Raw genomic sequence first — 56,192 nt, forward strand, 5'->3', positions numbered from 1 at the left:
CTACTTTAAATCCCTGGTCCTTTAATTGATGAACCTGAATATACAATTGCAGTTTTCCACCTTTCAAATCCTCCAGCTACACTATGTTAAAAATATAATCATAGCCTAGGTAAGGAGAAATGTATTGAAAAGTGTTCATTTTTATCTAGCAAAAACTGTTCACCTTAGTCTAGCAGTTACATGGGTTCAAGAAAGAAAAAATGACCAAGAGAATCTTTTTGATATGGAAAAAAGGAGAGGATCATGGTGACTGAAGAACAGCTATTTCACCAAATGAAAATATGGCGCAAATGGACTGTTGAATTTCTTCGTACAGTTCCCGAGGAGGTCGCTGATCAAATTCCACAGGGTCATAATAATAATAATAATAATAATATCCGCTGGAATGCCGGCCATATTTTAGAAGCTGGGATCATTCAATGTTACCAGCTGTTAATAAGGAGAGGCGAATGCCTTTATCCTATCTTTCGATGTTTCCTGCCGGAAGTAAACCAGAGGATTGGATGGAGCAGCCTCCGTTAATGGCAAAACTGATTGACCAGCTGGAAGAACAGGTTGTATTTATTGAACAAGCGTGCAAGGGGCACCTTGATGAACCACTTAAAACCTTTTTAGGCATGAAAACAATAGGTGATTTTGTCATTTTTAACCAAGATGCGATACTTCTATAAGGAGTATCGCTTTGTTATGGGCTCATGAAAATGAACTAAATGAATTAATAAGTGAAACTTTCGGAAATTCCGTCTCGTTATAGGGGTAGGAAATGAAGGTGGTGAGTAAATGGCTAAAGACAGTACGGAAAATAATTATTTTGCGGAAAAAAATCGAGATGAGTGGTTAGAAAATATCATGAGCGACTATGGTGAACGATTAACGAAGTTAGCGTTTAACTATGTAAAGGATTGGGGGTTGGCCCAGGATATTGTCCAAGAAGTCTTTATCACTTGTTATAAGCAATATGATAAGGCATCTGAAATAGTCTATTTCAAACCTTGGATTTATCGCATTACGATCAACCGCTGTAAAGATATGTTGAAAAGCTCATTTCTAAAGAGGTACTTATTTAACAATAGCTTACTCAGCCACTTTATGAATAAAGATTTATCACCAGAAGTGAGGTTGATTTTGAATAGCGAGAAAGAAAAGCTATCTCAAACTGTTCTTTCCTTACCTGTAAAATATAGAGAAGTGATTATTCTTTTCTATTATGAAGAGATGACGATTGGGGAAATTGCTGAACTTTTAACCCTTAATGAAAATACGGTAAAAACAAGATTAAAGAGGGGCCGAATCCTTTTGAAAAATTCATTGGAAAGAAGTGAATAGTATGGAAGAAAAGTTAAGAAGCCTTCGTAACGCAATGGATGAAACTGTGCTTAAGGGAAACCATTTTTCAGAAGAGCACAAAATAAAAATAAGAAGCGCTGCAAAACACCCCCATAAAATTCATAGGTTCCAGTGGTTTCCGCAACTCTTAACTGTGGTGTTTTTCATTGGCTGTATAGTATTTATTACAGATCTAACGAAACAATTTCAACTTGGAAATAGTGGAACTAAAATAGAGGAACAAAAAAACAACGACGGAAATTGGGAAGTAACCCCGACTTTTTCAATACAGCTTGAATCACCTGACGGTAAGTTCGAAGCGCCATTTAGAGGGATACACGGTAAAGTTGCTTTTATTGATACAGAATTTACTCCAAATACACAAGTAAAAACAAGATGGTTTTTTTGGGGAAAAGAGTTAAAAGAAGTAAATAAAGAGAACTTTAAGTTAATCGGTATTCAAAAAGGAACTGGGGTAGAAAAACTATTGATTGATTCAAAGAGTTGGGAAGTGACCAATCAGATGTATAAAGATACTGAAACAAAAACCATTCTTGGCGCACAGTCATCTCAGCATACAGTCATTTCGCTTCCTTCAGTTGGGTTATGGCGCTTAGATGCATACATCGGGGATAAGCATTATGGAAGTATTGTTATTGAAGTGAAAGCCGCGGAATAGATAATCTTCGGCGGCTTATCGCAAAATCAATGCGCCGGGTTAATCAACCCATAATAAACCAAATCCTTAAATCGGCCTTCCTTTCTAACATGGTCCTTGAGAAGGCCTTCTTTTTCCATGCCGAGCTTTTGCAAAACTCTGCCTGAAGCCGGGTTAGAACTGAAACACCGGGCAAATACTTTATGGTATTGTTTTTCATTGAACGCAAATTGAATAATGGCTTGCGCTGCCTCCGTGGCGTATCCAAGTCCCCAATATTCTTCGCCAACCCAGTAGGCGATTTCGCCATGCTGGAACCTTTGATTGTTGGTAAGCGCGATTGCTCCAACCAATTCTCCTGTTTCCTTATTTGTCATTGCAAATTCATAAGACTTATCCGCGTTGAAATTTTCGAGCTGACGCGCAATCCATGTTAGAGCATCTTCAATCGAGTAAGGGTAAGGGAGGTGCAGTGTATGCTTGAAAAGATTGTAGTTATTGCAGAGCTTGGTGGCAGCTGGGGCATCAGATGTTTGAAAAAGCCTTAGGTGCAGCCTTTTGGTGGTCATTGTATTGTTGGTATGATTGTATTGCATAAAAATCCTCCAGTCCATTGTCAAGGCAGTACATCAATGCCTAAAGTAAAAATCGTATAATGCTTTGTATAGTATTTATAGCCAACGCCAATACTTTGGTTTTCCTTTTCGAATACCAAAAGGTTTTGGGTCTTGCTTCGATTGATGAGTTCCCATCCTTCCTTTTCCATCAGCTTAATGAAAGGTTTAAAATCACCCTGTTTTGCTAAATAGGAGGCTGTTTCGGGATCCTTCTTTACCTTCACAATGTCATCATTTTGCAAAAACATTTTCACAGCAGCAATTCCAAACGGGATGGGGTTTCCCTCCTGAAAAATAGCTTCTCTTTTTAAAAATACAAATACTAAAAGGACACTAAGAAAGACGGCCGTCACAATAAATGGTTTTGACTTGAGCATAAAAAGTCCCTCCTAAACCTATTTTTATTTAAAAGAATGGCAAATAAATGCGATGCCGGTTTTAGGCATCGCACCACATTATTTCAGGTGGTTAGAAATTATCCTCCGCCATTGATATATTTGTTGTCCCCCATCATATAGTTGGAACTGTCGCCTGGTTTAGCGTTTGGGTCTGTCGGGATGAGGGGGTTATTATTATTTTTCTTCCGTCTCCAGTCGATGAATAAAGAAAAGCCAAAGGGAAAAGGATCATGGCCAAAAACCACAAAAAACTCCACCCTTTTTATTTCCATTTTACCACATTAAAGTCATGGGTGTAGGAAAATTCAGTAAATTATTTATTGTTTTATTTTGTGAATAAAATTAAAGGTAGTTGAAGGAAATTAGCGAATTACTAACATAATCAGCATGAGTTGTACAGGTTTACGGAGGGAGTATGAAAAGCCTTCTTTTTATCATAATGGGCTAAATAGCTCGTAATAAGTTAGATGGAGATTCAGAAAAAATATAAAAGAGGTGCGGGGATGCTGGCAACGGAAAGTATTCTTAAGACCTGGGAGAAGTTTAACGCTTTTCCTATGGAGACCTTAACCAAGGCCTGGTTTTTTAGGAAGGGAACAGATAAGAAACAGCGTGATGTCTCGCTTATGCGGGAGCATCGGGAACAATATGGCATGTCGGGGAATTGCTTTGATCTAGCCCTTTGGCTACTTGATGAATTCAAAAAGGATGGCGTGGAGGCGTATCCTGCTGGCTCTGACCTTGACTCGGAAGATGCCCATGTTGCCGTTGTCGCAATAAATGAAAACGGCCATCGCTATTTGTGTGACTTGGGCGACCAATGGATCACGCCTATATTAATTGATACGTATAGCGAAGAGTATACAAATGAAAAATTAAGAGGTTTCTTCCCAGGTGCCGAAGTACAAGTCCGGGATCATGAAATGGGTATAGAAATCGTTTATCATCGGCCAAACGGGAAAGTTTCAAAGCAAATCTATCATACGAACCCGATAGAAATGAATGATTTTCTAATGGCTGCGGAATTTTGCCAAAATCTCATCCATCCAATACCGCTAGTGGAATGCAGGGTCCCTTATAAATCAGAGACTGCCCATTGGGAATTCTATAACTGGGAAAGCTTTTTAAGCACAAGCGAAGGATTGATGATGGAGGCAAAAATAGAAAAGGTCGAAGATTGGGCGGACCGGATTTATCAAAAAACGGGCTATAACAAGGAAATATTAATGGATGTACTTTTGAAATACAAAAGGAATCAGTAATGTTGAATAAAGGGAGTGAATCTTTAAGGGGGATTAATAGATGAAAAAATGGATATTTGTAATACCGATGTTAATTGTGATCATAATGATATACTTTATAAGTGGGTATAGGTTTACGGCATTAAGTGCTGCCAAAAGCAATGCTTTCCTTTCAAAAGATGCAGAGTTGATGGAAGAATATGATACAGGTTCATCCGCTGTATTTTTATTTAAGAACGACGAAGAAAAGATATACCAAACCGTTTTATCAGAGAGGTCAGGTCTGTTTTTCCGCAGTAGCGCATCAACCAATACCCCGTATAGTTCTGATAAAATCCAAACAATTGGAGGCATTAGCTTTACTTCAGAAAAAGATGCAGGCACCTTGTTGAGTGTAATTTCATACGACGAAGAAGTCGCATATATAGAAGCAGGGATCGAGCCTAACATAGAAAGAAAGGAAATAAACAAAGGAGAACGTATTTCGTTCTTGTTTCCTTTCGGTGAACAAATTGACTTTCTTTACCCGACTGCATTTAATAAAGACGGTAAAAAGCTTTATTATTTAGGATATCCCAATGATACAAATATTTTAAAGAACGAAGATTTTAAGTGGCATAAAATCGAAGGACAATAGTAAGGGGCTTTAGATAAATTAGGTTAATAATATTTCACATCGAAAAACGCTCAGATTTTTTTCTGAGCGTTTTTACTTGCATTTAGAACAATTAATTAACTGATAATAAAGAATTGCCTATATTTTATAAATTCAATTGTTTTCAACACAACAATAGTGTATGATACATAGTATATAAAAATACTGTACGACATACAGTAATAAAAACGAGGTGGGTGAATGAGCAACTTATTGAATACTTTCATTACTGAGTTGAGAAGAGGAACGTTGACCTTGGCGGTTTTAAGCCAATTAAGGACTCCCCAGTATGGCTATTCGCTCGTTCAGTTATTGGAAAGCTCGGGGATTGCCATTGATCAAAGTACTTTATACCCGTTGCTTCGCCGGTTGGAAAAACAGGAATTGGTGACGAGCAGCTGGGATACATCTGAGAGTCGCCCCCGGAAGTATTATGTGTTGAGTGAGTTTGGGCTTGAAATCTTTTTGCAGCTGAAAGAGGAATGGAAAAAGAACTCGAAGGAGCTTTTCAGTTTATTAGAGGGGGACGAAGAGGATGAAATTGATTGACATTTATATTCAGGAAGTGACCCGGAGGCTGCCTGAAAAAAGTCGTGAGGATATCGCCCTTGAGTTACGGTCAACGATTGAGGATTCTTTGCCGGATGATTACAGTGAAGAGGATGTAAAAGCGGTGCTTGAACAGCTTGGAAGTCCGGCCGCCCTCGCAAATGGTTATCTGGATCGGCCGATGCACCTCATTGGGCCACGTTATTATGATGTCTATGTTTCTTTATTGAAAATGATTTTGCCAATTGCCTCGGTCATTTCGCTCATTTCCGTCATTGCTGAATATTTTATCGGAATTAAAGCCGATGAAACGATTATGAACGTGATACTGAACCTTTTCGGTATTGGAATTGTAGGAATCCTTGAAGTCGGAATGCAAACATTTTTCTTGATCACGATTGTGTTCGCGGTTATGGAAAGGGTGGATAAAGGTAAAGACGGGCAGCCATTGACAACAAGCTTAAAAAAATGGACGCCTGACGATTTAAAAAACATTCCTTATATTCCAATAAAGAAAGAAATCTCTAGATGGGAAGTTTTCTGGATGCTCATGTGGACCGCAGTTTGGGCAACGGTATATTTCAATGCGGACCGACTTGTCGGCATATACGAACAAGTCGGAGGCGAACTTGAATTCGTGGTCCCTGCTTTTCATCAGGATGTATTGCTTCAATACTGGCCAATCATTATTGGACTCGTTGGACTAGAAGTTGCATTTGCCTTCTATAAATTAATACAAGGCAGATGGACGAAGAACATGGCAAAACTAAATGCACTCCACCAGCTGTTGGCAACGATTGCAGTGATTGCAATCATGATTCATCCAAGTATCTTCAATCGAGAATTTCTCTCCTACATGGCAGATGTTTTTAAGATTACCCCAGAACAATTCAGGTCATGGCTATTAGGAGGAGTTATTGTCTTCTTTATTGCTGGTGCTGCATACAATGCGTACGAAGGTTTTCGAAAAGCACGTGCCGCTTATCAAAATACTAAGGATATCAAAATGAATATCTGAATGTAAAAATTAGACCATCGATTTTGATGGTCTAATTTTAAATTCATTTCTTGTAGAATTATAATGAATCGATATGGTACTTTTTGAACCCATCACGTTAATCACTTGTAAATTGCCAGGAAGGATAGAAAGATGCATATACCTGCTGAAGTAAATAAGATGACAGAGGTTACAAGACTTTTCCTAAATTTAATTGCATTTGCACAAAAAAAGATTGCCGCAGCTAATTTAGCCCCGCTTTGAAAATAAGCATTATTAGAAAAAAATGGACCGCTAAATATAATTGAAATAAGTAATGTTGCAGAAATTAGTAATTTAAACCACAAAGGCTCTCTTAGGAATTGTTTAATCATAAATTTTATCCGCTGCATACGGTAAAGCTCCCTTCAAAACACTCTCAATTCTAATTAAACATATGATGTATTTTTGAGAAGTACTACTTACCTTTTGCAACGGGTGTAACATACATCTAACAGTGTGATATGTAAAGATCAGGTACATGAATGCTGTTAGTGTCATAATCTAATAATCTTTATAAAAATTATAGCCTGATTTTCACATACGGTACATGCTTTTTCAGTGTTTTAAGAAAGTCTTCCTCAGGATGAGGGGAGATTTTAATCTCGTCAAAGGCTGTATGGGAATTGTAAATAGCAAGCCCGGTTGTGGAAGACATTACACGCATCCCGGTTAAATACCCAGTTGTCCGCCTGGCCGAAGTGATTTTGTCATAGGGAATTTTAAAGCGGAAGAGTCCGCCGTAAATGTAAAGATGGTCATCCGTAAAAGTATATCGAATAGAGAGATGGGTCCAGATCAATCCACCTGCAAAAAAGACAAACAGCCCGCCAAGAATACTGAATGCAAGCCAATCAAATTCGGTAATTAGAAACGGAAAAAAGCAGTAATCGCAAAAACACCAATCAGAATAAGAATAAATCTTTTATATTTACGATCCTTCTTCGAATAATAAGTCAATCTAATTCCTCCACTAGATAAATACGTTTATTGGGACAAAAGGTTTCGATACCAGGAGACATAGGCGGAAATAGGTAAAAAATGGACAACTCCTTCAAAATCATTTAATTTAAAAATAATGAGAGATTTTTTTGCTATAGAAAACTTAAAAGTGGAGGGAATAGAAATGGACACTCAAATCACTTCCAAAATGAAAATAAACAAGCCGGTGAGTGAAGTGTATGAAGCGATTGCGAATCCGGAGAAGATGGCAAACTACTGGTTCTCATCGGGAACTGCCAGAATTGAACAGGGCAGGACAATTACGTGGAAATATGCAGAATACAATGCAGAAGGAGATATCTATGTCCTCGAGGCTGACGGAAACAGTAAAATTGTCTTTTCGTGGGGAGCAAAAGGTGAAGAAACCACTGTCACCATTCTCCTTGAACAGATGGATGACACAGCTACGGTTATCAACATTTCTGAATCCGGCTTTAAAAAAGATGATCCCGATCTTTTTCAGAAAATGCTTGGCCAAAAAGAAGGCTGGGTCTACGTGCTCAGCTGCTTGAAAGCCTATCTCGAGAATGGGATTCATACGTTGAGGGCTTCTTTGGTGCATTAATTCATTCCGTATCGCTGCTCTTAGAGGTTATTGGCGAGTTTAGCGGAGGGGAAATTGCCTTAAGTTCGCCAATAGGTCGTCTTGGCGAGTTTAACGGAGATAAAGTTGCGGTAAGTTCGCCAATAGAGCTTCTTGGCGACCTTATCGGAAGAAAATTCCTCTCAAGTTCGCCATCAAATGGAGGAGGGAGTATTTCTGTCAAAATAGATTAATGGTTAGTTTAATGCATTGGGGTGGAAAAATGAAACTGAAAAAAATTTTTTTGACTGTTTGTGTGGTGTTAGTAGTGGTGGTACCATTGTTTTCTATGTTTTTTAGGGACGGTCTGATTTTGGATATGGCAGGTATTCACCTTGATCATCCCTTTTCTAAAAAAGTAAAAGTGGAGGAAAATTATATAAGGGTTGATAAAAATCAGAATAATGTTGCTGATCCACTAGACATAGTAAATGCTGCGAGGAAAGAAGTAGAGAATCGAACACGATACAAGAGTGCTTATTATGAAGGCGGATATCCACCAGACAACGAAGGGGTATGCACGGATGTTATTTGGAGAGGATTGGCCGGAGCTGGTATAAATTTAAAAGAATTGATGGATCAGGATATACATGATCATACATCTTTATATCCACGTGTAGGAGGAAAGCCAGATCCTCATATTGATTACAGACGGGTACCCAATCAGTATGTCTTTTTTCAACGTTTCGCTGAATCTCTGACGACCGAATTAATTCCATACGATTCAAAGAATTTAGCGGAGTGGCAGCCAGGGGATATTGTGATTTATTTGGAGGGTACAGACCACGTAGGCATCATTTCTGATAAACGGTCAAAAGATGGAATACCTTATTTAATTCATAACATTCCTCCGTTTGCATCAGAAATTAAACTAACTTCTTATAAACATCCTATTGTAGGCCATTATAGATGGAAATACTGAATTTATACCCAGGGCTTTTGAATATGCTCTGAGCTTTTTTCTATGGGAGCATGACAAAATGAACTTTTCTGAATATTTAAGCACAAGAGTGTATAAATATAAAATTAAATTTATAAATATATGTTGAAATAATATTCTGAACTTTATATAATCTTAACATGTACTAAAACAGAAACATGAAATACAACCTAAACAAGGGGGATGAACATGCTTAATAAGAAAAGTAGTTTTTTAACGGTATTGATAGTAGCGTGTATGTCGCTTTTCCTGGCTGCTTGCGGGGGAGCGGATGGAGCGAAGAAGACGGGTTCAGATGGGGGCAAAAAATTAGTCGGAGGAACTGAAGCAACTTTTGCACCATTCGAATCCATGAATGACAAAGGGGAAATTGTCGGGATTGACGTTGATGTCATGAATGCGATTGCGGCCGCTTCAGGTTTTGGATTTGAACTGCAAAACGTAGGCTGGGAGCCGGTTTTTCAAAAAATAACAAGTGGAGAACTGGACTTTGGCGCTGCTGGTATTACAATTACCGATGAGCGTAAACAAACCTATGATTTCACTGACCCATACTACCAGGCAAACCTTGTCATCGTTGTCAAAGAGGGTTCACCCATCAAATCTGTGGACGACCTGAAAGACAAAAAGGTTGCTGTTCAAATTAACACAACTGGCCATAAAGCGGCCCAGGATCTTCTCGGCAAATCGAACACCAATATCTCAGCGTATGAAAACCAGCCAACTGCGATGCAGCAAGTCAGGAATGGTTCAGCCGATGCGGCGATTGGCGATAACGCCGTTGTTTTTGAATATATGAAAAATAATAAAAATACAGGGCTGAAAGTAATTGAGGATGATAAATTCGAAAAAGAATTCTATGGCTTTATGGTCAAAAAAGGCAACAAGGAAGTGCTGGATCTTCTGAATGAAGGATTGAAGAAGATTAAGGAGAACGGCGAACTCGAAAAAATTACCGGTCAAAAACTTGAATAGGCAGGAGCGTGTTTCAGATGGACATCCTTGATTTTCGCTGGGACATAATCTGGAACTACCGTGATTTTTTTATCCGTGGTATCTGGGTAACGATTGTCTTGACGGTTAGCGGGTATGTTGGCGGTATCATTCTTGGCATACTAATAGGCCTTGGTGAGACATCGAAGCGGAAACTTCTTTATTGGCCAAGTAAGCTATATGTTGACCTGTTCCGCGGGACGCCAATGCTCGTCCAAATATTGATTATTGACCTGGCACTAATTCCAGCAATTTTTGGCCAATCGTTTGGTTTTATGGTATCGGGAATCACGGCACTTGTCCTAAATTGTGCGGCATACAATGCCGAGATTATCCGTGCAGGCATCCAATCTATCGATAAAGGGCAAATGGAAGCGGCCCGTTCACTCGGTTTAAATCACAACCAGGCGATGTTAAAGATCATTTTGCCACAGGCATTCCGGCGGATGATTCCTCCACTCGGAAATGAGTTCATTGCCTTGCTGAAGGATTCTTCATTGGTTACGGTTATCGCCGCAAATGATATTTTATACGCCAGTAAGATCGTTGCCGGAGCGTACCAGCGTTTCTGGGAACCATATTTGATGGCAGCAGTGCTATACCTAATTTTGACCTATATTGTCACGAAAGTGGTTGCGTACATTGAGAAACGAAGCAGCAATCATTACAACCCACGAAAAAAGAAAGAAAGGCAGGTTTTAACGAATGATCAAAGTGGAAAACCTGCATAAATATTTTGGAAAGCTCGAAGTATTAAAAGGCATTGATTGCCATGTCCAGGAAAAAGAAGTCGTTTGTGTCATCGGCCCTTCAGGTTCTGGCAAAAGTACATTCTTGCGCTGCATCAACTTGCTTGAGGAAATTACTGAAGGAATCGTCTTGATCGAAGGCAAAAGAGTCAACGACCCGAAAACTGATATCAACGATATCCGCACAGAAGTAGGCATGGTCTTTCAGCAATTTAACCTGTTTCCGCATATGACGGTGCTCGAAAATATTAAAATGGCGCCAATGATGATTCGCAAACTGGCAAAAAGCGAAGCGGAAAAACTGGCTCTGGAGCTGTTGAAGAAAGTTGGTGTCCTCGATAAGGCGGACAATTATCCGGAACAGCTTTCAGGGGGACAGAAGCAGCGCGTTGCCATCGCCAGGGCGCTTGCAATGAAACCGAAAATCATGCTCTTTGATGAACCGACTTCCGCACTCGACCCGGAAATGGTCAAAGAAGTATTGGATGTTATGAAGCAGCTGGCTTTAGAAGGCATGACGATGGTCGTCGTCACCCACGAAATGGGCTTCGCCCGTGAAGTAGCCGACCGCGTCGTCTTCATGGACGGTGGCTACATCGTCGAAGAAGGAAAACCAGACCAACTCTTCGGCAACCCGCAAAACGAACGGACAAAAGCGTTTTTGGGAAAAGTGCTATGAGGTTCTGTGCACTGCAATACCATTAAATTAGCAAAATAATTGGCAAGCAAAAACGCTCAGAATTTTTTTTCTGAGCGTTTTTTGGCATAATATTTTCAAACCTGATTGAACTAAAGTTACCAGTTTAATTGTAACCTTTAACAATCTCAGCTTCGAAGTACATTAACTATTTTATTGACGGTTATCATTGCGAGTACCAGAGAGATTAAAAGAGCAAATAGAGTACCCACCAATACTCCAACTGAAGAATTTATAGGTAGGTAATTCCAAATGAAAAAATGAAAAATAAGCAAATAAATAATTAAGAAGAACACAATGAGCAAATTATTAACAATAATTTTCAATGACCGCGGCCCCTGTTCAAAATTATTTTTTTAATTCACCTGTTTCTTGATTTTGAGTATTATTATTCGTAACACATCTACGACTAGCAATATGAGTAATAGCCACGATACGAGTACAAATGGAATCCCTGAATACCCTTTACCTAGTACATAAATTTGCAAAACGGAATATAATAACCCAAAGCAAATTACAATTGTCGGAATAAAAAAACGTACAATTTCTCGTTTCACGAAGATATGAAGAATAATAGATAACATCACCAGAAGGACAATCAACAATGGTAGTGACCAAGAGTATTCAAAAACTCGTAAATTCATTTTTCACCTCCATTAACTTAAGAAACCTTGTGTCCTCCATTTTATCACATAGCCTATAAACTCTTCCTCCTAGGGTCGTTGATATTGAAAAGAAAATTGGTATTAATAGGATATCCGTCGGTTTTGGTTTACCCTCCTCTAAAAAGAGTAATAAGGATAGTAGAGGCCATTTGAGAATGATTGGAAAAGACCGTTCATTGTGGTGCTGGAAGGCAAATGAGGGAGCGTTACCACCCGACTTTGGCTGCTGGTCTACAACAAGAATTCAAAGGAGGTTTTTTACAGTGTCAATCAAGTGGAAAAGGTATCTTGTTCATGGCGGGTTAGCGACCGGATTAACCCTCGGTCTTGCGGCGTGTGGCGGAGATAACAACCCGCCGCCTGAAAGTGATTTCCCTGATCAGCAGGAAGACTTTGAGGATGATCAATACGATGACGATCAAAATGAAATGGAGAACGACGTTGATAATGAGTAAGCAGACGAAAAAGGCCAATCCATGTGATTGGTCTTTTTTTTGCAAAACTGTCCAACATTCATAGCCCTGCATTATATATTTAGGTAGGGAATCTAAAAACAGTGCCGAATAAAGTAGTGGGCACTAAATAAAACTTTTCACAAAAAGGAGGACAACATGGATAAGTGGGAATACAAGACAATTAAGTTCAAACCGGGCGGGTTCTTGGGCGGTAAAATTGATGAAGAAGAATTGGAAACGGATTTTAATAAATATGGTCAAGAGGGCTGGGAACTGGTTTCCTGCTTCGATACAAGTTTTGGGCAAGGCACTTCCAGGGAAGTCATAGCGGTAATGAAAAGGAAAATTGGCTAAGTCCAGCTTATTTTTGCCCCAAAAAAGACTTGCATCTGTTATAAATTGAAAGAAAAACTCCGAATTAGGACATAAGTCCTGTTTTCGCTAAAACAGACCCTTATAAATATCAATATTTTCTGACAAATTGTAAAATATAGGTATCTTAATCTTAAGGAGGTTTTCAGTTTGGGAGAGAACAAGGACAGGAAAATTCCGCATGAGCAGGATGTGAAACGGGAGACGCTGACAACAAGGCAGGGGCATCCAGTCACGGACAACCAGAACATCCGCACAATCGGCAACCGTGGTCCGGCAACACTTGAAAACTATCATTTCATTGAGAAGATTTCGCACTTTGACAGGGAAGAGGTGCCGGAGCGTGTCGTCCACGCACGGGGCACCGGGGCATTTGGTTATTTTGAAACGTACGGAAAAGCTGGCGAGGAGCCGGTGGAAAAGTATACCCGTGCAAAAGTATTTTCTGGCGAAGGGAAGAGGACGCCGCTGATGGTTCGCTTCTCGACGGTGGCCGGCGCGAAAGACTCGCCGGAAACAGCCCGCGATCCGCGCGGCTTTGCGGTGAAAATGTATACCGAGGATGGAAACTGGGATCTCGTCGGGAACAACCTGAAAATTTTCTTTATCCGTGATGCGATGAAATTCCCGGATATGATTCATGCGTTTAAAGCGGACCCCGCATCGAATGTGTCGCACCCTCAGCGAATGTTTGACTTTGTTTCACGCAGCCCGGAAGCCATCCACATGATTACCTTCCTGTTCTCTCCATGGGGAATCCCGGCTACATACAGGCATATGCAGGGGTCTGGCGTCAACACGTATAAATGGGTAAATGACAAAGGCGAGGCCGTCCTCGTCAAGTATCACTGGGAGCCGAAGCAGGGAATTCGCAACCTGACCCAGGAAGAAGCAAACGAAATCCAGGCGAAAAACGTCGGTCATGCGACACAGGATCTGTATGAAGCGATTGAGCGGGGCGACTATCCGGAGTGGGAGCTGTTTGTTCAGATTATGGAGGATGATTACCATCCGGAGCTCGATTTTGACCCGCTTGATGACACGAAGCTGTGGCCTGAGGATAAGTTCCCGTGGCTGCCGGTTGGCCGAATGGTCCTTGATCGCAATCCGGTTGATTTCCATTCCGAAATCGAGCAGGCTGCATTTGGAACAGGCGTCCTTGTCGATGGGATGGACTTTTCAGATGACAAAATGCTTCAGGGCCGGACCTTCTCGTATTCGGATACCCAGCGTTACCGGGTCGGCGCAAACTATTTGAAACTGCCTGTGAACGCGCCAAAAGCGCCAGTCCGCACAAACCAGCAGCGCGGCCAAATGGATGTTCGCGACCCGAAAGAGTCCGGCGAAAATCCGCATATCAATTATGAGCCGTCCATGATTGGCGGTTATGAGGAAGTGAGCAGGGATGGCCGTCCGCAGCACCGCCCAACCTACAATGCCGCTGCCATGAGCGAGCCAATCGACCGTCCGAACAACTACGGCCAGGCCGGCGAAACATACCGCAGCTTCGAGGACTGGGAGCGCGATGAGCTAATCAAGAACCTCTCCGATGCACTAGCCGTATGCGACAAACGCATCCAAGAAGCGATGGTCTACCACTTTACCCAGGCCGATGAAGACTACGGCCGCCGCGTCGAGGAAGGCATTGAAAAGAAAATGAGGGAACTTAAAGAGACGGGCAAAGAACCTGTCGCTCCAGGCCGTGAAGCTGGCAAAACAAAATACGGCCAAGGTTCATTGGCTGCGAACAAAGCAGTAGATGATGCTGTGAAAAAGAGTCATGAGGCGGATCCTTATTAATGGTAGGGTAAACCTATCGTTAAATCTAAATTTTGCAAAATAAAACAGTTGGCTCAGTGGTTAAATCACCGCTGAGCCATTTTTATGTTGAATTCGCCCAATATCTGTTCCAATTTCATACTTTGGCTTGCATATTGCATTGTTTATTGGATATTTCCGGTTGCAATCGAGTCCTAAAGCCTGCTACATCCTGCTAGGAGCCTTCATTCGTCCGGATTCGTGGGTGATTCGTCGGGATTGAGTGTTCATTCGTCCCAATCCGTAGAAGATTCGTCCGGATCGGGGGGGCATTCGTCCATATTCAAGCTTTATTCGTCCGCCTCCGCTCCTAGCTGTATAAACACTTCTTGTTTAAAATAAATCCTCTCAAATTGGAGGAAAAAGGGATTCCGAAATCACTTTTTGAGTATCTGTTTTTTTGTATAAATAACTGAGAGTTTAGTCATGGGAAGTTGGATGCAGTTTCCAATGTGTAAAAAAGGGTAAATAACAAAGTGGGCGTAAAAATTCTGAAAATAATAAAGGAGGAGTGTTTGTTTGAAGAAAATCATTCGTGTGATGGTCTGTTCTTTGCTGCTGATGGTGAGTGCTGTACATAGTGTTGGTGCCCAGTCGAACTTTCCGAAAGGGGAGAGTACTTCCATCAAAGTCATGTCCTACAATATCCATCATGGAGTGGGCATTGATAATGTCCTTGACCTTGAACGGATTGCCGGCCTCATCCGTGAAGAAGGGGCGGATATTGTCGCGCTCCAGGAAGTGGACAGGCACTACGGGGCGCGGAGCAACTTCGAAGACCAGGCAAAAAGGCTCGCTAATCTATTGGACTACCATTATGTTTATGCGGCCAATCTTAATCTCGATCCTCAAGAAGAGGGTGCGGAACGGCGCCAGTATGGAACCGCTATAGTAAGTAAATACCCAATAATTCAGTCCGAAAACTTCTTTTTACCGAGTTTTGGGAAAGAACAGCGTGGCCTTTTGGAAACAACGATTAATGTGAAGGGCAATCATATCCGTATGTATAATACGCACCTTGGATTGGATGTTCCGCAGCGCCTGGCCCAGGTAGAGGAAATCAATCGGATTGTTACTGCAAAAAAGACTCCCGCCATTCTAATGGGAGATTTGAATGCCGAACCGGAAGCTGAAGAAATCCAGTTGCTGCTCAGCGGGGTGAACTTCTTTGATGTTTTTGAAAATATAGACAATGCAAATACATTTCCGGTAGAAAGCCCCAGCAAACGAATCGATTATATTTTTGCCAGTGAAGGGCTGAAAGTTTCGAATCAGGAAGTCATTTATTCCACATACTCCGATCACTTGCCGGTCGTAGCGGAATTTGAATTGGAGCGCACCGCTCCTTCTCAAAATGGAAAATAAAACAAAAAGGGGACAAAAAACATGAACAAGTTTAAAAAAAGGCTAGGCTTAATCGTGGCGATTTGCGCGACGCTGACCTTGTCAACAGCATATGCCGAAACCGGAGTGCAGCCTGTACAAGAGACAGAAGAACCTATAATCGCTCCAATTAAAACAGATGAGCCAACCGCGCATCGAATCAAGCAGCTCGAAGAAATCGCGATGTACTATTATTGGCACGGTGGTGACCTTAAAAAAGCGGAAGAAGAGATCTTCAAAGGAATCACGCTCAAGGGGAAATATGACGTAGTCGAAGCCGCCTACAAGGAAGCAACGATTCTCGATCCTTATAGTGTAGATTTGAAAATTTCATTGGCATCCACCGAAATCATCCAGAAAAAGATTCCTGAAGCACTCAAGACATATAAACAAGTTCTGAATCTCGAACCGGATCATTTTAATGCAAACCTGCTATACGGCGTTTATTCCAAGATTAATAGGGACGAGCAAGCCTATAAAAAAGCCATTTCCAGGCTAAGACAGATTGACAATCACAAAACAAAAGGGTACTTAGATAAATTCGAGACAACCGAAAAGATCATTAAAACGAAACTCAACACAGATGTTCCTAAAAACCTGCCCAAAAAAGACCATGCGATTGTCATCCTCGGCTATGCTCTTGCTGACGACGGCACGATGAGGGAGCCATTGATTGAGCGGCTGAGGGCAGGCTTGGCGGTTGCAAACGAAAATCCAAACTCTAAAATTATTGTCACAGGCGGAGTCCCGAAAGAAGGGGTTACAGAAGCTGATGCAATGAGTGACTGGCTCATTGCGAACGGAGTTGCCGAAGACCGCATTATTAAGGAAAACAAAGCAACCGACACCGTCGAAAACGCCCTCTTCTCAACGGCAATTTTGGAAAAAGAAGGGCTGAAGGATGTAACGCTTGTGACCAGCGCGAGCCACATGAGAAGAGCCTTGACCATCTTCGAAGAAGCAACGCTTTTCTACGATAAGATGAATGCCAAGAAAAGAAACCGCAGCTTCACGAACATGGTCTATCTCGACTACCCAACAATCGAAGAGGCGCATAAAGTCACAAACGATGAAATTCTCGTCATTTACCGCGACCTGTTCCGCGCATCCGGCATCTGGCAGTATCCTGGCATGCAGAGGTAATTTAGTCAGAAAGCCCAGTGTTGCAAAAAAGCAGCTTATTTAAAATGAACTAAACTGTTGAACGTTGTATTTCGCTCTTCAGTTATAGCGAAGTGCTTTGGAAGCAAGAGAGCCTCATCGGCGAGAGCGCCTGGTTGCCTAACTGCAGCCCGCAGGAGCCGAAGCAATTTCAATCAATTCATAAAAAAAACACCTTTAGTGACCGAAGGGCCGTCTGTTCATAGCTGTTCGGTCACTAAACCGTCCTTTATTGACCGAAGGGCCGGCTTTTCATAGCTGTTCGGTCACTAAGTCTGCCTTTTAAGGGAATTCATTTGCTGGCGTTTGTTTTAGATGAAATGAATGGTTTCGGGGTGCAAAGTCCAAATTTCTGTACTATTAGCAGTCCAATTCAAAGAAATTGGACTGCTTCTTTCTTTTTTTGTTAATAAACGAATTATGCTTTTTAATAAAAATTTATTGATAATCGATAAAAGGTGTAATAGGATATGGATAAAAGGGGAAATGGTTTATTTAGGAAAATGGCTCAAAAAAACCTGTGTTCTGAAGGGGAATGATTCAGTTGAAAAAAATCATCCTGTTGCCAATCACACTTTTAATTTTGATTTTCTTATCTGCCTGTTACAATTCGGGGAACGCGAATACAAGCAACAAAGATGAAATTGTTATAAATGTTAAAAACAACACTAATTTTGAAATGTACATCATTGAATTAAGTTGGTATCAAAATGGGGAATTAAAAGGTACACAAGGGAATATGAACGCCGATGGTTCTAAGGTGAAAAAAGGGGAATCTTTTGTGTTTGGATTAATTGATTCAGATTTAAACTTGAAAGAAAAGGCATTATTTAAAGTGGCAGTTTTATATGATAAAAATAGCAACGAAAAAATCAATATAACCAACAAAGTACCGTTTGAATTAGTGAAAGGTGCCGAGTATCAGTTTGAGTTGAGTGGTAGTACAAAGGATAATCTCAAATTAAAGATAATAGACCGCTAATCTCAAAAATACTATTTGAACATGGGAAGCCACTTAACAGCGGCATAAGGGTATACAAATAGACTTTACTAAATCAGTTGAAAAGAGGGGAACATGAGGAAATCATTTCTATTTATGTTGTTTTTTACATTCAGTGTTATATTAACTGGCTGTAATTTTTTTGAAGAGCAGAAAGCAAAAAGTATTATCAAAGATTATTATCAAGCGATAATAGATGAAGAGTATGAAAAGGCCTTTGAGCAGGTGCATTTGTATGATGTTGATAGTAAGACTGGAGATGGACATTTTACAGATGGAACCACACTATCTTATGAAGAGGCTAAGGTGTTTTATTTAGAGAAAATAAACATCTTAAAGGAACAAAATTATAAATTAGAGGATTTCAAAATTGAAGAAGTTGAATATGAAGACGGGCACTCATTTTGGCATCATATCAAACTTATGGTCGATCAGGATGGTCAGAAATTCGAATGGAATGAAGTTGCCGAGATTTATGAAGGGAAATTGGTAATCGGTGAAAAGGACGACCCGAATGCGATCTACAGAGATGGGAGAATGAAATTTGAAATCGAAGAGTTAAAGGGAAATTAACTTTGATTTTTAAGTGTGCGATGATCCAGGGGGATAAGTCGCCTTTTTGCTTAAGTTTTTATTTAGCAGGATAAGGATTGAACATAGTAATGTGGACAAAATACATACTATATATCGTCAAGAAGTAGGTGTTATCTTGAGGAAAATTCTTATATTAGCTTGTTTCATTACACTGATTACAATTTCTCCTGTCAAAGCAGAGACTGATCATTCACGTTACGAATTTTTGCTGGAAGACATACTTTATACATTCCTATTCCCGTTGCAATTAAAAGCAATTGAAGATTATTTTGGAGAGATATACCTTGCTGATTTTTGTAAATTTGTAGAGGTTAAGACAAATCCTGAACAAGCTTACAGATATGAAATAACATATCAGTTTGTCACATATGAAAGAGCGATCATGCCTCCATATCACCTGTTTACTTTGAAGGTCGAAAACAAGTCTCTTACAGATTGGACCATAAAGGATGTGAAGGTTAGAAAATTGGGGGAGAATGAGGATTACACAAAAATATGCCGAAAACCAATGATTACAAGGTAATAAAAGAAGATTTTTGAAGGCATATTCTTACCCAAACGGCACGTTGATTTGGCTAATCTGCTATAAAGGGAGGGAGTGGATCCCAAGTGAAGCGATATTATCAAGTCTTGTTTCTTACCCTAATGCTTTCATCACTGTTTATCTCAGAAGTATTTGCTGATGAAAAGTACCTTTATCCTGATAATAAAGACAAGGATTTTATTAGTGCGGCGGAGCATTTTAAAACTGGCAATCTAAAGGGATATATACCAATAAAAAATGCGGATAAGAATATCGAGCAAAAGTTACTCTATAAAGATCTTAAATACTATGTTCTTTCAATTGTAAATGATAATAATCATTACACTCCATTATCAAATATTTATCTAAACAAAAATGACAATATTAGTCCTAATCGACAGATTTATTTATACTTGACTGTTCTAGACAGTGAAAAAGAGTTCAGGTACCAATTTTTAATTTTGGATGCCGAAACGAAGGAATCATTTGCTGAAGGGAACGGATGGGCAAACAATATATATTCCAAAGAGGTTGATTAATCGAAGAAGGATTAATAACCTTTTTTGTTTGAAGATTTTTTTTGAAAAAGGCCAAGTTTAGTTTAATAAAAATAAAAAATCTTGAATTAATTTTAATTATTACTTCTACATACTTTATTGTATAATGTTGGAAAAAGGAGGTCTCCAATGGGATATTTATTTATTGCCGTTGTAGTGATCTGTGTAGGTGTTGCTTTATACAAGGCAAAGAGTAAAAGAAAATTTCCAAGTAATGATTATACTCCTTTTGACGATATTACATCTGGTAGATCTGATAAGACATAATTTATACCGTCTTTAAGAGAGTCTATTTGTACTCCCCTGAAATTCTTTTTTTATCTAGTTGTTTCTCTGAGTTTTACGTCAATCATTTGTTCTGTTTTATTATCGAATATGATAGTTACAGATACACCAAATTCTTTGTTGTTTTGTTTTAACCATAATTTAAATTTTTCTTCAGAGGTATTTTCCCCTTTGTCCCTTCCAATATGAAGATAATCAACAATTTTGGCTTGAGGATATTTTTCCTTTGTCTCAAGCAAGGCGATTTGGCTCCATTTAGCATACTTAGGAATAGGTGTTTGTTGTGCATATGATGTACCAATAAAATTAAGTAGAAAAAATTGTTTAGAGCCGAAAATTAGAATGATGGATAAACAAATTAGCAGCCTTTTCAATTAACATCCCTCTTTGTTATTTTCTTTTATTTTTACATTTCTTAAAGAATTTATGAGTAGAAATATTCTTTTGGTTCTCAAGGATGGTTTGATCTTGAAGGATACTTCCCCTTTTTACTGAGTTCCTTATTGAGTTAAAAGGGGGGGAGTGCATAAAAAAGGGGTGATAAATATTTTATACACTAAGGGAATTTCAATGGAGGTGTCTTTTTGAATAGATTCTTATTTGTTTTCGGACTAATATTTTTTGTGTTTTGCCTTATTTTCTTTGTTATGAACTTTATTGGAGAATATGAAGGAATGGCGTTAATTTGGACATTGTTTGGTATGCTAAATGCTTGTATAGCAATAGGAGTTTCAGAGATTTTAAGTGTCGTGAAGGGTAAGAAATAATTATTATTCTTAAATTAACGGGTGTGTTGTTTAAAGAAGGAATAACCGCCTTTAAGACAGGGGCAAATGTAGATAATTTTTGGAGGTAACCAAATGGAATTTATTCTCTATATATTTTATGGGCTTGTTGGAATTGTGTTTATATTTTATATCCTCCAACTTTTTATAACGAATGCCATTGATCGATCCAAAGAAATTAATAACTTAAGAACAGAACTTGTAGAAATAAAAAAGCAATTAAAGAATTTAAATAATTCATAGTTTTTGCTGCCAATGGCAGGTTTTTGTTTAGCTTTCGGCTTAGATTATCAAAAAAATATATTTACGCCCAATGAAATAGTGTAAAAATGACCTGCCGAAAGTTTAATAATAATCCAGTAAATTAAAAGGAAAAAGCACCCATAACGTTGTATATATAACTTAAATACAAGGGGGTGAGGGAAGTTTGTATCAATATTTTAACGGCCTAGTAATTAGGGAAGGTACAGAAGGGGTTCCCGCTGATTATGTTGAAGCCCTTTTTGAGGACGCGGGATGGCTAGGAATACCCCGGCTTGGCAAAAAGAGAAGTTTTCTTTGATAGTTAAAAACTCAACATGGGCTTTTACTGTCTGGGATCATAACAAAATGATTGGCATGGTCAGGGTAATCTCAGACAGGATAATGGCCGCTAATATAATGGATTTGATCGTATTATCAGAATACCGTGGAAGAGGACAAGAAGTGTGGTTTCGAAGTAAAGGACCTAACTCAGAATGGTACCTGTGCGTATTATGGGTACATACAAGCTAGGAAAGATGGACATAGATAAACATTTCATTGGTGTATAAGTATTTTTAGTTATGAAACTATTTTAAAAGCAGCGGGTGAGTAAATGAATTTTAAAAGTCTTTTTGGTTTAGGTGAAAAACGTAAAAAGGAAATAGATAATGATAAACTGGTTGAGAAGCTAGGATTCAGTGAAGAAGTAATAGATAGGATAAAGGAAGTTGCCGCTACTAGTTTACAGCCATTAGAGATAAGTGATTTATATAATTATGATAAAAAAACTACAGTAGGATTATCTTTTTTAACTTTAGAAGAAAAGGCTGAAAGGTTGGTTGTGGATCTTCAATCTCATATTAAGCAACTAGGGTATTTAGCTTTTATTAATGAACGGAATTATAAACAAGGAAGTAAAAGTAAGATAGGAATAATAAAAGGAAATGATCAGTTTGAACTTCTAAAAATCCTGCAAACAAACGGGGACAATTATGATATTAGCAACGATGATGTGATTTTAAAGCTAAAGCAGTGGAATAATCGTTACCCTTTTATCATTATCGGTGCCGATTTTGATTGGGTTGAAGCAAAGTTTACAGTGCTGCCTTTGGACCGGGAAATAAAATCATTTGCAAAAGAAATGTACGAATTTTGCCCGGATGTTGTTGATCAAGGAACAGGAAGTATTGAAGAATTAATTGAAGAAATGAAGGAGACGAATAAATTATATTTGTGGTGGGACTAATTCCATCCAATAGTAACTCCCCTTCTTCAATCCTTGGTTCCAAATAATCCTAATCCAAGCCCCTTGTTCAATATCACAGGGAAAGTTACTCTGGTTTATTAATTGTCTTAATTGGACCTTTCTTAAATGGGAAAATAAGAACGATACATAAAATAAAATGATTATTAGAGAGTTTAAAGGAGACTAAAAAATGCGCGAGAAATTATTGAGGGTAGGAACAACATATTTACCAGTAAGGAATGTTGACCTTTCTTCTGATTGGTATATTGATAAATTGGGAGCAGAGTTAAGCTACAAAGATGAAGATAAAGCTATTCTGAATTTTGCTAATCAAAGCTTTTTCCTTGTGAAATCTAATGAAAATCAAAGCTCAAATTTCATTGATATTCGCGGTAATGAGCGTTTTTCTTTAACATTCGAAGTCAATGGATTAGATGCATTGGAAGATATTCATAAGGAGTTTAAAGAAAATGAAATAGATGTTGGAGAGATTGAAGATAGAGGACATTCTGGAAGAAATTTTGTTTTTTATGATTTAGACGGCAATAAATTTGATGTATGGAGTGAACTTAGTCCGACTTTCAAAGAAAAATAAAGATATAAAGGTTATGTAACAACGGAAGGGGGATTCATCTATGGAGGAATGTATCTTTTGCAAAATTATTACTAAGGAAGCCGATGCGCAGATTCTCTTCGAAAACGAATATGTTTGCTGTTTTCTAGATAAATACCCAATTAATAAAGGTCACGTCCTGGTTGTGCCGAAGAAGCATTACCCTGAATTTACCCAGGTAGATCAAGATAGTTTAAGCAAAATTATCATTACCGCCAAGAGGATAGCAGCACAGCTTCAAAAGGTTTTAAATCCGGATGGGATTACGATTATGCAAAATAATGGGGTATTCAAAGATGTGAACCATTATCACATGCATATAATCCCGCGTTTTCTAAATGACGGTTTTGGTTGGATTGAACCAAATAATTCGGTTTCACATGATGAGTTTACTGAGATTGGGTTTATTTTGAAAAAGTCTTTAACTAATTCTGCAGATTAGGTAACAAGGGTTCCTGGTACTAATATTCAACAACGGCTTTTTGTACATATGTTATTTAAGTTCATTCATTCTACCTGAAATAAGGTCTAAACATTCTTTAATCTCTTGTAACTCGATAACTTGACTCGCAGTTTTCCAAGCAATAATGGATAGGCACTTATTGCTATAACAACTAAACACTTAATTTTAACGAATTCCAATTTGTTCTTTTCCATACGGCCATCTCCAATGGGTTAATTCGCGCTTAATGCAGTTTCATAGCTTCGCTTGTTATACGAGATCGTTGTCCCAACCAGCTAAATCATGTTTAAACAAGTAGGCGTGAACTGTTTTGTTGATGGGAACCGTGTCCCACGGGCAGGTACGTTCTACCGGGCTACCGTAATAAAAAAACCATATAAAAAATGGTCAACCAGATATATCTGGCTGACCTTATAATACGAGTGTGTCAGGAAAGTGGAAGAAGAAGGAAATATATGGAAGGACGTAAAATATATTAAAGGGCGGGAAATTTGAAATTTTAGGTAGGTGCGATTATATGTCAAAATATATTAGGATTTTCTTCTTAACTGTAATTGCAAGTGTCATTCTCTTTTTCATATTTGGTTCAATATTTATGGGTGGAGGCAATCCAGCAGAGGAAGCAGTTTACACAATAGGAACAATAATTATTATTCTACTCTCCTTTTTAATTTCACAAATTTATTATGTAATTTATTTGATTAAGAAGAAAGTTTGATAGCTATCTTTGACAAATGTCATCGACGCTTTTCTTTAATAATTGTGAAGGATTTTACTTAAACTATTGGGTGCGATATTCCTTACTCCCCACAAAACATTTCGATAGTTTTATTGACCTCCCAGATGAATTAGCATCTCATTTACAAGTGCATTAATAGTTGAAGGAATTGAATTCATTATTGAACAAATGGTGTAGGTTAGCTGAAAAAGCTTGAATTATTGCTCATCAAGATAAGGAGCGGATAGTTTTGGATTACCCATCCTATCTAATTAGTGCTGCTTTTTTATTATACGTTTGGTATAGAGCAATAAAAGAAAAAGAATATCTTTGGATTATTGCAATAGTGCCAGTAGCTATTGTTTGGTATCTATTTGCCAATGTTACTATTTTTAATTTCATTCCTCAAATTTTTAAATCTTTTATTTTAATTTTATTTAATGCAACTTGTATTGGATTAATCGCGGTTTATTATTCATACAAACAGAAATAAAATACTCATTCAGATAACGATTAGTCAACTAAAAGCTAAGTTTATGAAAGAAGGTCCTTAAACATACGGGTGCATGAATTGAAAATCCGAGATGCCATTTGGCAGCTTTTCTTTTTGTGCTAAAGAAGCAGGTTGGTTTAACAAAAAAATGGTACAATAAAGTAAAAATATTATAAATAATAGGAGTATTTATGAAAAATATTTCTCTTAGAAAAATGAATGAAGAAGAATTTAGACTATATTTCAAGAATAAAATTGAAAGATATTCAGATGTCCTATCAGAAAATGTTCACGAAGAAGGTGAAATCCCTTCTTCTAAGGCACGGAAACAATTAAATAATCTACTCCCAGAAGGTCGGAAAACGCCTAATCATTATCTTTTTAACATCTATAAAGATGAACAAACAATAGGTTTCGTGTGGATAAAAGTGGAAGTAGAAAAGAAAAGTGCATTTCTTTATGAAATTTTTATTCTTGAAGAATATAGAGCCAAGGGTTTTGGAACCGCAGTTATAAATATTATTGAAGATTGGTTAAAAGAAAAAGAAATTAATTACTTTAAACTTCACGTCTTTGGGAATAATACAGGAGCCTATAAATTATATGAGAGACTTGGATTTGGAATCGCAGGGATTAATATGTTGAAGTCGATATACTGACGTATAGGTTGTGTCCCTATTCAGCTAACGGGTGCGTTGATCCAGGAAGGATTAACCGCCTTTTTTGTTGAATTCCTTTTTAAACATACGGGGCAGGGTAGTTCAAGAAGAATTATTGCGTTAAGCATGATTTTATTGGACTTAATCGAACTCTAAAATAAAAAAATTCAAACGAGGTATGGGGAATGAAACATGATGAAATAATTATCCAAGCAAAAAGACTTGTAGAAAGAATTAATTTAAAATATCCTGATTTTTTGGGCAAAACAGCAAAGGAAAGTGATTTAGCAAAATTAGAAAAAGAACTTAAAATAAAGTTGTCCGAATGGTATATCGAATTATATACAACTGCCCCTTTAATAGAAGCAGAGTTCGGAATTCAAGAAGATGAACCCGATGAGGAATATGATGGGGTTTCATATATTGAATGGGGTGGAGTGGATGACATAATTAAAGAAAGCACTAAATATGAACCTGGAATATCGGTAATAAAAGATGGATTTGTTTTCTTGGCAAGTTGTTCTCACGGAAGCGGTGATCCTATATATGTAAAATTAAGTTCAAAGCAGCCAAAGGTTTTTCGAATATACAATGATGATTATTCTAAAAATCAATTAGCAGAAGATCTTGTTTCTTTGTTTAAGAACGCAATAATCTAATAAGTTAGGTCCTAACTGTCTCTTCAAAAAAAGGGGGAAGTTCAATGCGTAGGTTAATTATCTTGTTGCTTGGGTTTGGAATGTTATTAACAGGATGTTCTAATAAAACTAATGTTAAAGAAGTCGAGGTTTATAAGGCGGAAGACATTCCCTTTAAAGATGGTTCGGGTAGAGTAACCATTTCATTCGAGAGTGCAATGCTCGATGATGGGGGTGCAATTATTGATGGAATTATTGATGTAATAGTTTTAGCAAAAGGATTAAAATCTACTGCGAATTACGAAATTTCACTTAAGGGAGATAATAACCATGGAGTTGTTTTTGGACCTAAGGAAAATGTTGAATTAAGGTTTGGAACTATGGTTGGAGAAACCTCATTTCAGCCTAATCAGCAAGGAGAACTGTTTGTTTCAATGAAAAACCCAGTAAGAATAATTTCAAAAGCAAAAGAAGTACAAGTTGTTGTTTCAGAGGATGGAAAAGAAGTTTTAGGAACCGATCCTTTTATACTATCGAAGAAAATTTCTAATAGGTAAAATATCAATGCTCTTTTTTTGTAGAAGTCCTTATTAAACGAACGGGCAGTTAGGTGAAAAGGAAAAATAAAATAACTTATAAAAATAAACCCATTTTCAATAAGATGAGAAAATTTGGTTAATTAAGGGGACATATAATGTGGAAAAGTTTCGTGGGAAGAAGCGTTACTTCAGTAACTTATGGCGACAGACAAATGTAGAAGAATATGATTTAGACTTTGGAGATGAAGGGTGGTTTGATTTATGGCATACCCATCTCGATTTTCTCGGCTATGGGAATAATAGTTTAAAGATTAGAAGAGAACATATAAAAGCACATCTAGCTTTATATAGGAATCTATTGAAAAACCTCCAACCACTTGGAAAACCATATCAATGTTGGATTGAATTAATTGATGAAGAGGCTGCCTTAGATGCAGTCTATATTCATACTCCTAATCCTAATGAAGACAATTTTCCCCTTAAGATTGACAAGTTAAACTGGGATTGTGATGTTCCTAAATATTTCAAGGATTTAATAAACCCAAACGAATTTAATGTGGGGCACTACATGTGGGGTTCAAAAAACTGCTATATTATCCAGTCCCAAAATAATAAGATTGAGTTGTAGAACTTATATTTAGTCCTTGTTTGAAATACTCTCCTTTATTTCCAACTTCCTATCGATTTCGTTCAACTTATTTTTTGTGTCGTTAAAATAGTGAGCGATTCTTAAATCAAATAAATAAAATCTTTAGTATCGCTCCAAAGGGATCCATAATGTTTTCCTCTTTTTAATATAATTTTGACAGTGGGCTATCAGACATCGTATTAACAAGGATTAAATAGATAAGTATGTTAGCAGGCAAAATTATAAAAATTAGTCTTACTGCTAAAGAAGATATACCTAAATATTCAGCTATGCCTCCACAAACTCCAGTTATCGATTTATCAGTTGAGGATTTTCTTAACTTATTTTTCAATTCAATTCCCCCAATTATATGATTTTAAAAGATATAACCCTTAGTGGTTAAGCCTGTATCCTTACTTTAAATATATAATCACGCTCCATCAAATTTTAACACAAATTCCCATTAATTATATTTTCTTTACAAAATTTTCAATATTAACTTTACTAGTATTCTATTTTTGTTTGTAAAAATTTCCTTTTGGTGTATTATTTTTAATAATGAAGTGTGTACATGCGAAGTAAGTTCATAAGATGCACTTTTAACTTCTTGAAGTTTTGTAAAATTGTTTTCACCCTTCCCTATTGAAATCAATTATTAAAGAGAAGACTATGAAAAAGTACTGGTGGCTGTCATTTGTATTTTGGTGATTTCTTTTTTTGCTAGTAGTAAGATTCCAAAAGAATTTAGTCTTCAACACACAAAATATAAGTCTTATACTTTGAAACATTCACTTACCAAAAACTATTCTAAAAAGGATTATGAAAGGTCTAATGAATTTGTAAGACTATATATAAAAGAAAATCCAGTTAAAAAAGCAATAAAGAAATTAATCAATTCTGGACTAGAGGTAAACTGCCCCACCTATTTTGACGATGAAAATTATGGGGATTTACCCTTAAGTATCGCCAGTGCGGAAGGGGATTTTGAAATAGCTCAAATTCTCATAAAAAAGGGTGCAGTGAAGCATGTAAAGGGTGCAAATATTCCCATTTATAGAGTCTTGGATGATTACGAAAAAGGAGCTCTGAAAATGGTGAGGGTTCTCTTATCAAATGGTGCTGATACAATTATTGCTGGAAAAGTTATTTCTGATTACGTGGAAGCTACCCAATTTTTTAGTCTGTATCGGACAGAAAATATAAAAACGAAAGAAGATATACATGAAAATGTACTGATATTCAAGGAACTTTTGAATGCTGGAGCCCTAGTAGATCAACAGGCAGTAGTAGAAGCTGCAAAGCATAATTATGTAGAGTTATTAGATTATTTCATTGAACAAGTAGGATTGAATGTAAATGAAGGTTACAGCTTCAACAATATTACTGAGGAAATTTTTACTCCCTTGATTGCTGCTAGCGAAAACAACTCCTTAGAAACCGCAAAATATTTAATTGAACATGGAGCTGACAAAAATATAAAAAATAATAGTGGAAGAATGGCCATAGATTATGCAAAAACGGATGAAATGAGAGCATTATTGTCACAAGATTAAAGGCTCCGAGAGATTGCTATTCCGAAAGCCTCTTACAAGTCTTAAGCAATTAATAAAAGTAAAGCGCTAAAATGGATTTTAGCCTTTAGAGGCTCTTGAGAGAGTAGCTCTCTCGAGAGTCTCTTTTCATTTTCTGTTAGTTCCTTTCTAGAAGTATTTGTAGAATTTAGGTAAATGACCACGAAGTTACTCGAAATTACAAAAGAATTTTAGTTTTAATAAACCTTTTGTCTTTTAGATTCGTCTAAAGTTCAAAAATTTACTATAAGAGAGGTGATTATTTTGCGGGATGATGACAATACCATATCGAAATTGATAGATCGTTACGGGTCCGCTATCCTCTATCTAGCGTATTCGTTTGTTCAAAATCGGCAGACAGCAGAGGATTTGTCTCAGGAGATATTCATGAAATGCTATGAAAAACTCAATACTTTTAAGGGAGAATCCAGTATCCAGACCTGGCTTTATCGAATTGCAATTAACCACTGTAAGGATTACGTGAAGAGTTGGCATTATCGCAAAGTATATGCTAGTGAGTATATTACTAAAATGCTAAAGGGTCAGGAAAATGATGCTGAGAAAAAGTTATTGCAAAAAGAGGAACAAACTCAACTATTTGATTACATATTAAAACTTCCAGCTAAATACAAAGAGGTTATTATTCTTTCCTATTTCCACGAATTGACGATGAAAGAAATAAGCATTGTATGTGGAGTGAATGTAAATACGGTAAAATCACGACTCCTTAGGGCAAAAAGTTTTTTAAAGAAAATCATTGTAGAAAGGAGTGCTGAATTTGAAAGAACAATTGCTGGAAGACATGTTGATAAAAGAGAAAAAAAGAATAATGAAGGAAGAATTAGCTAATTGGGAATTCACTTTTGAAATGAAGAGAAATGTTTTGAATATGATACGGAAAACAAAGAAAAAGAACCGATTTAGCAAAAATTTGTTGCCAACTGTTATGAGTTTTACACTAGTTATTTTACTTTTTGGTGGAATGCTACAGTATGTTCTTTCAACTAATCCTAGCTCCAACGGTAATCAGATAAACAAGAAATCTCCAGAAAAGAACCATGAGTTAAACCCAATAAATGATCCAAAGGGATCGGATGATTCCCTGGTCGATTCAAATGATAAAAAAACGAATTCTTCAATATTACCTGGGCTTCCTAATTTTACGGATCTTATGGACCAATTTAACGCGAAGTTCACTTCATTATTGGCCCCTGAACTTTATGATCCTAACTTTAAGTACAAAGAAATCAAAACCAAGCAAGAGTTCTACCGAAACTTCACAGAACTAGCAACCATGGAAGCTATTGAACAATACAGCGCACCTTTCTTAAACGAAACAAACGATGGGCTTTACTTAATTTCAGATGCTGCGGTTTCAATTTATAATGAAAGGTTACCAATTGATGTCGCTAAAATTGATCAACAAACATACGAAGTTAAGCAATACGATAAAAATAAAGGGAAAAACATTACTAGGATTATAAAATTTGAAAAGGTTAATGGGAAATTTTTGATTACAGAAATTAGTAAACGCTAATCTATTTCTTTTTAGATCGTTTATGGGATCACTAATCTAATTGGAATCGGTAAAGTTTTACAACATGGAAATTGAGTGGAGGAAGTTATGAGAAGAAAGGGTATTGTTGGTCTACTGATTCTAATTTTAGTATTATTTTTGGGCTTTATCTTGCTGAATCAAAAACCAGAGCCGGAAAATAAACAAACCACAAATGTAGAAAAGAAAGAAAATAAATCGGATCCTAATACGTTAAGTTTTAAGAAACACCAAAAGCAAATCACATTCAAAAAAGAAAAAGAATCAAAAGAGATTATAGCTGATATTCATAGTTACCTAGATAATATAACGGGATTCGGAAAAATAGAGTCGGTTAATTTTACAAACTTAAAAGAAGATATGGAATGGAAAAAACTGAAGCAAAATATCAAATGGTTAAAGACTACTGGATTTGGTCATTCAGAAATACAAAATGATATGATGAGTGCTAATGCTTTTATAAAATTGGTTGACGAACAAGAAGACGACATGTCTTTACGTTATCTTCATAGAGTTTTTCATGATTTAGATATATATATTAATAATACCGAATTTCCCGTACTTTATGGCACTACTTTTGCTTACGGTTCTGTGGCCGGAAGAAAGCAACTATTAGATTACTTTGAGTATACTGCACATTATAAAGTGATCTATTCTTCAGATTAGGCTATACCAGATAAGAAATAGCCTGTTTTGGTTGAAGCATGTAACTTGCCGTTTTCTCAATCGGAGGCTATTTCAAACTAAAGTTTTCTGGGAACAATCCTGATTTAATTGAATAAATGTATTAAAACAAACAGGTGCGTTATCCAGAAGGATTAACGGACCTTTTTTATTGCAGGTTAGTTCAAAAAGAATACACATTAATATTCTACCAATGACAAAACCATTTGTTAAAATTAGGAAGAAGGATTTCTATCAAAGATAGGAGATTAACAATCTATTGAAATAATTTCAAGGGGGTTAAGATTATGGATCACTATCTTGAACAAATCGCTATAGACTTGGTTCAAAGAAACCTCGAAAGGTATTGGCCCAATTTTGAACGTGTTGCATATGCAATCTTCAACAAAAAAACTGTTCACCTTTTTAATCATCCTAAATATAAGAACGATCATCTAGACTCACATAAGATATTAGACTGGGAAGAACATTTTGTTGGAAATACAATCATTTTGTATGAAGGCCATCCTACGGCAATTGCAGATATGGACTTGTACAATGACTATGAAGGGATTTACTCAATCTTAGTTCATGAATTGTTTCATGGCTTTCAATATATTAAAGGGGAAAAACGCTTTCCTGACGAAATATTGGGTATTACCTATCCTCTTACATTCGAAATTGCAGAACTGCGAATACGGGAGAGAAAGCATCTTTATGATGCTTTGTTGGAAACGAACATTAGTAAGAAGAAGCAGTTTCTTAAGGAATTTATCGTGCTCAGGGAGAAGAGGGCAACAAAATGTAAAGAGTATACAACTTATGAAAACTTAATTGAAACTGTTGAGGGACCTGCCTGGTATGTGGAATTAAAAGCTTATTCTGAGAAAAGCCCGTTGGATAACAAAATAGTATCGGAGAAGTATGGAGAACATCTTTTAGAAAAAGTTGAATCTAATTTAAACATAAGACGGAGTTGTTATAGCTCTGGTTTGTGTATGTGTTTGTTACTTGATGAATTTTCGCCAGATTGGAAGGAAAGTTTTTTCGAAACGAATGACACATTGTTTGATTTGATTAAACAACTTGATGTTGGTCCAATACCCCTTGATCATATAGAAGAAGAAATTAGCACTGAGACAGTTGAAGCAGTGAATAGTGTAATTCAATTAAGGAAGAAGGAATTTAAGGCTTTCGAGTGCCAAACTGGAACTCATATTTTTATTGAAGGAGAAATAACTGCACTTTTTTTTGACCCAATAAATATCCTCTCTTTCGGGGGCAAGTTTTTACATAAAAATTTTGTAAAGGTAAGGATAAACAACAATGAATACTTAGTTCAGCAACCCACAATTGCCTATTGTAAGGATGGATTAAAACATATTAACAAACTCCATCTCTATTTAAAGGACAATCCAATAGAAAATACAGATTCGCTTATGATACCTAATGTTGGGAAAATAGATGGACGGTATACAAAACGGGAAAACACATTTTATTTGACTGTTAATTAAAACTTGTTGCCACGTTTTATATTTTTGTCCTTATAGAAAAGCTTTTGTGGATGTAGGAGAGATGTGTCTATTCCACCATCTCCAAAATCCGTTAACATCTACTCTGTTGTATACTAATTTAAGGGAGTTAGTTGAAATGAGAGGAAGTTGAATTTATTGAGAGGTGAGTTTTTTGGAAAGGAAAAATCTAAAGGTTTTCACTAAAATTTCTTTCTATATAGCATTAGCTACAATTATTGTTATCCCAATTTCTATAATCACCTCACTGATAACTTTAAATGAGACCTTTAGTTCAATCATAAGAATGTATGCCTGGCTTATGATTCTCTTTTCCGTTTTTGGCATTCCTTTAAGCATCATTTCAATGTTCAGCAAAGAAAATCTAACTAAAAGAATTTTTTTCTTTAATTGTTAATTTAACTCCTAGTAGTATTATGGTTTATGCTTTAATTATGGAATTTATTGATGAATTCTATTGCACTGCACCTTAAAAGTGCTTAAATTTAAAGTTATGCAGCTGGTGTTCTTAATTGAGGAGGATTGAGGTACCCTTTTAAAATAAACTTCCTTTTTACGATAACAAGGGTATCAAACTCAATTAGTTTAAATATCTAAAAGAAAAGAGAAGATACGAAACAGGAACTATCAGTTTGATAGCTTTTTTTTTCGAGTGGAGTTAATAAGTTCTTAACTGATCTAACCTGTTAATAATAATAGTTTTTGGGCTAGATAATTTATTAAACAGGGTAAGAAAACGGAAGGGTAGGGATATGGGTCTCATTTTCTATTGGAACCTTGTTTCTAAATGGGAAACACAGGAAAATTATGATAGAATATTATTTGGAAGTTTTTATAATAAAAGCAAATGTATTCCAATTAAAGTTAAATCCAAATTAGAAAGTGAGATAAATATGGTCTCAAAGAAAAAGAAGAAGAAAAAATCCCTTTTGCCTTTTCGAATGAATATGCTTTTTTTGGTTATTTTTTTCTTGTTTTCCTTCCTGATAATAAGGCTTGGAGTTGTTCAGATTATTTATGGTGAAGAATATAAACGAGAAATCGAACGGACGGTAGATGTTACGGTTGAAAATTCTGTTCCTAGGGGAAAGATATATGACCGAAATGGCAAAATCATTGTCGATAATACCCCTCTTAATGCCATCACATATACCAAGTACCAGGGGACAACCCAAGAGGAAATGCTAGAAACAGCTGAAAAGCTTGCTAAGCTAATAGAAAAAAAACCAGGTAAAATACCTGAAAGGGAAATGAAAGATTTTTGGCTGATGACGCATGAGAAAGAGGGTAAAGCTAAAATTACGAAGGAAGAATGGAATTTATATGACGAAAAAAAACTAAAGGATAGTGAAATATACCAACTTCAGGTAGATAGAGTCACTAAAGAAGATTTAAATACCATTACAGCTGATAAGGATAAAATGGAGGTCCTCGCTATCTGGAGGAAATTTAATTCAGGCTATGCACAGACGCCACAAATTGTAAAAAGCGGGCCGAATAAATTGGGGAAGGACGACGATCCGGATAAAACTGAAATCGTTACAGATAAAGAATTTGCAGTTGTTAGCGAGGATCTTGGTAACCTACCTGGTGTAGATACAACTACCGACTGGAAACGTAAATATGTATTTGGGGATACGCTGAGATCGATTCTTGGAAATGTTTCTGATGCCGAAAAAGGTCTACCAAGAGAAAACCTGGATTACTATCTTTCACGTGGCTATAGTCGTAATGACCGTGTTGGTACAAGCTATATTGAACTGCAATACGAGGAAATTCTCAAAGGGCAAAAAGAAAAAGTGAGGAATAAAACAGATAAAAGTGGAAATATAATTGGCACAGAAGTTGTCTCGGAAGGTAAGCGTGGCAAAGATATCGTTCTCACTATTGATATGGAGCTTCAACTAGCCGTTGAAGAGATTATTGAAAAAGAACTTTTGATGGGAAAACGCAGTGGAAAATCCCCGTTGTTGGACCGTGCCTTTGTAGTTCTTACCGACCCTTACACTGGTGAAATCCTCACAATTGCGGGGAAAAAGATTGAGCGGGATAAAGAAACTGGACAATATAAAATGAGTGATTATGCTCTTGGGACTTTTACAACGTATTATGCTGTTGGTTCGGCAGTCAAGGGGGCAATGGTTTATACGGGGTTTGAAAAAGGGGCCATAACGCCTTCATCCATCATCTATGATCGCCCCCTATTAATTAGGGACACTCCTACGAAATCTTCTTGGAGATCTGGAATAGGTTCGGTGAATGCAACAAGTGCTCTTGAAATTTCTTCTAATATATTCATGTTTGAAACAGCAATTAGAATAGGTAATGGACGCTATGTTCCAAACCAACCTCTTAGTCTTGATCCAAAAGCTTTTGATACCGTCAGATCGTCGTTTAACCAGTTTGGCCTTGGTACTAGGACAGGTATTGATTTACCAGGTGAATCCATTGGATATCCTGGCCCGAAGAACATTGGAAAACTGCTCGACCTTGCAATTGGGCAATACGACACTTATTCGCCAATGCAGCTAGCACAATATGTTTCCACCATTGCAAACGATGGGACCAGAGTACAGCCACATATTTTAAAAAAAATTCATGAGCCCCAAATTGATGACAACGGTCTAGGGCCTTTAATTGAAGAAATTCAGCCAAAAGTACTTAATAGGCTCGATGGTAACCAAGAATGGTTGAAAGCAATTCAAAATGGTTTTTGGCGTGTCATGCATGGGCCGAGGGGAACCGCCCGCTCATTTTTTAAAAATGCCTCCTATAATCCGGCAGGAAAGACTGGAACGGCAGAATCTTTTTATGATGGATTCGAACGCAGCAAATTTGGGGAGAGACCCCCGGCTGTTATGAACCTAAGCTTAGTTAGCTATGCACCTGCTGAAAAGCCTGAAGTTGCAATGGCGGTTATAGTTCCTTGGGCCTATCAAGGAAACAGCGGTACCAGCTATAATAACAAAATTGGTAGCGATGTACTAAAAACATATTTTGATTTAAAAAAAAAGAGAGCTAAGGAAGGTGTAATTGCTCCATAAGAAGAAACTTGCTTCATATTTAAATCCAGGGTGATTGTCTTTATATTCTAAGTAATACTTAATATTTATGAAAGCCTGAGAAACTAATGTATTAGTATTCTTGGGCTCTTTTTAACTTTTAAAGTTTGATGTTGGCTCTTCGAGTATATAAAATTCCCAGTGAATAGATTAGCCCACTGGGGATTCTATAGTTTCTCGATATCTTAATAACTCATCTAATAAGAAAAACAGAACTGAGATTACAAGTGAAAACACTACAAGGAATCATAAAGAAATAACTGGTAAAAACCAAAAACTATATGCAAAGAAAATGCGAAAAAAATCTTCCCTCTCTAGCTTATTTTGTTAAAAGTTCAATAAATATGAAGTTCTAATGTAAGGCAAAATGGTTGAACTTTCGCGGAATGAAGCCAATGAAGATTTTCTTGAGTAAAATCTATAATATGGATAAAATAGGTATAACTGGATGGTGTTTTCTTATAATTATTCTAAATTTATTTGTAGGGGGGAATGGAAAAAAATGCGTCTTCTTCTAAAAGCTTTGGTGTTGATGTTGGGCTTAGCCGGTTGCTCCTTTGAAATGGAAAAAGGCGTCAATAAAGAAAAGCTAACTGAAAAAGAGGCTCTTAAAAAGGGGGAAGTGGTCGTTTACCATAAAAGCGATGATTTTAATCAAATTGTATCCGGGGAGATGGAGTATAAAAACTTTACAAAGTTGCTTTATTTTGTAAATGATGTGCAAGCGGGCAAAAAAGGAGCCCTTACCATCACCATTGTGGATGAAAATGGTGATACAGCTGCAACAACCTCACTAAAGACTGATGGAGAAAAGGTTGAGTTTGTAAATGATTATGAAGGCTATCAAAGTCCAAAGGGGAAATTCACCTGCGAGACATTGGTTATTTCACATGAAGGTCCTTTCACACAAGGGAACCCATCCTTAGATGGAATGGACTGTAAGGATGAAGAGGGAAAAGAGCATGTCTTGGTACTTGTCCAGCCTTTAACCCGGCAGGCGTTGGAGTCGGGCGGACAGGAGTAACGATCAGGGGGCGGGAGTGATGTTAAAAAGAACCGTGAAACTATTGATTGTTGTCTTGTTAATTCTTGTCATAGCGAGCTTTCCTGATGCACTGCAACCAAGAAGCGGAAATATCATCGTTTTAAAGCCGTATGTTTTCCTTGATAATATTCAGGCGTTTTTCAAAAACCTTTCGGACGGCTCACTTGGTACCTACAAGACTGGCAGCCAGCATAGAAGTATCGCAGCAGATGTCGGGGACAACGTCATGACCAGTTTTCTTCTTATGTTTACAAGCATGCTTGCCAGCGTAACCGTATCGTTGCTCGTTGGGGCGTTTTTTCCTCGCAGCCGGATTTCCAAAGCAGTTTATGCCATATTTGCCTTCCTTTCAGCCATACCGCAGTTCATTCTGATTATCTTCCTGATTTTTGGCGGTGTTTCCTTCTACAAACTGACAGGCTACCGGGTGATTACACTATCGATGGATAAAAGGTTTGCAGACTTTCTTTTCCCAGTATTCATTTTGTCCATTATATCGACTTCCTATTTATTGAAGCTAACAGTTGCAAAATATAATCAAATAGCCTCTGAAGATTATGTTCGCACAGGCTTATCAAAAGGTCTTTCAAAATCTTATTTAAGCCTGCACCACATCTTTAAAAATCTGCGTCCTTATTTTGTTGCAGACCTTAAAAAAACTCTCTCTTTGACAGCCGGAAGCTTATTCATTGTAGAATACTTGTTTAATATTCTCGGAGTGACCCGTTTTATTTTTGCCGACTATCTGTTTGCAGCGGTTGCTGTAGGTTTCTTGTCGATTGTCCTCATAACTATGTTTGTTTACTACTTCATTCTTTTGATACTATTCCTCTTTGAAAAAGGGTTTGTTTATGAGTAAAAAGTACAATCTTTCTTTCATTGCCGGAATCGTCGGTTTTCTTTTTTTGTTTCTGATTTCTGTTTGTGGTCCCTGGGTGGCCTCTCACTTCCTGACAGAAAAAATGGAAGTGGGAAGCATCCTTGTGGATGGAGAATATATGTTGAGGACTCCGCCGCTGAGCCCGTTTGAGTACAAGGATTTTTTGCTGGGGACTGATCGGTGGGGATATGACATCCTTTCAAAAATGCTGAACGGAGCAAGATATACATTTTTCGTCTCCTTGACAATCGCCGGACTGCGGACGGTGCTTGGTGGCCTTGCCGGCTTGTATTTAGGAATGAGGAGTTCCGTGCCGGCATGGTGGCTGGCCATTGAAGATGCGGCGAGCTATTTACCGGCGTTTTTAGTCGTTTATTTTATCCTTCTGCCCCTTAGCATGAATTCGCCGCTTACCATCGGTTATTTGGTCATCCTTCTCATCCTGCTTGTAACGGGGTTGGGGATACCGGCGGCCGCATCTTCAATCAGAAAAAAGACGAATGAAATTAAAAAGATGGACTTCATCGAGGCATCCAAATCTCTAGGTGCTGGTAAAAGCAGAATTCTATTCAAGCATATCATCCCGCAATTAAGGGATCCTATCGTTGTTTTATTTCTGACAGAAGTTGTGGCAGTGTTAACTTTGCTTGGAATCCTTGGTTTATTCAATATTTTTGTCGGTGGAACTGAGGTCCAATATGATGACGATAATATTATTTTTCTGTCTATAACGAACGACTGGGCCGGTTTAACAGGTCAAGCAAGAAGCAACCTTCAGTACAATAGATGGATTTTATTTATGCCATTGGTTGGATTGCTGCTAATGATAGGTTCTTTCAGTTTACTGGTAAGGGGTTGGAAACAGCGTATTGAAAATTTATATAAAAAACCCCCATGGATTTAACCTTCCAACCTGTAATTATGTAGATTTATAAGATTATTTCATTTAAAAGATAGGATTAAATGTAATTAAAGGCTACAGGTACAAAGCTCCTTAGACCCTGCAAAATATTTTTTTAACATGGAGCTGACAAAAAAACACTGTATAAAGGCCATAGATTATGCAAAAACGGCATTATTGTTAGAACGTTAGACTTTTAAAACCGTATTTTTTTCAGTCAAAGTTAGATTTTGAACTTATTGTAAAAATATATGAATATTTATTGATTTGAAAAATAATTAATTTACAGGAAGTGAACCACATATGAATAAATTTAGTGTTTTTTCACTAGCATCTTTAGTAATTTTCATTCTTTTATTTTTTACAATGTTGAGTGGTGTATCCTTTGGCAAATTAGGTAGATTGTTGATATTTTCTATGTTTTTATTCCCATTATTAGGGGCTTTCTTTGGACTGAAAGCTCAAAAAGGGGTATTAAAATGGCTACTAATCATTCTTAACGTAATTGCAGTTTGCGTAATAGGATACCTTTTATTGCTTGGTTTGAGCATTGGTGAAAGGTAAGGTAACGGGGACTCAATAGGAGATTAAGGCTCTTCGATTGTGACAAATAATAAGACCCTTGATATAGGGAACTCAAGGGTCTTGCCATATAAATAATTCTCTAATTATGAGTCCTTTCGAGGGCTAGCTTTATACCAAAACCTATCAGTATAGTACCTGTGATTCCTTCAATAAGATTTTGTGCTTTAGGTTTTTTCATAAAAGTACTAATTTGATTAATTAAATACACATAAAGTAAAAACCATATGGCAGTCAATAAAGTATAGGTCATACCCATCATGAGAAACGGTAGAAAGGTTTTGCTTCCAGAGTCCACGAATTGAGGCAAAAAAGTTAAGAAAAAGACAGCAACTTTTGGATTTAGGATATTGGTAAGGAATCCTTGTTTGAAACAAGATGTGTTTTTAAATTTGTTTTTTGTGTTCATCTCAAGGTTTAATGCTTCTTCCTTCTTCTTTAAAGACCACAGTGTCTTAACTCCGAGATAAATTAAGTAAACTGCACCAATGTATTTGAAGACAGAAAATAATAACGCTGATTTCACAATGATTGCTGATAGCCCTAGTACAGCAGCAGATGTATGGATAAATAGGGCACAACAAATACCTAAAGCCGTCTTAAGACCACCGATTCTCCCAACCGTGAGAGTATTTTTGGTAGTAATGGCAGTATCGGGACCAGGTAAAATAATAAGAAAAATACACATAAGGACAAAAAGATAAAAGTTTTCCATTTTGATTACCTCCTTTTTGACTGATAATTAGTCTGAATATTTGATTCTTACACTGTATTATACTTAAAGGGAGTTAGTAATTGAACATAAATTTTATATGATTTACTTGTTGAATTTACGTGTTCTTTGATCCAGGAAGGATTAACCCTTTTTTTGTTCTTGTTGAATTCCTTATTGAGCTGACGAGTAGTTTTGTATAGTAAGTATGTTTTTAGATTTGGGGGAAAATGATGTTTGTTAAAGTTTATCAGTACCATATTCAAAAAGATAAAACAGACGAATATTTAGCTATTCAAGAAAAAGCATCAAAAATTTACGGGAGATATATAGATTTTCATTCAATGTATCTGAATAGCAAGGTTGATGCCACGAAATGGATAGAAATCTCGAGATATAAAGATGAAGATGAGTACCAAAAAAGTATTGATATGATTAATGAACAGGAAGAAATACAAGAACTTTTTAAAGCATTCCAATCTCTCTTGGTTACCGACAAGAGTGAAATTAGTGAAGAAGACTTTATAGAGAAGAAAGAAATATATACTTTTTAGGAACTGTTCTTCATACAGGTGCAATTGGTCCAAAAAGGATTTCGTACTCTTTTGTTTAATTTTTTTGAACAAACGGGACAGGTTAGCTTAATAAATAAGGAAAAATTGAGGTGTGTGTATGTATGTCCCTGAATAGCTATATGAGTGAGAATTTCCCCAACTTAATCCTAAGGCCACCTTTGTTTTACAATTGGCATATTGGTATACGGTTTCAACTCGGAATTGAGTGGACTCGAGACTATGATTATGAAAGCAATCCTTATTTAAATGGAGTTTATAAAAGGGCTGTATCTTTATTTAAATCCTTACATTCTCAAGATGAGGAAATTTTTATTGTGGTAGATGTTAATGATTTTGGTGATGGAAAACCTTATAAGAACAGAAGGAGGATTATTTCTCCATATGTTTATAGAAGAACAGTCCTATATAAAATGAAGCATACGGAAATGCCTTATATTTTCCCTGAAGACGATGAAGACGGAAAATATAAAACACACAGATTTACTCTCGAATGCAAAGTATCTGAAATCAAATACATCCCATTATTAAAAGCAATATGCAATCAAGATTTAGGAATCCAACCAAGTGTTTTTCATAGGATATATTTAATAAACATTAAAAGGGGAACGATTTTTCACGTTTATGATGGCAGGGGATGTGATTTACTTGCTGCGTCTCCTAAATCCATAAGTGATATTTATAAAATATACAACGATTGGATATTAGATTACGACAGGGCTGAAATAGATAAGGTATTTAACTAATAGCATTTTCTTATTAATTGACTAACGGAGCAGGTTTGTTGAAGAAGGTGAAAAATAATTAGTGAGAAAATTATTAGGTGGTAATTATTCATTATTTGGAAAGATTATTTAAGCAGTATTTCAAAAGAGTGTCTGTTTAAAGCACCCGCAACTGAAACTGAGATATTGTCAGTTAAAAGGGAATTAAACATTGATTTGCCTAAAAGGTTAGCTGAATTATACAGTGAAACAAATGGTGTATACGGTAACTACGGAATTTCTTTGATTTGGTCAACAGAACAGATGATAAAAGAAAATAAGTTCTTTTGGTCTTTGCACGAATATAGGGATTTCATAAAGCCTTTGGACACTTTTTTATTTTTCTCCGATGCAGGCAATGGTGATTTATTTGGATATTTAATGGAAAACGGAACTATTCAGAATGAAAATATTTATGTATGGAATCATGAGGATGATAGTCGAAGGATAATTGCGTCATCGTTAAAAGATTTTATTAAAGGCTGGATTAACGGGGAAATATCTGTCTGAATCAATTCTCCTTCTTAAACTAAAGTGGTCTTAAGCCAAGAATAATTGATAACTCTTTTCTATTTAGGCGAAACTAGGAAAGAGGTGATTTTATTTTGAAAATAGTGGGTCTACTCCTTTTTACAATATTCTTTTTTAATTTGGGATCATTTGAAGTCCAAGCTCAACTTAAAAAATGTCCGGTGTTAAGTGAATTAGAGCAAACATCCTCCAAGGACAGAAAAGAGGTAATTGAAGCATTAAAGATATTAATACTAAAAACTTATGGAACAGGAATAGATGATTTGCCAGACATATACACTAAATGGAATGTAGTAACTGCCAAACCTTTCCCTGAAACAGGTGGAAATAAAGAAGAAGAAGCTTATTTTGGAATGGCAAAGACCTTTTGTGGCAAGGAAATTGCCGAAATGTCGTGGCTTGTACGTTTAGATTTCCCAAAAGCACCTGGAGCTAACTTAGCCCAAGGTCAAATATTTTTAGCAAAAAGTAAGGAAAAAGGATGGTTTGTTTGGTTTCAGTATCATTAAGTTTAACCATTTCTTGTTAAGCTAATGAGTGCGTTGATCCAAGGAGGATTAACGCATTTTTTGTAGAAGTCTTTATTCAACATAAGAAGCATTTACTTTAAGAGTTGTTGTTAATCTTAATTGCGGTTTAACTTATCTAAGAGAAAAAAATTCTGTTTTGAAAGGGGGGATTAAATGAAAACGCTATATAAATCGACGCAAAACAAACAATTATCTGGTGTTTTAGGTGGCTTAAGTGAACAATATAATATTGATGTTAGTATACTTCGAATAATAACTGTATTATCTGGATTTTTTACGGGTGGGATAACATGGTTAATTTATTTTGTAGCTGCAATAGTTATGCCAAATGATAAAGATTTAGAGAATTAAATATTGGAGCAAATTTCCACTTTAATAAACGGGTGCGTTGATCCAGGAAGGATTAACCACCTTTTTTGTTGAATCTTTTTATTGAACAATCGAGGCAGGTTTTATTTCAAAAAGGAAAAGCGAAAGCAGATTATGAATAGTTAAAGGGGAAATAAATGCGGGAGTTGATGGGGAGATGCCAATAAATTTTAAAAACTTTCGAATCATTGAAGTGTCTAAAGATAAGGTTGGAAGATACATTAAATTGGGTGTTCAACTTCTAGACGGAGATTGTATAATTCGGTGGGATTTAGATGAGTTTACTTATAAGCAAATAAAGGAAATTGTATCTAAAAAGCATTTTGATTCACTTGCAATAGACTATCTATATGAGATTGTTCCCTATGTTTCTACTTACCAAGAGAAACCCAAGAGCCAACCTTATTATAGAGGAGCAATTAGATGTATCCAAGGAAATCGTGTAGCACGGATTGAATTCCCTTGTTCCGAACGATTTGCTGGAAATATGGAATGGTTCAGAAAAGAAGTTAAAAAAGTGGAAGATATAAAGCATTTAGTTTGGGAGAATTTTCTTAAATGAAATCTGTATATTTGGCGAAATAAAAAGGTTTGTGAATAACTATTCTGTATTTAACTGGGAGGGCTTTTTTCCAAGAAGGATTAAGGCACATTTTTGTTGAATTCCTTATTATGCTAAGGGCAGGATTGTAGCAGATGGAACTACCATTTCAATAATAGAATATACAAACTGCTTCGAGGTGTAGAAGATTCTATATATACCAATATAGATTATGTTTTTTCTAATAAAACTCAAGATACAATATTTTGATAAAGGGTGTGTAGTTATTAAAGCGATCATATTTGATTTCGATGGTACTCTTGCTGATACTTTGCCAGTTTGTTTCTATGCGTTTCAAGCTGTATTTAAGGAGTTTGATAACATTGAAATTAATCCAGATGAAATCAAGGCAATGTTCGGTCCATCTGAGACTGGAATCATAAGAGAAAATCTTATGGACTCAAATCTTGATAAAGCAATTGAATTATATTATGAGAAGTATAGTGAGAAGCATCAAGACCTTGTTAATAAGAATGAGGAGATTAACGACTTACTACTGCTATTAAAAAGAGAAGGTTATAAATTGGGGATTGTAACAGGAAAAGCTAGCAGAAGTTTGCTTATCTCTTTAGATTGCCTTAATATGAATGACTTATTTGATGTGATTATCACTGGTGATGATGTTTCTATTCCAAAACCTCATCCAGAAGGATTGATCAAGGCATTGGCACAGCTTAACATAAAAAACACCGATGCAATTTTTTTAGGAGATAGTGATGCTGACATTTTGGCTGGTAAACAAGCTAATGTACATACTATCGGAGTACAGTGGTTGCCAAATTATCAGACATTAGAATTTGGGGTTCAACCAGATCAAATGTTAAGTAACATAAATGAATTCATACAAGCGCTAAAAAAATTGCATGTGTGAACAACAGTAACGTATGTAATTTTTTGCCTTAATCAACTAAGCGGTCGATGATCCAGGAAGGATTTCGGCCCTTTTTAGTTTAATGAACAAACGGGGAGGTTATTTGATCAAGGAAATCAAGGAACTAAATATGCTATTAGCTTTATTTATTCAATATACATCTAGTTGGGAATCAGGACCTTCAAATGATGTCCAAATCTTAATTGCTATAGGGTTCATTACTACAGTGGTAGGATTTTTCTTAAAAAAATAATAAGGTGCGGTAATATATAGATTATTAGTAACGGTGCAATGCTGTGTTGTACTTAACTATAGGCAGGATTATTTAAAAACATATAGTGCCAAATAAAAAGAGACAATGTAACAAGCTGCCTCTTTTTGTATGGTTAAGAATTATTAATCTCTTCTAGTGAAATGATTTTATGTTTTAATTCTGAATTCATATCTAAAACACCTATGACAATTCGATTATCTTCCGTGATAGTTATGTATCTGAAATAAAATTCACCAGAAATCAACAAATCGGTATCATTCGTGGTTTTTTCCATTTTAGCAAATACATCTACAGTGTATTGAAGGTGGAAAAAATCATTCTCCAATCCTTTGCTTAAGCCCCCAACCCAGGTATACAGAACTTCTTTCAGTGTGATTTGTTCAATCACCGATAATTCTTTCTTGAATTTTAACTTATCTACTGTAATGCTTTTCATCTTCCATCACTCCTTAACGAGTATTAATTGTATACAATGAAGATTTCATCATGAATGCTTTTACTTAACAATCAGTTTACAGTTTAGTTACTAACCTAGTATCGAACAAATACAATTTAACTAACGGTGCCTTGTTACAGTTATGATTTCCCCTTTTTGGTTTGAAACCCATTATTAAACAAACGGGGCAGTTTAGTTGTAGAAGGATGACACTAAACTCATAATTTTCTCGTCTTTTGAATGGAGGGGATTTTATGTTAAGTAAAAAAACAGTCTCATTAGTGGTAGCTAGCCTTTTAGTTATGATTGTAGGTTGCTCGAACAATGATACTAAAAAGAGCGATGGGGTAAAGGTAGCCAACGGTGAGGAAATTACTGGTCCTGGTGTTGAGGGGTACGTTAAAAATCAAACATCTGACAGGAGACCTTTACTTGAAGTGACAAAGGACCACCAAGTATTTAATACAGGTTCGTTAGTATCAGTTGGGGTCGATGATGAAACGTTGTTAAACAAATTAGAAGAAGGTCAGAATGTAACAGTTTGGTATGGTGGACCTATTCTTGAATCAAATCCACCCAAAATCAAAGGGTTAAAGATTGAAATCAAAGAGAGTAAGAATTAAAGGAAATAGCCATTTTAAAGCAAATGGGTGCGGTAATCAAGGAAGGATTAAGCGCTATTTTGATTGAATTCCTTATTGAACAAACGGGGCAGGTTAATTTAATTTATTGTTGAAAAACAACTGGATATAAATTACAATGTTCATACACATAGAAATTCTATGTATATACTTTTGCGATGTAGTTGCAAAACCGATAAAAAATTATTAAAAAGGGGTGGCAGTGTGAAGAAAAAAAGGTTTTTGCCAATTACAATTTTATTAATTATTTTGATATCTGCTTGTACACATTATCCCAGTACTCCAATTGCACCAAAAGAGAATAGTATGGTTATCAATATAAAAAACAATAGTAATTTTGATTTTTATGGAATTCAAGTCCATATTTTGAACTATTTAGAAACAGGTATAAATGGGAATAATTCTAAAATCGAAAAAGGAGATTTACTAAGTTTTGAATTACTCGAAAAAGATATGGCCTTAAATGGAGAAGTTGAAATGTATGTTGAAATCCTGGGAAGCAATTCCAGAGGAAAAAGTAAATATAATGTGCCGAATAACAAAAAGGTGACACTCGAATTAGATAATAAAAAAGAAGTGTTCTTTGAGATTACTGGAGATTCGATAAGGCAAGCTGATTTAAAGAGAGTAAAATAATATTGTGAAGAAAACCACTTAAACTATACAAAACCCAGTTGAGGTGTTTCCAATTAAAATAAATTAGGCTGCGATCACTTTCCTCTATAACAACTGGGGGACAGGCCCCGTTGCTTTATAGTTGCACAGCAGCGGGGGCTGTCCCTGTCACTTTTAAAGTGGTGGTGTTCAGGCTTTCTTTTTTGTCGGGTATCCAATAAGGATCGCAATGATTCCGCAGATCCCTATGAGGATTGGATAGAAAGAGTATTGAAGGATGCTCACTGGCGATATACCGGCTATACTTGCAGCTGCCAGCAATTGGGCTCCGTATGGCAGTAGGCCTTGGACCGTACAGGAGAAAATATCTAATATACTTGCAGCCTTTCGCGGCTCAATTCCATACTGATCAGCAATATTTTTTGCGAGCGGGCCGGTAATTAAAATAGCAATCGTATTATTGGCCGTCGATAAATCAGTTAGGCCCACAAGACCAGCAATGCTAAATTCGGCACCCTTTTTCGATTTAATCTTTCGTGTCGTAAGGTGAAGCAGATAGTCAATTCCGCCGTTAAATTTAATTACCTCCACCATTCCAGCTATTAATATCGCAAGAAAGGCCATTTCATACATGCCTGCCATTCCTTCGCCAATCTTTTCTAAAAGGCTCATTAAATGATAGCTGCCATCCGCTAAGCCAACAGCCCCGGCGAGACTAATTCCTAATGCAAGAACAAGGAAAACATTCATTCCGACTAATGCAAAAATAATAACCAAAAGATAAGGAACAATTTTTACCCAACTGTAGCTTAAATACTCGACTTGTGCCGATTCACCCATTGTTATAGCCCCTAAAATAATGCCTGTTACAATAGCTGCCGGCAACACAATCCAAAAATTCACCTTAAATTTATCCTTCATCTGTGCGCCTTGTGAACGAACGGCAGTAATCGTTGTATCTGAAATAAAGGATAAATTGTCGCCAAACATCGAGCCGCCAATGATCGCCCCCATTATTAAGGCCAGGGAAAAATCGGTATGCCCACTGATTCCAACTCCAATTGGCGCTAGAGCAACAATCGTTCCCACCGATGTACCCATTGACAGGGAAATAAAGCAGGCAATGATGAACAAGCCTACAACAAGCAGGTTTTGCGGAACGAACGATAAAGCAAGGTTAACAGTGGAGTCCACTGCTCCCATGCCTTTTGCTACCTCTGAAAAGGCCCCGGCCAAGAGAAAAATAACAACCATCAGCATGACATTTAAATTACCTGCGCCTTGGCAGAAAATATCAACCTTTCGCGCAAACGGTTCTTTTCGATTCATCGCCAGAGCCACAGCACCCGAAATGGCAATGGCTACAATGACAGGAAACGCATAAAAATCACCTGTAATAACACTTGAACCAATAAATAAAATCAAAAAAACAACAAATGGGATCAATGCCCATGGATTTCCTTTCTTCATTGTTCCACCTCCAAAAATTAAAATGGGACACGTCTTTTGTCCATGATTTGCCCGTAAAAAAGGCCTCATCTTGAAACAACAAGAAGAGGCCTTATATCTATAAAACACTCCTCTTATCTATCAAGTCTTTGCTTGCTGGATTTGGCACAGAAACTTAATCACTAAGTTCCGCTGCCGAGATCTCATCGGGCCAGTCCCTCCATCTCTCTTGATAAGAAGAAAAAAATATTAATTTTTTGTCACAGTAAGTAAAAGATTACATGAATAACATTACTATATCAATAAAATTTTTATGGTTATTTTTTGCTTCTTATTAGCAGGTTATATGAGGACTAAAGAATCTAGCTTAACAAAGGAGGTTGGTATATTCAAACTTTGATGAGAAAGCATTGTAAAAACGTTCCGTATAAAGGCTTTTGGAACCCTTTTAGTTTGTTTTAACTTCACTATTTAATCAAGGAAGGTTACCGTATATTTTATCAATAAACAGCGTAAAACCCCTAACTTCAGTTATGGAGATGTAAGCTGTATTTTTTTGAAATAAGGTATGTATTTCTAAGTATTGGTCTGTCTATTTTGGTATAATTAGGATAAGTGGTAGAACTGATGTTCTAGGGAAGTGAATACAAATGGCTGAAAAACGTATAAAACTAAAAGAAAAAAAGAAGAAAGAAATTCAAGGAGATATCGTTGTTAAAAAGTTTCCTTTGCGTTTAACCACTGAAGAAAGAAAGTTGGTAAATTCCCTCCGCATGGAGGCAGCGAGGCTTTGGAATGATATTCTCGACCTGCATTGGTGGCTGTATGATGTCTATAAAGTATGGTCAACTGCTTCTCAGAAGAAAAAATGGGTTAACGCCCACACGCATCATCTCCATGCACAAACGATTCAAGCGATCATCGAACTGCATGAAGAAACGTGTGAGAGAACTAGGGAACTCCGGGCAAAAGGAGAAAAAAAGTGGCGTTATCCGTGGAAATACAAACGTTTCTTTTCTGTAAAATACAAAAAATCAGCCATCAAATTAGACGGAAACATCCTTGTTTTTAGTAATGGCAGGAGCCAGTCAAAATTGGCATTGCCAAAACCGAAACATATTTGTTTTGAAACGATTAAAAGTGCTGAGATTGTATGGCATAAAAACGAATACTGGATGCATCTTGCCGTGGAGGAACAAAAACAGGAAAGAATCAAAGGCAAGGACAAAGCGGGATGTGATTTAGGTCTCATTCATGCGGCTACCTTAAGCAACGGGAAAAACCATCTCATCATCACAGGGAAAGAACTGCGTTCCTTGACTCGGTACCGAAATAAAAGATTACGGGAATTTTCAAAACGGATTGATAGAAAGAAAAAGGGTTTCAATGCTCGATATAAATTGATTTTACGTAAACGCCGTTTCCTCGAAAAAATGGAACGAAAAATCGACTATCAAGAGCATTGTATTTCCAGAATGGTGGAAGACTGGTGCGTTGAAAACCACATTCATACCTTGTATATCGGCACCCCGGATGGCGTTCAAAAAAACACAAAAAAGAAGAAGAAATCCAGAAAAGAAATTCGGCAACAACTATCAAATTGGAGTTTTGGCAGGCTGACTGATAAGATAAAATACAAATTGAAGCTCCGTGGAATCAAGGTTGAAGTGGTGGAAGAATCGTATACATCCGGCACATGTCCTTCCTGTGGGGAATTCAGGAAGCAGGAATACCGTAATTTCCAATGTACATGCGGTGCTAAAGGACACCGGGATGTGGTGGGAGCTGTCAATATACTAGACAAATCCATCAATAGTGAAATAACAAAAGACCGTCTGCTTCCTGAGTGGAAAGATACAAAGTATCGCCGAGTGAACCTTGTACCGATTGCCAGAAGCAAAAAGTATAAGCTAGCAGTGGCGTAGAGCCTATGATTGGGCTGCGGTATGTGGTTTTTACTTCATGTCGTAATGAACTGGAGAAGTCGTAAGACCTGGAATCTCCGGCTGAAGGGCAGCTTTGATGAAGGTTTAAAAAAGAATCCCCGGCATTTATGCATGGGGAGAAGTCAAGCTATGTTCGTGGTCCAGAGGGAATTATTTTAGAGTTGGCGGAGAAAATCAGTTAAATATTGAATGGGACTTTAAATGATTTAGAGCTTCAACTTTAAAGTTTTATTCTTAAACTATTGGGTGCGATGATCCAGGGAGGATTATCGCACCTTTTTGTTGAATTTCTTACTGGAAACGTTCAGCAATTTCTTATTCGACTTACGGGGCAGGTAGGTTTAACAAGCGGTCAGGATATTTATTGTGAAACCACAAAAGAGGGGTGATAGTTTGAATGTGAAGAAATGGGTTATTAGTAGTTCCATAATATTATTCGCCATACTTAGTGCCATATATTATTTTAGTGAGAATTATGTAAGAGAAGTTTCTTTATTTAAACAGACGGACTTTAATACAGTAAACAATAAAGAAAGTTGGGAATTATTTAGAAGCGAATTAAGTATTTCAAAAGAAAATTCTAAAATCGAAAATTTCCACTTAATTCTTGATAAAAAGAACACTATCTACTCAATTCAATTTGATTTAGTCGACAAAGATGATGATCAATATACAATTTATCATTATAGCGAATCAAAGGAAGAGAATAATATTAACATTAGCAAAAGTAAAGCGAATGAATGGCTACAATATGATAACTTGGTTTATGCTGATTATTTTTTTTCAGCCCTTGATACTTTAAAGCAAAAAGGTTTTTTTGATAGCAAGAAATTCGAATACAAATTAATCGTTTCATCTGGTTGGAATGAAGAGATAGAACTAGAAGGTGATCATTTTGTATTGACGAATAATAACATACGAAAAATCGGTAATGAAGGGTCTACAACAGTGTCATCAGGCTTTAACTTACAAGTAATAGGAAGTGACCGTTCTTCGAATTTTAGTACAGACATACTAACAACTAAATCTATTTTCATTGAAAATTATTTAGAGTAGCTCATTATTGAAATTAACTTCAACATTATGAGGAAGCTCAAGGCTTTTTAAGGCTCTGAGCTTTTTTTGTGCCATTTTCGCTACTAAAGTACTTGCTGATTCAAGAGAAAGTATCTGTACGCAAAGCACTGTTATTTCGAATTTTGTGCTTCCAATCTGACCCATAATTTAATAAGAGCAGGGGGGATTCTTTTTGATGAAAAAAATATGGGGAATTATTACAAATTTCGATCTTAGTGTTATAATAGTTTGAAAATATTGTTAAAATTGGAAGTGTTGTTGTGGTTGATAACATTTTAATAGAACCTGATGAATTAATAAGCAAAATAGAATATCTTAGAAATGAACTTATTAACACAGGGTTACAAAAAGGACTGACAAGCACGGAGGCAATCACTATTAGCCAAGAGTTAGATCAATATATAGTCGAATGCCAAAGGTGTTTTCCAGAGGTTCGTCATTGTGTTAATACATTATAGATATTACTTACCAGCCAGCTCTTTATTGTTTTTGCTGATGGGGTAGTTTGTAAAAAAGAAATTTTTTAAATGAACAGCAAATAAGTCTTATTGAGGAGAAGGGCATATGAAGTTTTTTATAGGGATTGTGCCACCAAAGGAATACAAGAGAAAAATAGTAGAATTCCAGACACGGTGGAAGAATAATTTACTTTCTGACCTGGTTGAACCTCATATTACGATAAAGTCACAAGGTGGCTTAACATCTAATAAAAACTGGCTAAGAGATGTTGAAAAGCTGTGTGAAGATACTGCACCATTTCAGTTGAAAATAAACACACCAGCCTTTTTCGATGATACTGTATTATTTTTACGTGTTGAAGCAAGAGGGATAAATGAGTTACATAGAAAAATTGTCAATGCTGTAAATCCAGAAAAAGACTTAATAAAAAAATATAGGGAATTAGATGATTACATCCCTCACCTAACGTTGGGGCAAACACATTACGGATTATCAAGTGAAGAATTAAAGGATATGGCTATTTTAGCGGAGGAAGAATTAAGCCCATATCCGGTATTTGATGTGAATTTTTTGAGGGGGTATCAAGAAATAGAGTCTAATAAATATAAGAAATTCATGGATATTAATCTAAAAGAGAAGTCATAGGAAAACGCAGATTTACCCTATAAGTAATTCTGAAGTAAGGAGCAGTTGTACTTGCAGTTCCTTGTTAGAGGTAAGGTATTATTCATCGAATAAATAGTCTTATAAGCCATCTAACCTACCTAAAAAACATTCTGGAACAATCCGATAAGAGGTTGTTCCTTTTTCCATTTATACTTTAGATTGCAGAAGGTCATAAAAATCTATTGTTTTTTCAAACCAGATGAAGGTTAGCTACGTCTATAATATGTGAGAGGGTGATAACAAGATGAATGGACTAAAACAACTGGCGGTGACAGATGAGAGTATGTTGGTTGAGAGAGAGCACATAATTGATGAATTAATGCAAGAATATAGCGATGATATCCTGCATCTCGTATATACATATGTTAAAAATCGAACGACAGCAGAAGATTTAACGCAGGAGATATTTTTAAAATGTTATGAAAAATTAAGTCAGTTTAATCAGCAGGCATCAATAAAAACGTGGCTATATCGTATTGCGAGTAATCATTGTAAGGACTACTTAAGAAGCTGGTATTATCGCAAAATAACGCTTAGCGATAAAATTTCGGATTATATACCTTCGAAAACAAAACAGGTTGAAGAGGAGATTATCGCGAATAGTGAAGAAAACATCTTAACAAATGCTGTCATGAATTTACCTCTAAAGTACAGAGAAGTAGTATTTCTGCATTATTATGAAGAACTGTCTTTAGCAGAAATAAGTAAGATTACGACAGTAAATATAAATACAATAAAAACTAGATTAAAGCGCGCGAAAGAATTATTAAAAGACAAGATGATCGAGGAGGTTTAGGAGATGAATGATCCATTTACTAACCTGAAGAGTTCGATGAAAAAATCAATTTTCAAGGATTTTTCCTTTTCCAATGAAAGAAAAAATGCGGTGAAAGAATCCATTCGTATGAGACAATCTCAATCACAATTTCATTCTTGGAAGATAGAAACCATCATAGCTATATTAGAATCGGTTCAGCATGAATCAAAGGATGGCTACAATATTTCTACCCAACTTTTTCAAAAAAATGAACGTACTTTCCAAAAGAATGAAGGGCAGCTTTATACACTTCTACATCTATTAGAAAATAAAGATATTCTTAATTCAAAATGGATAAACAAAAAGAAATATTACTCCTTAAATTCCAAAGGGAAAAAATACTTAGCTACCCATAAACAAGATAACTCAAAACTAGAGTTATCCCTTAATCACTTACTAGAGGAGGCGTCCTTATGAGTTCTCCCCAATTTGAAGAATTTTTAAGTAAAGTAATGTCCAAAGTGAAATCTAAGGAAGCCCACAACAAGATAAAAAAAGAGATTACTAATCATCTGCAAGAGTTGAGTCAATCTTACAAAAAGAGAGGATTTTCTCAAGAGGATGCAGATGAAAAGGCCATTCAAGAAATGGGAAATCCATTTACCATTGGCGAGAATTTAAATCCCCTCCATAAGCCAAAAATGGATTGGATTTTGATTATTTTATTCGTTATTTTTGCTGGTATTAGTTTTCTGCCATTAGTTGGTGGAGTTCCTGAACTTTACTTATCGAGTACCCGTTTTATGGGGTGGCAGGCGATTTTTTACACCCTGGCCGTACTTGTAATCATTGGAATCCTTTTCTTTGATTACCAAAAATTAAAGAACTGGTGGAAGTACTTTTATGCTATCGGCTTGCTGATTCATTTATATCTCCATTTCTTTGGAAATATGGTAGGCGGAGCAAAAAAGTGGATTTCCCTTTCAGTCGTGACGGTCGATGGAACCACGATGAGCTTGTTTTTCTTTTTTCTTGCTTGGGCTGGTATTTTTAACAAGATTAATGAGTTTCAAAGTTGGAAAAAACAAGGTCTCCTTTTTGTCTTGTTTTGGACTCCCATCTTGCTGTACATGATGGTGCCAAGCTTTATGATTATTATTATTTATTTTTTGTGTATAATTGGGATGTTTGCTTTTGCTCCAATCCAAAAGAAATTAGCTGTAAATCTGGCTATAACAAATCTATTGGCTGGTATCATTTTCATTATTATGTTCTACATGACCTTACGCCAAAGTTATTTGTTTACTAGATTATCTGCTTTTATAAACCCTAGTGCCGATTCAAGTGGAGCAGGATATTTGTATATATCGGTTAGGAAGGTCCTTTCAGAAGCGGGATGGTTCGGTAACGGACTTACCAACGAGTTAAATTTTCAAATGTTACCAGAAGCACATACAGATTTTGCTTTTCCCTTCCTCGTCTATTCTCTTGGTTGGGCCTTCGGATTCGTTCTTTGTTTGATCCTACTGATATTTATTTTAAGGATCTCAAAAAATGCGTTTAAAACAAAGGACCTCTATGGGAGATTGATCGTAATTGGTGGTGCTACATTATTTGCGGTTCCTACTGCCTGGAACATCTTGATGAGCTTTGGAGTCGTGCCGATAATGGGAGTTTCTCTGCCTTTTATTAGTTATGGAGGCAGTGCGATACTCTTTTACGCTGCTGTTTTAGGACTCATTTTAAATGTTTATCGTAGAAAAAATCTTGTAGAACCCACGATTGCAGATGAAATTAAAAGTTAAAGTCAAACATTTAAATGTTGATAAAAAGGGCGACAGCTAAATAATAGTTGTCGCCCTTCCCTTATTGAACTATCGGGTGCGTTGATCCAGCAGGATTTACGGCCTTTTTGTTGAATTCCTTATTAAACAAACGGGGCAGGTTAGTGGAAGAAGAACTTTGAATAATTACAATTTTTGGGGCATACCATATGTAAGAGGTGGTGTGTAAATGAGAAGTTTTCTCGAAATGGATGCTAAAAAATACCCTAAAATGCTTTTTGGGTCCTACGTAATTTTTTTATTGTGGATTAGTTTTATTGGAATCAGTATTTTTTATCCAATTAGACTCTACGGGAATTATGGGGATGTAGCACATAACCTGATACCATTTAGCTCAATCACAGCTTATTTTATCAATTTTAACCAGTATAATTTCAATACCTGGTTTTATAATACTTTCGGCAATATATTAGTATTTATACCATTGGGAATTTTTCTTCCACTTGTTTTCGACGCTATAAAACGTATAACACAAGTAATTATCTTTATATTTATGTGTAGCTTGACCATTGAAATATTGCAATATGTTACTTTGTTAGGCGTTTTTGATGTTGACGATATTATTTTGAATTTAATAGGCGGTATTTCAGGGTTTTTAATTACTATCCCGATTATAAAAATGAAAAAGAAAAGTTTGTAAAACTGAAGGGGCGTTGATCCAGGCAGGATTAACCGCCTTTTTTGTTGAATTTCTAATTGAACAAACGGGGCAGGTTAGTTCAAGAAGAATGTAATTAAAACATTTGGATAAAATATTTACAAAAAGTTTTTAAAGAGGTATTCAATGAAGAGAATAATGTTTCTATCCTTTTGTTTCTTTTTTATGACAACGTCAGCATCCAATGCAGATTATCGAACTAAAGCAACTAGAGAGAATCTTTTAGAAGATGCAGTAATAGACCTTTTACAGCCACAAATGTATGAAGCGGTTCAAAAGCATTATGGAACTACTTATCAAATAGCTTTTCAATGCCTAAGAGTAAAAAACATAAAAAAACTTGATCACCCAGGCTCTTGGCTATTTGAAGCCACCATTGAAGGAATGACTTATACAGAAGCCCATAATCCCCTTGATATATTTACAATTACCGTAAAGAAAGATTGGGAAGACTTAAAATGGGTACTAAAGGATTTTAAGGTTAGAAAATACAATCCAAAAGAAAAATATGAATGTAGAAGTCCTGCGTAAATTTGTTTTTGGTTTACTAACTTGCGTGTTGATCCTAGAAGGATTATCCTCCTTTTTTGTTTCAGTCTTAAATGAGCTAACGGTATCCCTGTATAAAAAGCAAAGTTTGTGAAGAAATCCACTTAAACAAACGGGTGCGTTGATCCAGGCAGGATTAACCGCCTTTTTTGTTGAATTCCTTATTAAACAAACGGGGCAGGTTGGTTGAACAAGAATACCATCACAATGATGGTGATATAAGGCAAAATTCAGTCAATAGATGACTAGAGAAGGGGAGAAATATTGTTGGAGAAACAATTTAAAAAAGCACATCGTTTTTGTAGACATAATAGAAAAGACTTAGAAAATGATACTATATGTGGATGCTTTTATTGTTTGAAAATATTTAATCCCAATGAAATTGATGAATGGTGGGACGACGATGACACAGCAGTTTGTCCTTATTGTGGAATTGATTCTGTAATTGGAGAGAGTTCTGGGTTTTCCATCACAGAACTGTTTCTAAAAGAAATGAATAAGGAATGGTTTTAGTGTTAAACCTGTTGTTTCACTAACGGGTGTGTTTCAAGCAGGATTCGCCACCATTTTTGTTGAAATCTTTATTAAACAAACGGGGCAGGATAGTTGAACAAGGATTATTTGTAGAACTTATTACTTAATACTTTTTTCTGAAAGGAGTACGTAGATGAGACAAATAATTGCTCTTGGTGGTGGTGGGTTTTCAATGGAACCAGATAATCCATTGTTATTTGTATATATTAAAACAAGCAAAGAAAGCTAAGCCACAAATTTGCTTTATCCCTACTGCAAGTGGAG

At 36.4% G+C, this 56,192-nt stretch carries 73 protein-coding genes, 3 pseudogenes and 1 riboswitch (2 of these 77 only partly in view); of the genes and pseudogenes, 65 read left to right on the forward strand and 11 right to left on the reverse strand.

Going from position 1 to position 56,192, the window contains the following annotated elements:
• Positions 1–52: pseudogene (istA, locus tag D1B31_RS01175) on the reverse strand (IS21 family transposase) (it extends 1,495 nt beyond the left edge of the window).
• Between the two features lie 397 nt (positions 53–449).
• On the opposite strand from istA, the gene D1B31_RS24775 reads away from it, so the two are divergent.
• From D1B31_RS24775 to D1B31_RS01190, 3 genes are all read left to right on the forward strand, one after another.
• Positions 450–671 carry a hypothetical protein gene (locus D1B31_RS24775; protein ID WP_240035104.1) on the forward strand — a complete coding sequence of 74 codons (222 nt, stop codon included), beginning with the start codon at positions 450–452 and terminating at the stop codon, positions 669–671.
• Positions 672–780: 109 nt separating this feature from the next.
• Positions 781–1,326 (forward strand): sigma-70 family RNA polymerase sigma factor, encoded by a 546-nt coding sequence (locus tag D1B31_RS01185; protein ID WP_118918920.1) that lies wholly within the window; start codon positions 781–783, stop codon positions 1,324–1,326.
• Between the two features lies 1 nt (position 1,327).
• Positions 1,328–2,005 (forward strand): DUF4871 domain-containing protein, encoded by a 678-nt coding sequence (locus tag D1B31_RS01190; protein WP_118918921.1) that lies wholly within the window; start codon positions 1,328–1,330, stop codon positions 2,003–2,005.
• 26 nt (positions 2,006–2,031) lie between these two features.
• Here the strand turns inward: D1B31_RS01190 and D1B31_RS01195 are convergent, their stop codons facing one another.
• From D1B31_RS01195 to D1B31_RS24560, 3 genes are all read right to left on the reverse strand, one after another.
• The gene (locus tag D1B31_RS01195) at positions 2,032–2,580 is read right to left on the reverse strand and encodes a GNAT family N-acetyltransferase (RefSeq protein ID WP_118918922.1); all 549 of its coding nucleotides are present in this window, start codon (positions 2,578–2,580) and stop codon (positions 2,032–2,034) included.
• Positions 2,581–2,600: 20 nt separating this feature from the next.
• On the reverse strand, positions 2,601–2,978 hold the full coding sequence (locus D1B31_RS01200) for a hypothetical protein (RefSeq protein WP_118918923.1): 378 nt from the start codon (positions 2,976–2,978) through the stop codon (positions 2,601–2,603).
• A 98-nt stretch (positions 2,979–3,076) separates the two neighbouring features.
• The gene (locus D1B31_RS24560) at positions 3,077–3,244 is read right to left on the reverse strand and encodes a hypothetical protein (protein ID WP_192894720.1); all 168 of its coding nucleotides are present in this window, start codon (positions 3,242–3,244) and stop codon (positions 3,077–3,079) included.
• A gap of 222 nt (positions 3,245–3,466) precedes the next feature.
• Here D1B31_RS24560 and D1B31_RS01205 point away from each other — a divergent pair, with 222 nt between their 5' ends.
• The 4 genes from D1B31_RS01205 to D1B31_RS01220 all read left to right on the forward strand — a co-directional run bounded on the left by D1B31_RS01205 (position 3,467) and on the right by D1B31_RS01220 (position 6,462).
• Positions 3,467–4,261 (forward strand): hypothetical protein, encoded by a 795-nt coding sequence (locus D1B31_RS01205; RefSeq protein WP_420846051.1) that lies wholly within the window; start codon positions 3,467–3,469, stop codon positions 4,259–4,261.
• Between the two features lie 40 nt (positions 4,262–4,301).
• Entirely contained in the window at positions 4,302–4,877 is a 576-nt protein-coding gene (locus D1B31_RS01210) for a hypothetical protein (protein ID WP_118918925.1), read from the forward strand.
• 219 nt (positions 4,878–5,096) lie between these two features.
• The gene (locus tag D1B31_RS01215; protein WP_118918926.1) at positions 5,097–5,444 is read left to right on the forward strand and encodes a PadR family transcriptional regulator; all 348 of its coding nucleotides are present in this window, start codon (positions 5,097–5,099) and stop codon (positions 5,442–5,444) included.
• Positions 5,431–6,462 (forward strand): HAAS signaling domain-containing protein, encoded by a 1,032-nt coding sequence (locus D1B31_RS01220; protein WP_118918927.1) that lies wholly within the window; start codon positions 5,431–5,433, stop codon positions 6,460–6,462. The genes D1B31_RS01215 and D1B31_RS01220 overlap by 14 nt, the downstream gene beginning before the upstream one ends.
• 541 nt (positions 6,463–7,003) lie before the next feature.
• Here the strand turns inward: D1B31_RS01220 and D1B31_RS01230 are convergent.
• Positions 7,004–7,282: a PH domain-containing protein gene (locus D1B31_RS01230; protein WP_158587393.1), complete on the reverse strand. Its 279-nt coding sequence runs from the start codon at positions 7,280–7,282 to the stop codon at positions 7,004–7,006.
• 324 nt (positions 7,283–7,606) lie between these two features.
• On the opposite strand from D1B31_RS01230, the gene D1B31_RS01235 reads away from it, so the two are divergent.
• From D1B31_RS01235 to D1B31_RS23970, 15 genes are all read left to right on the forward strand, one after another.
• Positions 7,607–8,047 (forward strand): SRPBCC family protein, encoded by a 441-nt coding sequence (locus D1B31_RS01235; protein ID WP_118918930.1) that lies wholly within the window; start codon positions 7,607–7,609, stop codon positions 8,045–8,047.
• A 211-nt stretch (positions 8,048–8,258) separates the two neighbouring features.
• Positions 8,259–8,987: a DUF1287 domain-containing protein gene (locus tag D1B31_RS01240; RefSeq protein WP_240035105.1), complete on the forward strand. Its 729-nt coding sequence runs from the start codon at positions 8,259–8,261 to the stop codon at positions 8,985–8,987.
• Positions 8,988–9,194: 207 nt separating this feature from the next.
• A complete protein-coding gene (locus D1B31_RS01245; protein WP_240035106.1) occupies positions 9,195–9,980 on the forward strand; it encodes a basic amino acid ABC transporter substrate-binding protein in 786 nt (261 codons plus the stop codon).
• 17 nt (positions 9,981–9,997) lie between these two features.
• A complete protein-coding gene (locus D1B31_RS01250) occupies positions 9,998–10,729 on the forward strand; it encodes an amino acid ABC transporter permease (RefSeq protein WP_118918932.1) in 732 nt (243 codons plus the stop codon).
• Positions 10,704–11,426, forward strand: a complete 723-nt coding sequence (locus D1B31_RS01255) for an amino acid ABC transporter ATP-binding protein (protein ID WP_118918933.1) — start codon at positions 10,704–10,706, stop codon at positions 11,424–11,426. Before D1B31_RS01250 ends, D1B31_RS01255 begins: the two co-directional genes overlap by 26 nt.
• A gap of 946 nt (positions 11,427–12,372) precedes the next feature.
• The gene (locus tag D1B31_RS01270; RefSeq protein WP_118918936.1) at positions 12,373–12,564 is read left to right on the forward strand and encodes a hypothetical protein; all 192 of its coding nucleotides are present in this window, start codon (positions 12,373–12,375) and stop codon (positions 12,562–12,564) included.
• Between the two features lie 156 nt (positions 12,565–12,720).
• Positions 12,721–12,918 (forward strand): DUF4177 domain-containing protein, encoded by a 198-nt coding sequence (locus D1B31_RS01275; protein WP_118918937.1) that lies wholly within the window; start codon positions 12,721–12,723, stop codon positions 12,916–12,918.
• Between the two features lie 168 nt (positions 12,919–13,086).
• Positions 13,087–14,736, forward strand: a complete 1,650-nt coding sequence (locus tag D1B31_RS01280) for a catalase (RefSeq protein WP_118918938.1) — start codon at positions 13,087–13,089, stop codon at positions 14,734–14,736.
• Between the two features lie 537 nt (positions 14,737–15,273).
• Complete coding sequence (locus D1B31_RS01285; protein WP_118918939.1) at positions 15,274–16,119, forward strand: endonuclease/exonuclease/phosphatase family protein; 846 nt, start codon at positions 15,274–15,276, stop codon at positions 16,117–16,119.
• Positions 16,120–16,140: 21 nt separating this feature from the next.
• The gene (locus D1B31_RS01290) at positions 16,141–17,280 is read left to right on the forward strand and encodes a YdcF family protein (protein WP_118918940.1); all 1,140 of its coding nucleotides are present in this window, start codon (positions 16,141–16,143) and stop codon (positions 17,278–17,280) included.
• A 562-nt stretch (positions 17,281–17,842) separates the two neighbouring features.
• Positions 17,843–18,280 carry a hypothetical protein gene (locus D1B31_RS01295; protein ID WP_118918941.1) on the forward strand — a complete coding sequence of 146 codons (438 nt, stop codon included), beginning with the start codon at positions 17,843–17,845 and terminating at the stop codon, positions 18,278–18,280.
• Between the two features lie 114 nt (positions 18,281–18,394).
• The gene (locus tag D1B31_RS01300; RefSeq protein WP_240035107.1) at positions 18,395–18,871 is read left to right on the forward strand and encodes a hypothetical protein; all 477 of its coding nucleotides are present in this window, start codon (positions 18,395–18,397) and stop codon (positions 18,869–18,871) included.
• 91 nt (positions 18,872–18,962) lie between these two features.
• Positions 18,963–19,415, forward strand: coding sequence for a DUF3888 domain-containing protein (locus tag D1B31_RS24975; protein WP_275670690.1), 453 nt, complete (start codon positions 18,963–18,965; stop codon positions 19,413–19,415).
• Positions 19,416–19,501: 86 nt separating this feature from the next.
• Positions 19,502–19,954: a hypothetical protein gene (locus D1B31_RS01310; protein WP_118918944.1), complete on the forward strand. Its 453-nt coding sequence runs from the start codon at positions 19,502–19,504 to the stop codon at positions 19,952–19,954.
• A 147-nt stretch (positions 19,955–20,101) separates the two neighbouring features.
• Complete coding sequence (locus tag D1B31_RS23970) at positions 20,102–20,239, forward strand: hypothetical protein (protein WP_158587395.1); 138 nt, start codon at positions 20,102–20,104, stop codon at positions 20,237–20,239.
• Between the two features lie 50 nt (positions 20,240–20,289).
• Here the strand turns inward: D1B31_RS23970 and D1B31_RS01315 are convergent, their stop codons facing one another.
• On the reverse strand, positions 20,290–20,631 hold the full coding sequence (locus D1B31_RS01315) for a DUF3889 domain-containing protein (protein ID WP_240035108.1): 342 nt from the start codon (positions 20,629–20,631) through the stop codon (positions 20,290–20,292).
• Positions 20,632–20,841: 210 nt separating this feature from the next.
• Between D1B31_RS01315 and D1B31_RS01320 the strand changes: the two genes are divergently transcribed.
• The 12 genes and pseudogenes from D1B31_RS01320 to D1B31_RS01370 all read left to right on the forward strand — a co-directional run bounded on the left by D1B31_RS01320 (position 20,842) and on the right by D1B31_RS01370 (position 27,282).
• A complete protein-coding gene (locus tag D1B31_RS01320) occupies positions 20,842–21,024 on the forward strand; it encodes a hypothetical protein (RefSeq protein ID WP_118918945.1) in 183 nt (60 codons plus the stop codon).
• 93 nt (positions 21,025–21,117) lie between these two features.
• Positions 21,118–21,285, forward strand: coding sequence for a hypothetical protein (locus D1B31_RS23975; RefSeq protein WP_158587396.1), 168 nt, complete (start codon positions 21,118–21,120; stop codon positions 21,283–21,285).
• A gap of 184 nt (positions 21,286–21,469) precedes the next feature.
• Positions 21,470–21,835, forward strand: a pseudogene (locus D1B31_RS01325) (GNAT family N-acetyltransferase).
• A 63-nt stretch (positions 21,836–21,898) separates the two neighbouring features.
• The gene (locus tag D1B31_RS01330) at positions 21,899–22,531 is read left to right on the forward strand and encodes a DUF4253 domain-containing protein (RefSeq protein ID WP_118918946.1); all 633 of its coding nucleotides are present in this window, start codon (positions 21,899–21,901) and stop codon (positions 22,529–22,531) included.
• Positions 22,532–22,721: 190 nt separating this feature from the next.
• Complete coding sequence (locus D1B31_RS01335; protein WP_118918947.1) at positions 22,722–23,126, forward strand: VOC family protein; 405 nt, start codon at positions 22,722–22,724, stop codon at positions 23,124–23,126.
• Between the two features lie 40 nt (positions 23,127–23,166).
• Positions 23,167–23,586, forward strand: a complete 420-nt coding sequence (locus D1B31_RS01340) for an HIT family protein (protein WP_118918948.1) — start codon at positions 23,167–23,169, stop codon at positions 23,584–23,586.
• Between the two features lie 538 nt (positions 23,587–24,124).
• Complete coding sequence (locus D1B31_RS01345) at positions 24,125–24,325, forward strand: hypothetical protein (RefSeq protein ID WP_118918949.1); 201 nt, start codon at positions 24,125–24,127, stop codon at positions 24,323–24,325.
• 250 nt (positions 24,326–24,575) lie between these two features.
• Positions 24,576–24,818: a hypothetical protein gene (locus D1B31_RS01350; RefSeq protein WP_118918950.1), complete on the forward strand. Its 243-nt coding sequence runs from the start codon at positions 24,576–24,578 to the stop codon at positions 24,816–24,818.
• Positions 24,819–25,033: 215 nt separating this feature from the next.
• Positions 25,034–25,477 (forward strand): GNAT family N-acetyltransferase, encoded by a 444-nt coding sequence (locus D1B31_RS01355; protein ID WP_240035109.1) that lies wholly within the window; start codon positions 25,034–25,036, stop codon positions 25,475–25,477.
• A gap of 185 nt (positions 25,478–25,662) precedes the next feature.
• The gene (locus tag D1B31_RS01360) at positions 25,663–26,136 is read left to right on the forward strand and encodes an SMI1/KNR4 family protein (RefSeq protein WP_118918952.1); all 474 of its coding nucleotides are present in this window, start codon (positions 25,663–25,665) and stop codon (positions 26,134–26,136) included.
• Between the two features lie 44 nt (positions 26,137–26,180).
• On the forward strand, positions 26,181–26,672 hold the full coding sequence (locus D1B31_RS01365; RefSeq protein ID WP_118918953.1) for a hypothetical protein: 492 nt from the start codon (positions 26,181–26,183) through the stop codon (positions 26,670–26,672).
• Between the two features lie 139 nt (positions 26,673–26,811).
• Positions 26,812–27,282: a hypothetical protein gene (locus tag D1B31_RS01370; protein WP_118918954.1), complete on the forward strand. Its 471-nt coding sequence runs from the start codon at positions 26,812–26,814 to the stop codon at positions 27,280–27,282.
• A gap of 163 nt (positions 27,283–27,445) precedes the next feature.
• Here the strand turns inward: D1B31_RS01370 and D1B31_RS01375 are convergent, their stop codons facing one another.
• Positions 27,446–27,634 carry a PspC domain-containing protein gene (locus D1B31_RS01375; RefSeq protein WP_118918955.1) on the reverse strand — a complete coding sequence of 63 codons (189 nt, stop codon included), beginning with the start codon at positions 27,632–27,634 and terminating at the stop codon, positions 27,446–27,448.
• A gap of 331 nt (positions 27,635–27,965) precedes the next feature.
• On the opposite strand from D1B31_RS01375, the gene D1B31_RS01380 reads away from it, so the two are divergent.
• The 5 genes from D1B31_RS01380 (at position 27,966) to D1B31_RS01400 (ending at position 32,585) form a co-directional block, all read left to right on the forward strand.
• The gene (locus tag D1B31_RS01380) at positions 27,966–28,835 is read left to right on the forward strand and encodes an ankyrin repeat domain-containing protein (protein WP_158587397.1); all 870 of its coding nucleotides are present in this window, start codon (positions 27,966–27,968) and stop codon (positions 28,833–28,835) included.
• 273 nt (positions 28,836–29,108) lie between these two features.
• Complete coding sequence (locus D1B31_RS01385; protein WP_240035110.1) at positions 29,109–29,702, forward strand: sigma-70 family RNA polymerase sigma factor; 594 nt, start codon at positions 29,109–29,111, stop codon at positions 29,700–29,702.
• Positions 29,632–30,390 (forward strand): hypothetical protein, encoded by a 759-nt coding sequence (locus tag D1B31_RS01390; RefSeq protein ID WP_118918958.1) that lies wholly within the window; start codon positions 29,632–29,634, stop codon positions 30,388–30,390. Before D1B31_RS01385 ends, D1B31_RS01390 begins: the two co-directional genes overlap by 71 nt.
• Before the next feature lie 87 nt (positions 30,391–30,477).
• On the forward strand, positions 30,478–31,074 hold the full coding sequence (locus D1B31_RS01395; RefSeq protein ID WP_118918959.1) for a hypothetical protein: 597 nt from the start codon (positions 30,478–30,480) through the stop codon (positions 31,072–31,074).
• A 305-nt stretch (positions 31,075–31,379) separates the two neighbouring features.
• Positions 31,380–32,585, forward strand: coding sequence for a hypothetical protein (locus tag D1B31_RS01400; protein ID WP_118918960.1), 1,206 nt, complete (start codon positions 31,380–31,382; stop codon positions 32,583–32,585).
• Positions 32,586–32,798: 213 nt separating this feature from the next.
• Here D1B31_RS01400 and D1B31_RS23980 read toward each other — a convergent pair whose 3' ends face one another.
• Positions 32,799–32,960: a hypothetical protein gene (locus tag D1B31_RS23980; RefSeq protein WP_158587398.1), complete on the reverse strand. Its 162-nt coding sequence runs from the start codon at positions 32,958–32,960 to the stop codon at positions 32,799–32,801.
• A gap of 536 nt (positions 32,961–33,496) precedes the next feature.
• On the opposite strand from D1B31_RS23980, the gene D1B31_RS01410 reads away from it, so the two are divergent.
• From D1B31_RS01410 to D1B31_RS01430, 5 genes are all read left to right on the forward strand, one after another.
• Positions 33,497–35,647 carry a peptidoglycan D,D-transpeptidase FtsI family protein gene (locus tag D1B31_RS01410; protein ID WP_118919212.1) on the forward strand — a complete coding sequence of 717 codons (2,151 nt, stop codon included), beginning with the start codon at positions 33,497–33,499 and terminating at the stop codon, positions 35,645–35,647.
• Between the two features lie 550 nt (positions 35,648–36,197).
• Positions 36,198–36,689: a DUF4362 domain-containing protein gene (locus tag D1B31_RS01415; protein ID WP_204562971.1), complete on the forward strand. Its 492-nt coding sequence runs from the start codon at positions 36,198–36,200 to the stop codon at positions 36,687–36,689.
• Positions 36,690–36,708: 19 nt separating this feature from the next.
• Positions 36,709–37,569, forward strand: a complete 861-nt coding sequence (locus tag D1B31_RS01420) for an ABC transporter permease subunit (protein WP_118918962.1) — start codon at positions 36,709–36,711, stop codon at positions 37,567–37,569.
• Positions 37,562–38,494: an ABC transporter permease subunit gene (locus tag D1B31_RS01425; RefSeq protein ID WP_118918963.1), complete on the forward strand. Its 933-nt coding sequence runs from the start codon at positions 37,562–37,564 to the stop codon at positions 38,492–38,494. The genes D1B31_RS01420 and D1B31_RS01425 overlap by 8 nt, the downstream gene beginning before the upstream one ends.
• 300 nt (positions 38,495–38,794) lie before the next feature.
• Positions 38,795–39,055, forward strand: a complete 261-nt coding sequence (locus D1B31_RS01430) for a hypothetical protein (RefSeq protein ID WP_118918964.1) — start codon at positions 38,795–38,797, stop codon at positions 39,053–39,055.
• A 100-nt stretch (positions 39,056–39,155) separates the two neighbouring features.
• Here D1B31_RS01430 and D1B31_RS01435 read toward each other — a convergent pair whose 3' ends face one another.
• Positions 39,156–39,788: a LysE family translocator gene (locus D1B31_RS01435; protein WP_118918965.1), complete on the reverse strand. Its 633-nt coding sequence runs from the start codon at positions 39,786–39,788 to the stop codon at positions 39,156–39,158.
• A gap of 227 nt (positions 39,789–40,015) precedes the next feature.
• Between D1B31_RS01435 and D1B31_RS01440 the strand changes: the two genes are divergently transcribed.
• From D1B31_RS01440 to D1B31_RS24695, 8 genes are all read left to right on the forward strand, one after another.
• On the forward strand, positions 40,016–40,339 hold the full coding sequence (locus D1B31_RS01440) for a hypothetical protein (protein ID WP_240035111.1): 324 nt from the start codon (positions 40,016–40,018) through the stop codon (positions 40,337–40,339).
• 140 nt (positions 40,340–40,479) lie between these two features.
• Positions 40,480–41,103: a DUF3885 domain-containing protein gene (locus D1B31_RS01445; RefSeq protein ID WP_118919213.1), complete on the forward strand. Its 624-nt coding sequence runs from the start codon at positions 40,480–40,482 to the stop codon at positions 41,101–41,103.
• A 132-nt stretch (positions 41,104–41,235) separates the two neighbouring features.
• Positions 41,236–41,631, forward strand: a complete 396-nt coding sequence (locus D1B31_RS01450; RefSeq protein ID WP_338036445.1) for an SMI1/KNR4 family protein — start codon at positions 41,236–41,238, stop codon at positions 41,629–41,631.
• 104 nt (positions 41,632–41,735) lie between these two features.
• The gene (locus tag D1B31_RS01455; protein WP_240035140.1) at positions 41,736–42,161 is read left to right on the forward strand and encodes a hypothetical protein; all 426 of its coding nucleotides are present in this window, start codon (positions 41,736–41,738) and stop codon (positions 42,159–42,161) included.
• A gap of 174 nt (positions 42,162–42,335) precedes the next feature.
• The gene (locus D1B31_RS01460) at positions 42,336–42,533 is read left to right on the forward strand and encodes a PspC domain-containing protein (RefSeq protein WP_118918968.1); all 198 of its coding nucleotides are present in this window, start codon (positions 42,336–42,338) and stop codon (positions 42,531–42,533) included.
• Positions 42,534–42,708: 175 nt separating this feature from the next.
• The gene (locus tag D1B31_RS01465) at positions 42,709–43,113 is read left to right on the forward strand and encodes a hypothetical protein (protein WP_240035112.1); all 405 of its coding nucleotides are present in this window, start codon (positions 42,709–42,711) and stop codon (positions 43,111–43,113) included.
• Between the two features lie 211 nt (positions 43,114–43,324).
• Positions 43,325–44,023, forward strand: coding sequence for an HAD family hydrolase (locus D1B31_RS01470; protein WP_118918969.1), 699 nt, complete (start codon positions 43,325–43,327; stop codon positions 44,021–44,023).
• Between the two features lie 82 nt (positions 44,024–44,105).
• Entirely contained in the window at positions 44,106–44,276 is a 171-nt protein-coding gene (locus tag D1B31_RS24695) for a hypothetical protein (RefSeq protein ID WP_204562973.1), read from the forward strand.
• A gap of 133 nt (positions 44,277–44,409) precedes the next feature.
• Here D1B31_RS24695 and D1B31_RS01475 read toward each other — a convergent pair whose 3' ends face one another.
• Positions 44,410–44,733 carry a hypothetical protein gene (locus D1B31_RS01475; RefSeq protein WP_118918970.1) on the reverse strand — a complete coding sequence of 108 codons (324 nt, stop codon included), beginning with the start codon at positions 44,731–44,733 and terminating at the stop codon, positions 44,410–44,412.
• Between the two features lie 254 nt (positions 44,734–44,987).
• Between D1B31_RS01475 and D1B31_RS01480 the strand changes: the two genes are divergently transcribed.
• Both D1B31_RS01480 and D1B31_RS01485 read left to right on the forward strand, forming a co-directional pair.
• Entirely contained in the window at positions 44,988–45,356 is a 369-nt protein-coding gene (locus D1B31_RS01480; protein WP_118918971.1) for a DUF3221 domain-containing protein, read from the forward strand.
• Between the two features lie 222 nt (positions 45,357–45,578).
• The gene (locus tag D1B31_RS01485; RefSeq protein WP_118918972.1) at positions 45,579–46,010 is read left to right on the forward strand and encodes a hypothetical protein; all 432 of its coding nucleotides are present in this window, start codon (positions 45,579–45,581) and stop codon (positions 46,008–46,010) included.
• A gap of 168 nt (positions 46,011–46,178) precedes the next feature.
• Here the strand turns inward: D1B31_RS01485 and D1B31_RS01490 are convergent, their stop codons facing one another.
• A complete protein-coding gene (locus D1B31_RS01490) occupies positions 46,179–47,459 on the reverse strand; it encodes a Na+/H+ antiporter NhaC family protein (protein ID WP_118918973.1) in 1,281 nt (426 codons plus the stop codon).
• Between the two features lie 110 nt (positions 47,460–47,569).
• Positions 47,570–47,677: riboswitch (SAM riboswitch) on the reverse strand.
• Between the two features lie 411 nt (positions 47,678–48,088).
• On the opposite strand from D1B31_RS01490, the gene D1B31_RS01495 reads away from it, so the two are divergent.
• The 11 genes and pseudogenes from D1B31_RS01495 to D1B31_RS01545 form a co-directional block, all read left to right on the forward strand.
• Entirely contained in the window at positions 48,089–49,363 is a 1,275-nt protein-coding gene (locus D1B31_RS01495; protein WP_118918974.1) for an RNA-guided endonuclease InsQ/TnpB family protein, read from the forward strand.
• A 414-nt stretch (positions 49,364–49,777) separates the two neighbouring features.
• Positions 49,778–50,440 carry a hypothetical protein gene (locus D1B31_RS01500; protein ID WP_118918975.1) on the forward strand — a complete coding sequence of 221 codons (663 nt, stop codon included), beginning with the start codon at positions 49,778–49,780 and terminating at the stop codon, positions 50,438–50,440.
• Positions 50,441–50,721: 281 nt separating this feature from the next.
• Positions 50,722–50,919 carry an aspartyl-phosphate phosphatase Spo0E family protein gene (locus D1B31_RS01505; protein ID WP_240035113.1) on the forward strand — a complete coding sequence of 66 codons (198 nt, stop codon included), beginning with the start codon at positions 50,722–50,724 and terminating at the stop codon, positions 50,917–50,919.
• Between the two features lie 106 nt (positions 50,920–51,025).
• Positions 51,026–51,565, forward strand: a complete 540-nt coding sequence (locus tag D1B31_RS01510) for a 2'-5' RNA ligase family protein (RefSeq protein WP_118918976.1) — start codon at positions 51,026–51,028, stop codon at positions 51,563–51,565.
• Positions 51,566–51,830: 265 nt separating this feature from the next.
• Positions 51,831–52,382 (forward strand): sigma-70 family RNA polymerase sigma factor, encoded by a 552-nt coding sequence (locus D1B31_RS01515; RefSeq protein ID WP_118918977.1) that lies wholly within the window; start codon positions 51,831–51,833, stop codon positions 52,380–52,382.
• A 3-nt stretch (positions 52,383–52,385) separates the two neighbouring features.
• Positions 52,386–52,820: a PadR family transcriptional regulator gene (locus D1B31_RS01520; RefSeq protein WP_118918978.1), complete on the forward strand. Its 435-nt coding sequence runs from the start codon at positions 52,386–52,388 to the stop codon at positions 52,818–52,820.
• Complete coding sequence (locus tag D1B31_RS01525; protein WP_118918979.1) at positions 52,817–54,148, forward strand: FtsW/RodA/SpoVE family cell cycle protein; 1,332 nt, start codon at positions 52,817–52,819, stop codon at positions 54,146–54,148. Before D1B31_RS01520 ends, D1B31_RS01525 begins: the two co-directional genes overlap by 4 nt.
• Positions 54,149–54,356: 208 nt before the next feature.
• Positions 54,357–54,827 (forward strand): VanZ family protein, encoded by a 471-nt coding sequence (locus tag D1B31_RS01530; RefSeq protein ID WP_118918980.1) that lies wholly within the window; start codon positions 54,357–54,359, stop codon positions 54,825–54,827.
• A gap of 144 nt (positions 54,828–54,971) precedes the next feature.
• On the forward strand, positions 54,972–55,376 hold the full coding sequence (locus tag D1B31_RS01535; protein WP_118918981.1) for a DUF3888 domain-containing protein: 405 nt from the start codon (positions 54,972–54,974) through the stop codon (positions 55,374–55,376).
• Between the two features lie 285 nt (positions 55,377–55,661).
• Positions 55,662–55,907 carry a cytoplasmic protein gene (locus D1B31_RS01540; protein ID WP_118918982.1) on the forward strand — a complete coding sequence of 82 codons (246 nt, stop codon included), beginning with the start codon at positions 55,662–55,664 and terminating at the stop codon, positions 55,905–55,907.
• A 154-nt stretch (positions 55,908–56,061) separates the two neighbouring features.
• Positions 56,062–56,192: pseudogene (locus tag D1B31_RS01545) on the forward strand (Type 1 glutamine amidotransferase-like domain-containing protein); it runs 566 nt beyond the window's last position.

Source organism: Neobacillus notoginsengisoli (assembly GCF_003515685.1).
Lineage (GTDB): Bacteria > Bacillota > Bacilli > Bacillales > Cytobacillaceae > Bacillus_D > Bacillus_D notoginsengisoli.

Coding starts and splice junctions, on each gene's coding strand:
- D1B31_RS01290 (WP_118918940.1), top strand. CDS start 16,141: ATGAACAAGTTTAAAAAAAGGCTAGGCTTAATCGTGGCGATTTGCGCG.
- D1B31_RS01190 (WP_118918921.1), top strand. CDS start 1,328: ATGGAAGAAAAGTTAAGAAGCCTTCGTAACGCAATGGATGAAACTGTG.
- D1B31_RS24775 (WP_240035104.1), top strand. CDS start 450: ATGCCTTTATCCTATCTTTCGATGTTTCCTGCCGGAAGTAAACCAGAG.
- D1B31_RS01200 (WP_118918923.1), bottom strand. CDS start 2,978: ATGCTCAAGTCAAAACCATTTATTGTGACGGCCGTCTTTCTTAGTGTC.
- D1B31_RS01420 (WP_118918962.1), top strand. CDS start 36,709: ATGTTAAAAAGAACCGTGAAACTATTGATTGTTGTCTTGTTAATTCTT.
- D1B31_RS01400 (WP_118918960.1), top strand. CDS start 31,380: ATGGATCACTATCTTGAACAAATCGCTATAGACTTGGTTCAAAGAAAC.
- D1B31_RS01535 (WP_118918981.1), top strand. CDS start 54,972: ATGAAGAGAATAATGTTTCTATCCTTTTGTTTCTTTTTTATGACAACG.
- D1B31_RS01210 (WP_118918925.1), top strand. CDS start 4,302: ATGAAAAAATGGATATTTGTAATACCGATGTTAATTGTGATCATAATG.
- D1B31_RS01480 (WP_118918971.1), top strand. CDS start 44,988: ATGTTAAGTAAAAAAACAGTCTCATTAGTGGTAGCTAGCCTTTTAGTT.
- D1B31_RS01240 (WP_240035105.1), top strand. CDS start 8,259: ATGGTTAGTTTAATGCATTGGGGTGGAAAAATGAAACTGAAAAAAATT.
- D1B31_RS01220 (WP_118918927.1), top strand. CDS start 5,431: ATGAAATTGATTGACATTTATATTCAGGAAGTGACCCGGAGGCTGCCT.
- D1B31_RS01205 (WP_420846051.1), top strand. CDS start 3,467: ATGGAGATTCAGAAAAAATATAAAAGAGGTGCGGGGATGCTGGCAACG.
- D1B31_RS01425 (WP_118918963.1), top strand. CDS start 37,562: ATGAGTAAAAAGTACAATCTTTCTTTCATTGCCGGAATCGTCGGTTTT.
- D1B31_RS01250 (WP_118918932.1), top strand. CDS start 9,998: ATGGACATCCTTGATTTTCGCTGGGACATAATCTGGAACTACCGTGAT.
- D1B31_RS01340 (WP_118918948.1), top strand. CDS start 23,167: ATGGAGGAATGTATCTTTTGCAAAATTATTACTAAGGAAGCCGATGCG.
- D1B31_RS23975 (WP_158587396.1), top strand. CDS start 21,118: ATGGAATTTATTCTCTATATATTTTATGGGCTTGTTGGAATTGTGTTT.
- D1B31_RS01345 (WP_118918949.1), top strand. CDS start 24,125: ATGTCAAAATATATTAGGATTTTCTTCTTAACTGTAATTGCAAGTGTC.
- D1B31_RS01470 (WP_118918969.1), top strand. CDS start 43,325: ATGTTTTTTCTAATAAAACTCAAGATACAATATTTTGATAAAGGGTGT.
- D1B31_RS01185 (WP_118918920.1), top strand. CDS start 781: ATGGCTAAAGACAGTACGGAAAATAATTATTTTGCGGAAAAAAATCGA.
- D1B31_RS01355 (WP_240035109.1), top strand. CDS start 25,034: ATGAATGAAGAAGAATTTAGACTATATTTCAAGAATAAAATTGAAAGA.
- D1B31_RS01335 (WP_118918947.1), top strand. CDS start 22,722: ATGCGCGAGAAATTATTGAGGGTAGGAACAACATATTTACCAGTAAGG.
- D1B31_RS01515 (WP_118918977.1), top strand. CDS start 51,831: ATGAATGGACTAAAACAACTGGCGGTGACAGATGAGAGTATGTTGGTT.
- D1B31_RS01435 (WP_118918965.1), bottom strand. CDS start 39,788: ATGGAAAACTTTTATCTTTTTGTCCTTATGTGTATTTTTCTTATTATT.
- D1B31_RS23970 (WP_158587395.1), top strand. CDS start 20,102: ATGGGATATTTATTTATTGCCGTTGTAGTGATCTGTGTAGGTGTTGCT.
- D1B31_RS01360 (WP_118918952.1), top strand. CDS start 25,663: ATGAAACATGATGAAATAATTATCCAAGCAAAAAGACTTGTAGAAAGA.
- D1B31_RS01440 (WP_240035111.1), top strand. CDS start 40,016: ATGATGTTTGTTAAAGTTTATCAGTACCATATTCAAAAAGATAAAACA.
- D1B31_RS01235 (WP_118918930.1), top strand. CDS start 7,607: ATGGACACTCAAATCACTTCCAAAATGAAAATAAACAAGCCGGTGAGT.
- D1B31_RS01445 (WP_118919213.1), top strand. CDS start 40,480: ATGAGTGAGAATTTCCCCAACTTAATCCTAAGGCCACCTTTGTTTTAC.
- D1B31_RS01490 (WP_118918973.1), bottom strand. CDS start 47,459: ATGAAGAAAGGAAATCCATGGGCATTGATCCCATTTGTTGTTTTTTTG.
- D1B31_RS01395 (WP_118918959.1), top strand. CDS start 30,478: ATGAGAAGAAAGGGTATTGTTGGTCTACTGATTCTAATTTTAGTATTA.
- D1B31_RS01415 (WP_204562971.1), top strand. CDS start 36,198: ATGTTGGGCTTAGCCGGTTGCTCCTTTGAAATGGAAAAAGGCGTCAAT.
- D1B31_RS01300 (WP_240035107.1), top strand. CDS start 18,395: ATGTTGTTTTTTACATTCAGTGTTATATTAACTGGCTGTAATTTTTTT.
- D1B31_RS01330 (WP_118918946.1), top strand. CDS start 21,899: ATGAATTTTAAAAGTCTTTTTGGTTTAGGTGAAAAACGTAAAAAGGAA.
- D1B31_RS01365 (WP_118918953.1), top strand. CDS start 26,181: ATGCGTAGGTTAATTATCTTGTTGCTTGGGTTTGGAATGTTATTAACA.
- D1B31_RS01275 (WP_118918937.1), top strand. CDS start 12,721: ATGGATAAGTGGGAATACAAGACAATTAAGTTCAAACCGGGCGGGTTC.
- D1B31_RS01475 (WP_118918970.1), bottom strand. CDS start 44,733: ATGAAAAGCATTACAGTAGATAAGTTAAAATTCAAGAAAGAATTATCG.
- D1B31_RS01465 (WP_240035112.1), top strand. CDS start 42,709: ATGCCAATAAATTTTAAAAACTTTCGAATCATTGAAGTGTCTAAAGAT.
- D1B31_RS24695 (WP_204562973.1), top strand. CDS start 44,106: ATGAACAAACGGGGAGGTTATTTGATCAAGGAAATCAAGGAACTAAAT.
- D1B31_RS01410 (WP_118919212.1), top strand. CDS start 33,497: ATGGTCTCAAAGAAAAAGAAGAAGAAAAAATCCCTTTTGCCTTTTCGA.
- D1B31_RS01460 (WP_118918968.1), top strand. CDS start 42,336: ATGAAAACGCTATATAAATCGACGCAAAACAAACAATTATCTGGTGTT.
- D1B31_RS01215 (WP_118918926.1), top strand. CDS start 5,097: ATGAGCAACTTATTGAATACTTTCATTACTGAGTTGAGAAGAGGAACG.
- D1B31_RS01430 (WP_118918964.1), top strand. CDS start 38,795: ATGAATAAATTTAGTGTTTTTTCACTAGCATCTTTAGTAATTTTCATT.
- D1B31_RS01495 (WP_118918974.1), top strand. CDS start 48,089: ATGGCTGAAAAACGTATAAAACTAAAAGAAAAAAAGAAGAAAGAAATT.
- D1B31_RS01245 (WP_240035106.1), top strand. CDS start 9,195: ATGCTTAATAAGAAAAGTAGTTTTTTAACGGTATTGATAGTAGCGTGT.
- D1B31_RS01255 (WP_118918933.1), top strand. CDS start 10,704: ATGATCAAAGTGGAAAACCTGCATAAATATTTTGGAAAGCTCGAAGTA.
- D1B31_RS01525 (WP_118918979.1), top strand. CDS start 52,817: ATGAGTTCTCCCCAATTTGAAGAATTTTTAAGTAAAGTAATGTCCAAA.
- D1B31_RS01510 (WP_118918976.1), top strand. CDS start 51,026: ATGAAGTTTTTTATAGGGATTGTGCCACCAAAGGAATACAAGAGAAAA.
- D1B31_RS01520 (WP_118918978.1), top strand. CDS start 52,386: ATGAATGATCCATTTACTAACCTGAAGAGTTCGATGAAAAAATCAATT.
- D1B31_RS01195 (WP_118918922.1), bottom strand. CDS start 2,580: ATGCAATACAATCATACCAACAATACAATGACCACCAAAAGGCTGCAC.
- D1B31_RS01530 (WP_118918980.1), top strand. CDS start 54,357: ATGAGAAGTTTTCTCGAAATGGATGCTAAAAAATACCCTAAAATGCTT.